This is a genomic window from Aneurinibacillus sp. XH2, from assembly GCF_001439585.2.
Lineage (GTDB): Bacteria > Bacillota > Bacilli > Aneurinibacillales > Aneurinibacillaceae > Aneurinibacillus > Aneurinibacillus thermoaerophilus.
Genome location: NZ_CP014140.1, coordinates 3547501 through 3597500, shown reverse-complemented (window position 1 = coordinate 3597500; position 50000 = coordinate 3547501). Strand labels below are relative to the sequence as shown.

The 50000-nt window shown below is 45.7% G+C and carries 45 protein-coding genes, 2 rRNA genes, 1 pseudogene and 2 other annotated features (2 of these 50 only partly in view); of the genes and pseudogenes, 46 read left to right on the top strand and 2 right to left on the bottom strand.

Annotated features, from left to right (window positions below):
* From ACH33_RS18065 to tuf, 43 genes are all read left to right on the top strand, one after another.
* A 23S ribosomal RNA gene (locus ACH33_RS18065) occupies positions 1–550 on the top strand; it begins 2386 nt to the left of the window's first position.
* A gap of 272 nt (positions 551–822) precedes the next feature.
* Positions 823–1692 (top strand): MurR/RpiR family transcriptional regulator, encoded by an 870-nt coding sequence (locus ACH33_RS18060; RefSeq protein ID WP_057897105.1) that lies wholly within the window; start codon positions 823–825, stop codon positions 1690–1692.
* 1 nt (position 1693) lies between these two features.
* The gene (locus ACH33_RS18055) at positions 1694–2854 is read left to right on the top strand and encodes a M20 peptidase aminoacylase family protein (protein WP_057900176.1); all 1161 of its coding nucleotides are present in this window, start codon (positions 1694–1696) and stop codon (positions 2852–2854) included.
* The gene (locus tag ACH33_RS18050; protein WP_057897104.1) at positions 2851–3690 is read left to right on the top strand and encodes a hypothetical protein; all 840 of its coding nucleotides are present in this window, start codon (positions 2851–2853) and stop codon (positions 3688–3690) included. The genes ACH33_RS18055 and ACH33_RS18050 overlap by 4 nt, the downstream gene beginning before the upstream one ends.
* The gene (menC, locus tag ACH33_RS18045; RefSeq protein WP_057897103.1) at positions 3687–4799 is read left to right on the top strand and encodes an o-succinylbenzoate synthase; all 1113 of its coding nucleotides are present in this window, start codon (positions 3687–3689) and stop codon (positions 4797–4799) included. The genes ACH33_RS18050 and menC overlap by 4 nt, the downstream gene beginning before the upstream one ends.
* Positions 4800–5105: 306 nt before the next feature.
* Positions 5106–6230, top strand: coding sequence for a phosphate ABC transporter substrate-binding protein PstS (gene pstS / locus ACH33_RS18040; protein ID WP_204244850.1), 1125 nt, complete (start codon positions 5106–5108; stop codon positions 6228–6230).
* 81 nt (positions 6231–6311) lie between these two features.
* On the top strand, positions 6312–7235 hold the full coding sequence (pstC, locus tag ACH33_RS18035; protein WP_057897102.1) for a phosphate ABC transporter permease subunit PstC: 924 nt from the start codon (positions 6312–6314) through the stop codon (positions 7233–7235).
* Positions 7232–8113, top strand: coding sequence for a phosphate ABC transporter permease PstA (gene pstA, locus ACH33_RS18030; RefSeq protein ID WP_236781927.1), 882 nt, complete (start codon positions 7232–7234; stop codon positions 8111–8113). Before pstC ends, pstA begins: the two co-directional genes overlap by 4 nt.
* A 20-nt stretch (positions 8114–8133) precedes the next feature.
* Entirely contained in the window at positions 8134–8883 is a 750-nt protein-coding gene (gene pstB, locus ACH33_RS18025; protein WP_057897101.1) for a phosphate ABC transporter ATP-binding protein PstB, read from the top strand.
* Between the two features lie 294 nt (positions 8884–9177).
* On the top strand, positions 9178–9636 hold the full coding sequence (locus ACH33_RS18020; RefSeq protein WP_057897100.1) for a CtsR family transcriptional regulator: 459 nt from the start codon (positions 9178–9180) through the stop codon (positions 9634–9636).
* Positions 9637–9672: 36 nt separating this feature from the next.
* On the top strand, positions 9673–10194 hold the full coding sequence (locus ACH33_RS18015; RefSeq protein WP_057897099.1) for a protein-arginine kinase activator protein McsA: 522 nt from the start codon (positions 9673–9675) through the stop codon (positions 10192–10194).
* Positions 10195–10206: 12 nt separating this feature from the next.
* A complete protein-coding gene (locus ACH33_RS18010; RefSeq protein WP_057897098.1) occupies positions 10207–11274 on the top strand; it encodes a protein-arginine kinase McsB in 1068 nt (355 codons plus the stop codon).
* Positions 11275–11316: 42 nt separating this feature from the next.
* Positions 11317–13761, top strand: a complete 2445-nt coding sequence (locus ACH33_RS18005; protein ID WP_057897097.1) for an ATP-dependent Clp protease ATP-binding subunit — start codon at positions 11317–11319, stop codon at positions 13759–13761.
* 240 nt (positions 13762–14001) lie between these two features.
* Positions 14002–15375, top strand: coding sequence for a DNA repair protein RadA (gene radA / locus ACH33_RS18000; protein WP_057897096.1), 1374 nt, complete (start codon positions 14002–14004; stop codon positions 15373–15375).
* A 2-nt stretch (positions 15376–15377) separates the two neighbouring features.
* On the top strand, positions 15378–16457 hold the full coding sequence (disA, locus tag ACH33_RS17995) for a DNA integrity scanning diadenylate cyclase DisA (RefSeq protein WP_057897095.1): 1080 nt from the start codon (positions 15378–15380) through the stop codon (positions 16455–16457).
* A 124-nt stretch (positions 16458–16581) separates the two neighbouring features.
* Entirely contained in the window at positions 16582–17310 is a 729-nt protein-coding gene (gene pssA / locus ACH33_RS17990) for a CDP-diacylglycerol--serine O-phosphatidyltransferase (RefSeq protein ID WP_057897094.1), read from the top strand.
* 176 nt (positions 17311–17486) lie between these two features.
* Positions 17487–17966: a CarD family transcriptional regulator gene (locus tag ACH33_RS17985; protein ID WP_057897093.1), complete on the top strand. Its 480-nt coding sequence runs from the start codon at positions 17487–17489 to the stop codon at positions 17964–17966.
* 184 nt (positions 17967–18150) lie between these two features.
* Positions 18151–19245, top strand: coding sequence for a PIN/TRAM domain-containing protein (locus tag ACH33_RS17980; RefSeq protein WP_057897092.1), 1095 nt, complete (start codon positions 18151–18153; stop codon positions 19243–19245).
* Positions 19246–19256: 11 nt separating this feature from the next.
* On the top strand, positions 19257–19970 hold the full coding sequence (ispD, locus tag ACH33_RS17975) for a 2-C-methyl-D-erythritol 4-phosphate cytidylyltransferase (protein ID WP_057897091.1): 714 nt from the start codon (positions 19257–19259) through the stop codon (positions 19968–19970).
* A complete protein-coding gene (gene ispF / locus ACH33_RS17970; RefSeq protein WP_057897090.1) occupies positions 19945–20427 on the top strand; it encodes a 2-C-methyl-D-erythritol 2,4-cyclodiphosphate synthase in 483 nt (160 codons plus the stop codon). Before ispD ends, ispF begins: the two co-directional genes overlap by 26 nt.
* A gap of 37 nt (positions 20428–20464) precedes the next feature.
* Positions 20465–21943, top strand: a complete 1479-nt coding sequence (gene gltX, locus ACH33_RS17965) for a glutamate--tRNA ligase (protein ID WP_057897089.1) — start codon at positions 20465–20467, stop codon at positions 21941–21943.
* Between the two features lie 2 nt (positions 21944–21945).
* Positions 21946–22189: a binding site (T-box leader), on the top strand.
* A gap of 61 nt (positions 22190–22250) precedes the next feature.
* Complete coding sequence (gene cysE, locus ACH33_RS17960; protein WP_057897088.1) at positions 22251–22910, top strand: serine O-acetyltransferase; 660 nt, start codon at positions 22251–22253, stop codon at positions 22908–22910.
* The gene (gene cysS, locus ACH33_RS17955; RefSeq protein WP_057897087.1) at positions 22897–24309 is read left to right on the top strand and encodes a cysteine--tRNA ligase; all 1413 of its coding nucleotides are present in this window, start codon (positions 22897–22899) and stop codon (positions 24307–24309) included. Before cysE ends, cysS begins: the two co-directional genes overlap by 14 nt.
* A 21-nt stretch (positions 24310–24330) precedes the next feature.
* A complete protein-coding gene (locus tag ACH33_RS17950) occupies positions 24331–24753 on the top strand; it encodes a Mini-ribonuclease 3 (RefSeq protein WP_057897086.1) in 423 nt (140 codons plus the stop codon).
* A 13-nt stretch (positions 24754–24766) separates the two neighbouring features.
* Positions 24767–25510: a 23S rRNA (guanosine(2251)-2'-O)-methyltransferase RlmB gene (gene rlmB / locus ACH33_RS17945; protein WP_057897085.1), complete on the top strand. Its 744-nt coding sequence runs from the start codon at positions 24767–24769 to the stop codon at positions 25508–25510.
* 12 nt (positions 25511–25522) lie between these two features.
* On the top strand, positions 25523–26035 hold the full coding sequence (locus ACH33_RS17940; RefSeq protein ID WP_057897084.1) for an NYN domain-containing protein: 513 nt from the start codon (positions 25523–25525) through the stop codon (positions 26033–26035).
* Between the two features lie 75 nt (positions 26036–26110).
* Positions 26111–26749: an RNA polymerase sporulation sigma factor SigH gene (gene sigH / locus ACH33_RS17935; RefSeq protein ID WP_057897083.1), complete on the top strand. Its 639-nt coding sequence runs from the start codon at positions 26111–26113 to the stop codon at positions 26747–26749.
* Positions 26750–26926: 177 nt separating this feature from the next.
* Positions 26927–28909 (top strand): methyl-accepting chemotaxis protein, encoded by a 1983-nt coding sequence (locus ACH33_RS17930; protein ID WP_057897082.1) that lies wholly within the window; start codon positions 26927–26929, stop codon positions 28907–28909.
* 221 nt (positions 28910–29130) lie between these two features.
* Positions 29131–29280, top strand: coding sequence for a 50S ribosomal protein L33 (gene rpmG, locus ACH33_RS17925; RefSeq protein WP_043063763.1), 150 nt, complete (start codon positions 29131–29133; stop codon positions 29278–29280).
* A gap of 36 nt (positions 29281–29316) precedes the next feature.
* Positions 29317–29526: a preprotein translocase subunit SecE gene (secE, locus tag ACH33_RS17920; protein WP_057897081.1), complete on the top strand. Its 210-nt coding sequence runs from the start codon at positions 29317–29319 to the stop codon at positions 29524–29526.
* Positions 29527–29565: 39 nt separating this feature from the next.
* Positions 29566–30099 carry a transcription termination/antitermination protein NusG gene (gene nusG, locus ACH33_RS19595; RefSeq protein WP_057897080.1) on the top strand — a complete coding sequence of 178 codons (534 nt, stop codon included), beginning with the start codon at positions 29566–29568 and terminating at the stop codon, positions 30097–30099.
* Positions 30100–30126: 27 nt separating this feature from the next.
* On the top strand, positions 30127–30552 hold the full coding sequence (gene rplK / locus ACH33_RS19590; RefSeq protein ID WP_057897079.1) for a 50S ribosomal protein L11: 426 nt from the start codon (positions 30127–30129) through the stop codon (positions 30550–30552).
* Positions 30553–30670: 118 nt separating this feature from the next.
* Positions 30671–31381, top strand: coding sequence for a 50S ribosomal protein L1 (gene rplA, locus ACH33_RS17905; protein WP_408863273.1), 711 nt, complete (start codon positions 30671–30673; stop codon positions 31379–31381).
* A gap of 45 nt (positions 31382–31426) precedes the next feature.
* Positions 31427–31561, top strand: a sequence feature (ribosomal protein L10 leader region).
* A 28-nt stretch (positions 31562–31589) separates the two neighbouring features.
* Positions 31590–32087: a 50S ribosomal protein L10 gene (gene rplJ / locus ACH33_RS17900; RefSeq protein WP_057897077.1), complete on the top strand. Its 498-nt coding sequence runs from the start codon at positions 31590–31592 to the stop codon at positions 32085–32087.
* Positions 32088–32114: 27 nt separating this feature from the next.
* Positions 32115–32480 carry a 50S ribosomal protein L7/L12 gene (rplL, locus tag ACH33_RS17895; protein WP_057897076.1) on the top strand — a complete coding sequence of 122 codons (366 nt, stop codon included), beginning with the start codon at positions 32115–32117 and terminating at the stop codon, positions 32478–32480.
* A 176-nt stretch (positions 32481–32656) separates the two neighbouring features.
* Positions 32657–33256, top strand: a complete 600-nt coding sequence (locus ACH33_RS17890) for a class I SAM-dependent methyltransferase (RefSeq protein WP_057897075.1) — start codon at positions 32657–32659, stop codon at positions 33254–33256.
* Between the two features lie 260 nt (positions 33257–33516).
* Positions 33517–37044, top strand: coding sequence for a DNA-directed RNA polymerase subunit beta (gene rpoB / locus ACH33_RS17885; RefSeq protein ID WP_057897074.1), 3528 nt, complete (start codon positions 33517–33519; stop codon positions 37042–37044).
* Between the two features lie 35 nt (positions 37045–37079).
* Positions 37080–40721 carry a DNA-directed RNA polymerase subunit beta' gene (rpoC, locus tag ACH33_RS17880; protein WP_057897073.1) on the top strand — a complete coding sequence of 1214 codons (3642 nt, stop codon included), beginning with the start codon at positions 37080–37082 and terminating at the stop codon, positions 40719–40721.
* Between the two features lie 80 nt (positions 40722–40801).
* The gene (locus tag ACH33_RS17875) at positions 40802–41047 is read left to right on the top strand and encodes a 50S ribosomal protein L7ae-like protein (RefSeq protein WP_057897072.1); all 246 of its coding nucleotides are present in this window, start codon (positions 40802–40804) and stop codon (positions 41045–41047) included.
* Positions 41048–41201: 154 nt separating this feature from the next.
* Positions 41202–41624: a 30S ribosomal protein S12 gene (gene rpsL / locus ACH33_RS17870; RefSeq protein WP_057897071.1), complete on the top strand. Its 423-nt coding sequence runs from the start codon at positions 41202–41204 to the stop codon at positions 41622–41624.
* 59 nt (positions 41625–41683) lie between these two features.
* Positions 41684–42154 carry a 30S ribosomal protein S7 gene (rpsG, locus tag ACH33_RS17865; protein WP_057897070.1) on the top strand — a complete coding sequence of 157 codons (471 nt, stop codon included), beginning with the start codon at positions 41684–41686 and terminating at the stop codon, positions 42152–42154.
* A gap of 69 nt (positions 42155–42223) precedes the next feature.
* Positions 42224–44305, top strand: coding sequence for an elongation factor G (fusA, locus tag ACH33_RS17860; protein ID WP_057897069.1), 2082 nt, complete (start codon positions 42224–42226; stop codon positions 44303–44305).
* A gap of 143 nt (positions 44306–44448) precedes the next feature.
* Positions 44449–45639, top strand: a complete 1191-nt coding sequence (gene tuf, locus ACH33_RS17855; protein ID WP_057897068.1) for an elongation factor Tu — start codon at positions 44449–44451, stop codon at positions 45637–45639.
* A 425-nt stretch (positions 45640–46064) separates the two neighbouring features.
* Here the strand turns inward: tuf and ftsW are convergent, their stop codons facing one another.
* Positions 46065–47252, bottom strand: a complete 1188-nt coding sequence (gene ftsW / locus ACH33_RS17850) for a putative lipid II flippase FtsW (protein WP_057897067.1) — start codon at positions 47250–47252, stop codon at positions 46065–46067.
* A 289-nt stretch (positions 47253–47541) separates the two neighbouring features.
* On the opposite strand from ftsW, the gene phoU reads away from it, so the two are divergent.
* Positions 47542–48186 (top strand): phosphate signaling complex protein PhoU, encoded by a 645-nt coding sequence (gene phoU / locus ACH33_RS17845; RefSeq protein WP_057897066.1) that lies wholly within the window; start codon positions 47542–47544, stop codon positions 48184–48186.
* A 78-nt stretch (positions 48187–48264) separates the two neighbouring features.
* On the opposite strand, the gene ACH33_RS17840 is transcribed toward phoU, so the two are convergent.
* A complete protein-coding gene (locus ACH33_RS17840) occupies positions 48265–48495 on the bottom strand; it encodes a glutaredoxin family protein (protein WP_057897065.1) in 231 nt (76 codons plus the stop codon).
* Between the two features lie 165 nt (positions 48496–48660).
* Between ACH33_RS17840 and ACH33_RS20275 the strand changes: the two are divergent.
* Together ACH33_RS20275 and ACH33_RS17835 are read left to right on the top strand one after the other, a co-directional pair.
* A pseudogene (locus ACH33_RS20275) lies at positions 48661–48759 on the top strand (transposase); the annotation flags it as partial.
* Between the two features lie 394 nt (positions 48760–49153).
* Positions 49154–50000 (top strand): 16S ribosomal RNA (locus tag ACH33_RS17835) (it continues 694 nt past the right edge of the window).

Here is a 50000-nt window from a genome sequence, read left to right as displayed (position 1 = left end):
CGAGACCTACAAGTCGAGCAGGGACGAAAGTCGGGCTTAGTGATCCGGTGGTTCCGCATGGAAGGGCCATCGCTCAACGGATAAAAGCTACCCTGGGGATAACAGGCTTATCTCCCCCAAGAGTCCACATCGACGGGGAGGTTTGGCACCTCGATGTCGGCTCATCGCATCCTGGAGCTGAAGTAGGTTCCAAGGGTTGGGCTGTTCGCCCATTAAAGCGGTACGCGAGCTGGGTTCAGAACGTCGTGAGACAGTTCGGTCCCTATCTGTCGTGGGCGCAGGAAATTTGAGAGGAGCTGTCCTTAGTACGAGAGGACCGGGATGGACGCACCGCTGGTGCACCAGTTGTTCCGCCAGGAGCACAGCTGGGTAGCCATGTGCGGACGGGATAAGCGCTGAAAGCATCTAAGCGTGAAGCCCCCCTCAAGATGAGATTTCCCACAGCGTAAGCTGGTAAGACCCCTTATAGATGATGAGGTGGATAGGTTCGAGGTGGAAGCGTGGCAACACGTGGAGCTGACGAATACTAATCGGTCGAGGGCTTAACCAAAGATAGACTGGATGTCCTGTGCGTCATGTTTCTTCTGATTCAGTTTTCAAGGTATAATAGAAATAATCCCTTATCCAATTGTAAGCTGGATAAGGGATTATTTTTGTTTTTAAGTTTTTTATTTTAAGGCACACTTCTAAAATTTTTTGTAAAAAACGCATATTAATTTCTCTTGCCTAAATACAGAAAATTTATTATACTCATTTATGAAGTATATACTTCATAAATATTAGAATATGAAGTAATAGCTTCTTTATTGGAGGAGCATGAACATGTCTTTTCGAGAAAAGATCAGCAACGTTTTTCATAATTTAACTGCTGGCCAGAAAAAGGTGGCCCGATATGTGCTAGATAATGCGCATGAATTTTCAAAAAATACAGCGGCTGAAATCGGCAAAAAAGCTGGTGTCAGTGAAACGACGGTTATTCGTTTTTGCCATGCTGTTGGCTTTGAAAGCTTTATTCAAATGCAGCAGGCTGTCTGGAATGAACTGCTTGAATCGAATTATACTCTGTATTTGCACAGAAAATCCTCTTCGATCGCTGAGAATGCGCAGGATAATCAGACGGATATTCTTGATGAAATTATGAAAAATGATATGTTCCATATCGAGAAAACGTTTAAAGAGTTGTCGCGCTCAACCTTTCGAGAGGCTGTTCATTACCTTAAACAGGCATCTAACATTCTCGTTGTCGGCCATCGTACATCCTACGCGCCAGCATCTTGGTTATCTTATACCCTTAACCTTTTGCGTGGTGGGACCAGGCTTTATCGTCCAGACACGGATGATATGGCTCAATGGATAGCGGAAATGGACCGGAATTGGGTGGTTCTGGCGCTCTCTTTTCGGCGCTATGCAAAGGAAACATTGCGGTTAGCCCGTTTTGCCAAAGAAAAAGAGGCCTGTATTATTGGAATTACAGATAGCCCTGTAGCTCCTATAAGCCGTTATAGTAACTTTGTTCTTCCTGTAGCTGTAACCGAGTCTACACTCGATTCTATACCGGCGCTTTTTTCTTTATTAAACGCATTGGTTACTGCAATATCGATTGAGAAAAACATAGAAATTACCGAGAAGCTCACGCGGTACGAAGAAACGTACGAACGTGTATATCTGGAAAAGGGGGAGAATCGTGAGTGATTTGAAAACGGAAGCCCAGGCTTTGTATCCGGAAATTATGCAGACTTTTGCTCACCTTCACGCAAATCCGGAAGTTAGCTGGAAGGAAGTTAAAACTACAGAATTTTTAGTAAAGAAACTTCATTCTCTTGGCCTCAAGACCATTACTTTTTCCGATTGCACAGGGGTTGTCGGGATATGGGAAAACCTATCTTCTGGAAGTACGGATGGAAAATCATTAACCGTGGCGTTGCGAGCCGATATTGATGCGTTGTGGCAAGCTGTCGATGGAAAGTGGAGGGCAAACCATTCTTGTGGGCACGACGCTCATATGACGGTTGTGCTTTCGGCAGTTCAACTTCTGAAAATAAGCGGATTCATCCCAGATGGCACAATAAAAGTTATTTTCCAGCCGGCTGAAGAAATGGGGGCCGGCGCTTTAAAAATGGTCGAGAAAGGCGTTGCAGATGATGTCGATTATTTGTACGGCGTGCATCTGCGCCCGATACAGGAACTTCCAGACGGGAAGGCGTCACCAGCAATATACAACGGAGCTACCCTTCTTGTACGCGGCGAAATTCACGGCACGACAGCGCACGGTGCGCGTCCGCATTTGGGGGTAAATGCGATCGAAGTAGCATCGGCTTTGCTGCGGGCGATTCAAGACATTCACATTAATCCGATGATTCCCTCCACGGTGAAGATGACAAGCTTGCATGCTGGAGATGAAGGAAGTAGTAATATTATCCCTGATTACGCAAAGTTTACGCTTGATGTCCGAACACAGTCCAATGCAGTGCTGGATGAATTATATGAAAAAATACAGACAGTTGCTTGTCATACGGCGGCGATGTTTGGCGCTCGAATTACACTTTGGCCGGAAGGCAGAACCGCGGCGGCCGAAGTTGCTGAAGAGGCGAAAGTGTTTATGAAACAGGCGATCGAAGATGTGCTTGGAGCAGAAAATACGGCGCCAGATGTTATTACGCCTGGCGGGGAGGATTTCCATTTTTATACGCTTGAGCGTCCCCGCATTAAAGCCACAATGCTGGGTTTAGGGTGCGGGCTTAAACCAGGACTGCATCATCCGCACATGACGTTTAATCGGGAAGCGCTGATTTCTGGTGCGCGAATTATGGCGCGTGCCGTTGTTCATACCTTTGAAAAAGGGGGGGCAAAATGAAGGATCAGCTTACGATTCTTGCGATGAATACCGTTGAGGAAATCGAACGAATTACGGAACTGGAAAAGCAAATTTGGCAAACCGATACACCCATGCCGGTAGACCAAATGCTAACGGCAGCCAAGCATGGTGGAATCGTTCTGGGGGCTTTTGTGGGAGAGAGGCTCGTGGGTTTTCAATATAGTTTTGCAGGTTATAATGGTCAAAAGGCATATGTTTGTTCGCATATGTTAGGTACACATCCAGATTTTCGCCATATGAAAATCGGTGAAAAGCTGAAATGGGCCCAGCGTGAGGAGGCGCTTAAGCTCGGATATGACCTTGTTACATGGACATATGACCCGCTTGAATTGGTGAATGGATATCTTAACATCCATAAGCTGGGTGCGGTTTGTTCCACATATATAGAAAATTGTTACGGAAATATGCAGGACTCATTGAACAGTGGGATCGCATCCGATCGTTTTCAAGTAGAATGGCATATCCGAAGTGAACGAGTGGCACGAAGAGCGAAAGGTGAATTGACACCAAAAGCTGAAATCCCCAAAAAATTCCTTATGGATTGGAGAACAGATATACACAATGATCCTGTTCCAGGAAAGGCAGACTGGAGACAACTGCAAGAGAATCATGTTCTCTATGTTCCGGTTCCTGCCTACTTTCAGCAAATCAAGCGGCGAAATAAGCCACTCGCCATTGCTTGGCGGGAGGCGGCGCGGGAAGTATTCGCCCGTTTGTTTTGTGAGGGCTGGGCGGTAACAGATGTTATCCGGAACGATAAAGAAGCGCCGGTTCATTTTTATGTACTACATAAAAAAGGGGAGTGTATGGTATGAGAATCAAACAAATCATTTTGCGTCACATGAAAATGCGGATGCTGCGACCATTTACCACCAGCTTGGGCACCGAATATGATAAGGAGTTTATTGTAGTAGAAGCAAAAAGCGAAGATGGATTATCGGGATGGGGAGAGTCTGTTGCGGCGATTGAACCTTTCTATAAAGAAGAAACCGTCAAAACAAATTGGCACATTCTTGAAGACTTCTTAATTCCGCTTGTACTTGAAAAACCGATTGCTCATCCGGATGAATTGAATGAAGAACGCTTTAAGCCTATTCGGGGCAATTACATGGCCAAAGCGGCGATTGAGGGCGCCATTTGGGATTTATATGCTAGACAACAAGGGATTCCGCTTGCGAAAGCGCTAGGTGGAGAAAAGAAAAAAATCGAGGTCGGTATCAGCCTTGGAATCGAGGAATCGGTGAATGAATTGTTATCGCTTGTCGAAAAATATGTACAAGAAGGGTATAAGAGAATTAAAGTGAAAATTAAGCCTGGCTGGGATGTAGAAGTGGTACGCGCCGTTCGTGAACGTTTTCCAGACATTCAGCTTATGGCTGACGCGAACTCTGCCTATACACTGGCAGATGCAGAGCGACTCAAAGCTCTTGACGAGTTCAATCTTACAATGATTGAACAGCCGCTTGCACATGATGACATTGTTGATCATGCCGAATTACAGGCGCAACTAAAAACTCCGATCTGTCTTGATGAGAGCATTCATTCTGTTGAAGACGTACGCAAAGCTATCAAACTGGGAAGCTGCGGCGTTATTAACATCAAGATTGGTCGCGTAGGAGGATTGACGGAAGCGAGGAAAATACATGACCTGTGCAAAGAGCGCAATATTCCGGTTTGGTGCGGCGGTATGTTGGAAGCAGGAATCGGTCGTGCGCACAATGTGGCCATTACTACATTGTCTAACTTCATTCTCCCCGGCGACACAGCTGCTTCTTCCCGCTATTGGGAAAAAGACATTATTACACCGGAAGTCACGGTGGAAGACGGATGGATTACTGTACCAGAGAAACCGGGAATCGGCTATGAGCCAGATCATGACTGTATGGATAATTTTACCCTATATAGCAAATCTTATTTTGCATAATCAGGAAAAAATACGGAGTGCTTGTATGACGCAAGCACTCTTTTTTGTTTACATATTTCTTAACATTAAATTTACAATTCGTTCTCAGGTTCACAAAAGCAAAGAGAAACAAGTAGTTTCCAAGGTGGGATGATGCTAGTAAAGCCTGTATTTTTAACGGTGTAAACACTTTGTAAAGATAGGTTAAAGATCGTGTAAAACACCTTGTTGTGCCTGTATTCCTCGATTATTATGAACAACGTAATTATTCAACACAAAAGAAAAAGTAAAACCATTTTACCAAAAATCTTAAGGGGGATTCTCGCAGTGAAGTTGAAGAAGCTCGGCGTACTACTTTTTGCGCTCGTGATGATGTTTTCTCTCGCGGCGTGTGGCTCTTCTGGCCAAAGCTTAAAACCGGAAGGAAACAAAGAAGCTGCAGCAGGAGGAGAACAATCTTCCGGCGATGGGAATGCAGGTTTGTTAAATGGCGCGGGTTCCAGCTTTGTAAATCCGTTATTCTCCAAAATGTTCAGCGAATATTCCAAAGAACACTCTGATGTAAAAGTGAACTATCAGGCGATCGGTTCCGGTGGCGGCATTAAGCAATTGACAGCCAAAACGGTTGATTTCGCTGCTTCTGACGCTCCGATGAAAGAAGATGAAATTAAAGCTGCCGGCGGTAACGTGCTGCATATTCCAGTAACGCTTGGTGGCGTAGCGATTGCATACAATCTTGAAGGTGTAAAAGACCTGAAATTGACTCCAGAAAACCTTGCCGACATTTATAACGGCAAAATCAAAAAGTGGAACGATCCAAAAATCATGGAGAATAACAAAGGTGTAAAACTTCCTAATGCGGATATTTTCCCAGTACACCGCTCCGATGGTTCGGGTACGACTCATATCTTTACAACATATCTGAATAAAGCAGTTCCGGATATGTGGTCAAAAGAACAGACAGGCAAATCCATCAAATGGGCGAATGTTGGTACCGGCGCAAAAGGTAACGAAGGTGTAGCAGGACAGATACAAAACACTCCGGGTTCTATTGGATATATCGAGCTGGCATATGTTATCCAGAACAATATGACCGCCGCGCAAATTAAAAACAAAGAAGGCCAATTCGTGGCTCCGTCTCTCGAATCTGTAACAGCTGCCGCAAAAGGCGCGCTGACGAATATTCCGGAAGATTTGAAAGTGGAACTGAACAATCAGCCTGGCAAAGACAGCTATCCGATTGTCGGTACAACTTGGGCGCTTGTTCCGGAAGATCTGAAAATGGATAAAGCAAAAGCAGAAAAAATGCTGACCATGCTTAAGTGGGTTGTAACGGACGGGCAGAAGTTTGCGTCTGATTTGCAGTATGCGCCGCTGCCGAAAGAATTGCAAGATAAGTGCGTGGAGCAGTTGAAAAAAGTAAAAGTAGATGGGCAACCGGTTCTTAAATAATGAAGAAGCACAAGGAAAAGCGTGCAAAAAACTCCGCGGAGTTTTTTGCCGCTTTTTTCAAGAGAATGGGGAGTGTAATCCTTGAAGAAAAGATATGGAGATCAATTGTTTAAAGGCATCGCGTATATTTTTGGTTTTTCCATTATTGCCTTGCTTGGCATTATGGTATGGGAAATGTTTCGCGGGTCAAGCTTTGCCATTGAAAAGTACGGTCTCGACTTCTTGTTTAGTTCGAATTGGGATCCGGTAGCTGAACAGTTTGGTGCATGGCCCTTCATTTATGGAACCATTGTTTCTTCACTTCTTGCATTGGTTATCGCAACACCCATTAGCGTGGGGATTGCTATCTTCCTTGTTGAGATTGCCCCGAAATGGTTTCGGGATATCGTAGGTTTCTTAATCGAGCTTTTGGCGGCTATTCCTTCTATCGTATACGGCTTATGGGGCATTTTTGTGCTTGCTCCGATTATTCGCGAGTATATCGCCCCTTTATTTATTAACACGTTAGGAAAGTTTATTCCATTTTTTGCGGGTCCGTCCTTCGGGGTGGGGATTTTTACCGCGGGTGTGATTTTAGCTATTATGATTATCCCGACTATCGCTTCCATTTCTCGCGAAGTATTGATGGTTGTTCCTAACGCGCAACGTGAAGCTGCTTTGGCTTTAGGCGCGACGAAATGGGAAATGATTCGTACAGCTGTATTAACATATTCGCGTTCAGGCATTCTCGGCGCGATGATTATCGGCCTTGGCCGCGCCATCGGCGAGACGATGTCTGTCACTATGGTTATCGGAAATCGACCGGAAGTTCCGGATTCAATATTTGACCCCGCCTACACGATGGCGAGCGTCATTGCTAATGAATTTAATGAAGCCTCCTCTGACATTTATATATCTACATTAATTGAGATTGGCTTCTTGCTGTTTGGTGTTACTTTGTTGGTCAATATTTTTGCACGCTTCCTCGTGTGGTCAACGTCTAAAGGCGTACAGGAGGCGAAATGATGGAAACGGTATTAGAAAATATGAAAAAACAAAAAGTAAATAAGTTAAGCGCCAATCTGGGGCGCCGCCGCATGTTCAGCGGATTCATGATTACGCTGACTGTTATCAGTATGATCTTGGCACTGACCCCTTTGTTCAGCATTTTAGGATATGTTATCGTTAAAGGTTTTTCGGCTTTAAATCTTGCGTTCTTCACTGAATTGCCCGCTCCTCCCGGAGAAGCCGGCGGTGGTATGGCGAACGGTATTATAGGTACGTTCACGCTTATTAGTTTAGCATCTGCCATCGGTATTCCAGTAGGACTAATGGCTGGTATTTTTCTTTCGGAATATGGTCGCAACCGTTTTGGTAAGCTAGTTTCTTTTTTGACTGATATTATGCTGGGTATTCCTTCCATTGTCATCGGCATCGTGGTTTATGCGCTCGTCGTGCTTGCGATGGGTGGGTTCTCCGCGTATGCGGGTGGCATAGCGCTGGCATTTATTATGATTCCAGCAGTAACGCGCACGACGGAAGAAATGTTGAAGCTAGTACCGAACCATATCCGCGAGGCGGGGCTTGCACTTGGAATTCCAAAGTGGCGTGTTATTATGCTTATTATTTTACCAACCGCGTTGCGCGGCATTATTACTGGCATTATGCTCGCCATCGCCCGCGTATCGGGTGAGACGGCGCCGCTGTTGTTCACGGCGTTCGGGAATATGTATTGGAGTCAGTCGCTGAATGAACCGATTGCTTCGATGCCAGTGCTTGTATTTAACTACGCGATTTCCCCATACGCGGAATGGCAGGCGCAGGCATGGGCCGGCGCGCTGACGTTAATTTTGATTGTTGTAGTTCTGAATGTATCAGCGCGTCTGATTACAAGAAAGCGATAGAAGATACGAGGTGGAGACCAATGATTGAAGCAAGAAACCTAAATTTATGGTATGGGGATTTTCACGCCATAAAAAATATCAACATGACCATTGAAAAAAATAAAGTAACCGCGTTTATTGGCCCTTCAGGCTGCGGTAAATCGACATTTCTGCGTGCGATTAACCGGATGCACGAAGTGATCGAAGGCGCAAGAGTAGAAGGCGAAATCTTGCTGGAGGGAGAAAATATTTACGGTCCGGATCGCGACCCGGTAACGGTACGTCAGCAGGTAGGTATGGTATTCCAGAAGCCGAATCCATTTCCGACGATGTCGATTTATGACAATGTGGCGGCCGGTCTGCGTATTAACGGTTTTAAAGATAAGAAGAAGCTGGATGAGATCGTAGAGCGTTGTTTGACACAAGCAGGATTATGGAACGAAGTAAAAGATCGTTTACACAAAAATGCGATGGGACTTTCCGGCGGTCAACAGCAGCGCCTATGCATCGCCCGGACGCTGGCGGTGGAGCCGGAAGTCGTGCTTATGGATGAACCGACTTCCGCCTTGGACCCGATTTCCACGCAGAGAGTAGAGGAATTGCTGTTTGAGTTGAAAAAGAAATATACTATTATCATTGTAACGCATAACATGCAACAAGCAGCGCGCGTATCCGATTACACAGCATTCTTCCTCCTCGGAGAAATGATTGAATTTGACCAGACAGAAACGATCTTTACTAATCCTCAGGATAAAAGAACGGAAGATTATATCACCGGTCGTTTTGGATAAAATATCGGCAGCCCTCTCCTTCTTTGAGTTTGGGTTGCCTTCTTTGTATAGACAATATGCCTCTTCTTCTATGACATTTTGCTGCTGATCGAAACGTTCACGGAGAACCTGAAGTAAGTTTGCTTCAGGTTTTTTTATAGGGATAAAAAAGGTTATATAAGAATAGGAACAAGAAAATAGGTCAACAATAAAAGTACAATCCCTTGCATTTTTTTTAAAATGTCATTATAATTAAAGTCAAAGAAAGTCAAAGTCAAATCGAAGAAAAAGCGAACCGGTGAAGGAGGTGTGTACATGAGGAACATATCGGACATCATTGAGCAGCATTTGAAAAAAATATTGCAGCAAAGCAATGGTGCGATTGAAATTCAACGCAGCGAATTAGCTGATAAGTTCCAATGTGTGCCTTCCCAGATTAATTACGTAATCAGCACCCGGTTTACAGTAGAGAAAGGATATATTGTGGAAAGTAAGCGGGGTGGTGGCGGCTATATCCGCATCCGGAAAGTTGAATTTATTGATAATCAGCGCTTTTACAATGTGCTAATGGAAACGATCGGAGAGAGTATAACCGCTACTGCCTGCGAAAATATTATTGAACGGTTACGGGAAGAACGTATCATTTTACCAAAAGAAATGCAGATGATGAAAGCGGCGACCGGAAAAGTCCTGTCGGCTGTCCCGGTTCCGCTCCGGGATCGTCTTCGCGCGGAGATTCTCCGGGCGATGCTGACCACGATTTTTATTTATTAGCTTATAGAAATATGTGTACTCGGGAGGGAAGTGGATATGATTTGCCAGGAATGTCAACAGCGTCCGGCAACGCTGCATTTCACCAAAATTGTTAACGGAGAAAAGACAGAATTTCATATTTGCGAAGTATGCGCGCAAGAAAAAGGGGATATGTTCCCTGGTGGTATAAACAACTTTTCGATTCATCATCTGTTATCCGGATTATTAAACAACGCCGAACCTGGTGTTAATGCGTTTAAGGTACAACAGGAAGCGCCACTACGTTGTGAGAAGTGCGGGTTAACATATGCTCAATTCAGCAAAAGCGGAAGATTCGGTTGTAGCAATTGTTATAAAGCGTTCGAAGAAAAGCTTGACCCGCTTTTCCGCCGCGTGCACGGCAATACACATCATAGCGGCAAGGTACCTGAACGCTCGGGAGGAGCGATCAAATTAAAGAAAGAAGTGGACCGACTTAAGGAAGAGCTACGGAAGCGTATTGAGCGCGAGGAGTTTGAGGAAGCGGCAAAGCTGAGGGATCGGATTCGTGAACTAGAGCAACAAATCGCAGGTTTGTAGGAGGGAAAACATATGTCTTTCCAGAAGTTTATAACCAATGCGGTAAGTGAATGGATGAATGGCGACGGCCAGGATGCCGATATTGTCATCAGCAGCCGGGTACGATTGGCCCGGAATTTACAAGACCAGCCATTTCCTATGCTGGCCACAGATTCGCAGCTGGAGCAGGTTCTGGGAAGAGTGGAGCAGGCCATGCAGGATGAGGCGTTTAAACAACAAGAAAACTTTGAAATGATACGGATGGACACTTTGACTCCGTTACAGAAGCGCGTGCTGATGGAGAAGCATCTTATTAGTCCAAACTTGCTTTCCGAATCGCGCAAAGGCGCTGTTATTCTTAGTGAAAACGAAGCCATTAGCATTATGGTCAATGAAGAAGACCATTTGCGTATCCAGTGCCTGTTTTCTGGACTTCAGTTAAGAGAAGCATGGAAAGTGGCGGATAGGGTGGATGATATTTTTGAAAAGTATCTGGACTTTGCTTTTGACGAACGGCGGGGTTTTCTCACCAGTTGTCCGACCAATGTCGGAACCGGCATTCGCGCTTCAGTCATGATGCATTTGCCGGCCCTTGTGCTAACCCAGCAAATTAACCGCATTTTGTCCGCAATTACACAGGTAGGGTTAGTAGTAAGAGGGCTATATGGCGAAGGCAGCGAAGCTGTAGGAAATCTATTCCAGATTTCCAATCAAATTACGCTTGGGCAATCTGAGGAGGAAATCATCGAGAATCTTATCAGTGTCGCGCGGCAGATTATCGATCAGGAACGCGCAGCGCGCGAATATTTAATGCAGAATCGCAGACTGCAACTAGAGGATCGCTTGTGCCGTTCATATGGCATTCTGACCAATGCGCGCACTATTGAGTCAAAGGAAGCCGCAGAACGGCTTTCCGACGTAAGACTCGGCATTGATTTGGACATTATTAGAAATGTGCCGCTAAGCGTCATGAATGAATTGATGGTTATGACACAACCGGGATTTTTGCAGCAATATGCAGGCCAGCAGTTGACGCCTGATTCCCGTGATGAGCGCCGGGCGCGTCTAATCCGGGAGCGGTTAAAGTCAGCGATGGAATAAGCAGTAAAGAATAATTATACTTCATTCGGAGGTGTTTGTTTTATGATGTTTGGTCGTTTTACGGAAAGAGCGCAGAAAGTTTTGGCGCTTGCCCAGGAAGAAGCGGTTCGTCTAGGTCATAAAAATATCGGAACTGAACATATTCTTCTTGGCCTAATCCGTGAAGGGGACGGTATTGCGGCGAAAGCCCTGCAAGCGTTGGGGCTTGGCCTTGATAAAATCCAGGGTGAAGTTGAAGCTCTTATCGGTCGCGGCGGCGAACAGCCGACCAATATCAATTATACGCCGCGCGCCAAAAAAGTTATTGAGCTTTCAATGGATGAAGCAAGAAAATTAGGTCATACGTACGTTGGTACGGAGCATATCCTGCTCGGCTTAATCCGTGAAGGCGAAGGTGTGGCAGCGCGCGTGCTTAACAATTTAGGCGTAAGCTTGAACAAAGCGCGCCAGCAAGTGCTTCAATTGCTGGGTAGCAGTGAAGCGATGTCTTCGCACCAGCAAAACTCAAGCAGTGCGGCAGTCAATACGCCTACGCTCGATAGTTTGGCACGCGACCTAACGGCGGTGGCGCGCGAAGGCGGCCTGGATCCTGTTATCGGACGCTCTAAGGAAATTGAGCGTGTCATTCAAGTGCTTAGTCGCCGTACGAAGAACAACCCGGTTCTTATCGGGGAGCCGGGCGTTGGTAAAACTGCAGTTGTGGAAGGATTGGCCCAGCGTATCGTGAGCAACGAGATTCCGGAGACCCTTCGCAATAAGCGTGTGATGACGCTTGATATGGGGACGGTTGTTGCTGGCACGAAATATCGGGGTGAATTCGAAGACCGTCTAAAGAAAATTATGGATGAGATTCGTCAGGCAGGCAATATTATTTTATTTATTGATGAGCTACACACCCTTATTGGTGCAGGCGGCGCGGAAGGCGCAATTGATGCTTCCAATATTCTGAAACCGTCTTTGGCTCGCGGTGAGTTGCAGTGCATCGGTGCGACAACATTGGATGAGTACCGCAAGTATATTGAAAAAGACGCGGCTTTGGAACGTCGTTTCCAGCCGATTCAGGTAGACGAGCCAACACCAGAAGAAGCGGTGCAAATTCTGTTTGGTCTGCGTGACCGTTACGAAGCGCACCACCGTGTTAAGATTACAGATGAAGCGATTCGCCAGGCTGTATATTTATCTGACCGCTACATTTCCGACCGCTTCCTGCCGGATAAAGCGATTGACTTGATTGATGAAGCGGCATCGAAAGTACGTTTGCAATCATACACAATTCCACCGAACTTGAAGGAGCTTGAGCAGAAGCTTGAGGAAGTTCGCAAAGAGAAAGACGCGGCTGTGCAAAGTCAGGAGTTCGAAAAAGCGGCTTCCATGCGTGACAAAGAGCAGAAGCTACGTGAAGAGCTTGAGAGAACGAAGAACGAATGGCAGGAAAAACAAGGTCAAACTGACTCTGAAGTGACTCCGGAAGATATTGCAGCTGTTGTAGCAAGCTGGACCGGCATTCCGGTTGTGAAATTGAAAGAAGAAGAAACCGAACGCTTGTTGAAAATGGAAGAAATTTTGCATAAGCGTGTAATTGGTCAGGAGGAAGCGGTAAAATCCATTTCCCGGGCTGTACGCCGAGCACGTGCCGGATTGAAAGATCCGAAACGCCCAATTGGTTCCTTCATTTTCCTGGGACCAACAGGTGTCGGCAAAACTGAGTTGGCTCGTGCTCTTGCAGAAGCGTTGTTCGGTGACGAAGATGCGATGATTCGCATCGACATGTCCGAATATATGGAGAAACATTCTACTTCTCGTCTGGTTGGAGCGCCTCCGGGATATGTCGGATTTGACGAAGGGGGGCAGCTAACCGAAAAAGTGCGCCGTAAACCGTACTCTGTGGTGCTGTTGGACGAGATTGAAAAAGCACATCCTGAAGTATTCAATATTCTACTACAAGTGCTTGAAGATGGTCGTTTAACTGACTCCAAAGGGCGAACAGTAGACTTCCGCAATACGGTTATTATCATGACTTCCAATGTTGGGGCCGATTTGATTAAGAAAAACACAACGCTTGGCTTTACAACGCCGGACAGCACAAAACATTATGAAAACATGAAAGACCGGGTACTTGCGGAATTGAAACGCAATTTCCGTCCGGAATTCCTAAATCGGATTGACGAATTGATTGTATTCCATTCTTTGGAAGAAACGCATATTGCGGAAATTGTTCTACTTATGACGGAACAGCTGCGTAAACGCCTGAACGAACAGGATATTGACTTTGTCCTCACTGAGGAAGCGAAGAAATTCCTAGCAAAAGAAGGATACGATCCGGCGTTTGGTGCTCGTCCGCTGCGCCGCGCGATTCAGCGTCACATCGAAGACCGCCTGTCGGAAGAGTTGCTAACTGGAAATATTAAGAAAGGCGACACTGTAAAAATTGATGTGGTAAATGGCGAATTAATGGTGGAAAAAGCGAGCGAGTCTGTCTCTAAGTAAAGAGACGACGCGTAAAACGCGAACGATAAAATACAGAAGAGGCTCTCCTTGAGAAAGTATGCTTTGCTCAGGAGAGTCTTTTTATGTGAATAGGAAAGTGTATGGCTAAGCTTGTTAGCTTGCGTTAAGGCTTGGCACTAGCTGAGTTTTCTTTATAGAATAATGGTTAGGAAATGCTCAACAAAGCAGGAGTTTGACATATATAGCAAGAAAATATTGAAGAAAGAAGAGAAGAGAAGTATGGCAAAATACAAAACGAAATATGTATGTCAAGAGTGTGGTTATGAATCCCTGAAATGGATGGGCAAATGCCCAGGTTGCGGGAAATGGAATACAATGGTAGAAGAATTGGAAGAAAAAACGAAACCTGGCGAACCAGCACGCCGTGGTGTATCAATAGGAACAAGTCGACTTGTGCCCATTACAACCATTGTAGGAGAAGATGAACCGCGCCTGGCAACGAATATTAGTGAGTTAAACCGTGTGTTGGGCGGGGGCGTGGTACCGGGTTCGCTCGTGCTTGTGGGTGGCGATCCTGGAATTGGAAAATCAACGCTTTTGCTTCAGGCTTCACAGGAATTGGCAAACAACAACCATAAAGTATTGTATATTTCTGGTGAAGAATCGGCGAAACAGATTAAGCTGCGCGCCGAACGACTGGGCGCGGACAGTCCGAATTTATATGTTCTCGCCGAGACGGATTTGTTTTTACTGGAGCAGCAAATTTCTCAACTTATGCCTGCTGTCGTCATTTTGGATTCAATCCAGACCATTTTCCATCCGGATATTACGTCGGCTCCTGGAAGCGTTGCCCAGGTAAGGGAGTGCACAGCTCATTTGATGAGGCTGGCGAAGACGAAAGATATTGCAATTTTGATTGTCGGACACGTTACGAAGCAGGGAGCGATCGCTGGTCCCCGTTTGCTTGAACATATGGTGGATTCTGTACTTTATTTTGAAGGGGAACGGCATAATACGTACCGAATCCTCCGTGCGGTTAAGAACCGCTTTGGTTCTACGAATGAGATTGGGATTTTTGAAATGGGAGAGAATGGATTAAAAGAAGTGATAAATCCTTCTGAGATGTTTCTATCTGAGCGATCGCTAGGTGTGGCCGGGTCTACAGTTGTCGCCAGTATGGAAGGAACCCGTCCCGTATTGGTGGAACTACAGGCACTTGTTACGCCGACCGGTTTCGCTACGCCGCGAAGGATGGCCACCGGAGTCGACCATAATCGAATTGCTATGATTATGGCGGTGCTGGAGAAACGTGTCGGATTGCTTTTGCAGAATCAGGACGCATACGTGAATGTGGCGGGAGGCGTCCGTCTGGATGAACCGGCGATTGATCTTGCAGTAGCGGTAAGTATCGCTTCCAGTTTTCGTGATAGACAAACCCAACCTTATGATGTAGTAATCGGAGAGGTGGGACTAACCGGGGAAGTTCGTGGAGTTTCCCGTATTGAGCAGCGCGTCAGGGAGGCGCAAAAATTAGGATTTAAGCGTGTAATTATTCCCGCTAAGAATGTCATGGGCTGGGAGCATCCGAGCGGAATTGAAATTATTGGGGTGCAGACCGTGGCCGAAGCGTTGCGGGAGGCGTTGGGAGGATAATAATGGCAACAGACAACAAGCGTGAACAATTTATTAGTGATGTACTTTGCTTTGTATCGCCGGGCACGCCCCTTCGTGAAGGACTAGAAAATGTTCTCCGAGCCAAAACAGGCGCGTTGATTGTTATTGGAAATACCCCGGCGGTACAGACAATCGTTGACGGAGGATTTTCTATCAACTGTGATTTAACTCCAGCTAATCTGTATGAACTTGCCAAGATGGATGGGGCTATTATTTTAAGCGAGGACGCGAAAAGAATTTTATATGCTAATACGCAGTTAATTCCTGACTCTTCGATTCCATCTATGGAAACAGGAATCCGGCATCGGACGGCGGAGCGGGTGGCGCGGCAAACCGGACAGCTTGTAATTTCTATTTCACAACGACGTAACGTGATCACGTTGTACCGCGGGCCGTATCGTTATTCGCTCAAAGATATTGGAGTCATTTTGACCAAGGCGAACCAGGCTATTCAAACGCTGGAAAAATATAAATCTGTGCTCGATCAGGCATTGACCAACTTGGGTGCCCTCGAATTCGAAGAACTTGTAACACTCCATGAAGTGGCGCTTGTTGTACAGAGAATCGAGATGGTACTGCGCATTAAATCGGAGATTATTAAATATATTAATGAACTGGGGACTGAGGGACGCCTTATCAGTATGCAAATGGAAGAGCTTGTATCTAACATCGAGGATGATGCCTATTTGTTAATTAAAGACTATTGCCGTCTTGGAGATGATGTTGATCCAGAAGATGTACTGATGCAATTGCACAAGCTATCCGGTGATGAATTGCTTGAACCGGTAAACATTCTCAAGATTCTCGGATACACCCCGAGTGCGAATTTGAGTGATGAGCCAGTTTTTCCGCGCGGCTATCGGATTTTAAGCAAAATTCCTCGCCTGCCGGCTTCTATTGTAAATAATTTGATTGAGGAGTTTTCTAGTTTGCCGCGGGTTATGATGGCAACGATTGAGGAATTAGACGATGTGGAAGGAATCGGTGAAGTGCGCGCCCGTGCAATTAAAGAAGGATTAAAACGGATACAGGAACAAGTGTTTATTGACAGACATATTTGATTCGGAATAAAATAAAATAATTGTTTGAGGCCTGTCTTTGGATTTTCCAGATACAGACAGGTTTCAAATAAGAGGCGACTGTTTCAAGAGATAGAAACAGTACCAGGGAGGTAAAAAGTCTAGAATGATAGCGAGGACGATACCGAATCTGTTTACAGTAGGCAACTTGTTTCTGGGAATTATTGCAATGCTGCTAGCTTTCCGTGGGGAACCGACTGATTTGAGCTACGCGGCTATCATGGTTATTATCGGTATGGTATTTGATGGTTTGGATGGTCGTCTTGCTCGTATGCTAAACGCGCAGAGCGATTTTGGCAAAGAGTTAGATTCTCTTTCCGATATCGTGACATTTGGAGTGGCACCGGCTTTAATTATGTATGTCGTTGTGCTTGGTGATATGGGATGGACTGGGATTTTGCTGACTGGACTGTTTCCAATTTGTGGAGCTCTTCGTCTAGCGCGTTTTAATTCCTCTACGAGCGGCAATACGGGATATTTTGTAGGATTACCCATTACGGCGGCAGGTGGCGTATTGGCAACGTTGGCTTTGTATCACAACGCTTTTCCGCCGATTTATCTTGTACTAAGTATGTTAGGACTTTCTTATCTTATGATAAGCAACATTAAGTATCCCAACTTTAAAAAGGTAGGGATTCCGCGTTCGGCCTACTGGGTCACCCCTCTTGTTGTCCTGATTGCTGCGATCATGGCCGTGCGTTTTCCAGCACAGTTTCCGATGGTTGTATTTATCCCGCTTGTATTTTATGCGCTTTATGGTGTGAAGAAAAACGTTAAACGTATGCGAAGAAAACGCAGGCGTGAGAATACGGAAGAAGAAATTATTAATTTGTAGAAAGACCGGATGCTTGTCCGGTCTTTTTTTGGTTGCAAATTTTTAATATAAAATTAATTTGACATATTTATTGACATGATTATATTATATATGATATGATTATAAATTTTAAAATGTTGACAAAAAATGGGCGTTATGATATATTAGAAATGGATACTCTGTTGGGGGTGGGGTTGTTGTTTCGAATCGGAGATAAGATTGTTTACCCTATGCATGGCGCAGGTATTATTGAGGCCATTGAGGAGAAGGAAATCCTTGGTGAGAAACAGCAGTACTATATTATGAAGATGCCCGTCGGCAATATGCAGATCATGATCCCGATGGAGAAAGTGAAGAACCTTGGTATTCGCGAAGTCGTGGATGTTCAGGCTCTTGAGCGTGTCATGGAAATTTTGCGACACGGCGAGCTTGACACGTCCATGAGTTGGAATCGCAGATACCGTAAGAATATGGAAAAAATGCGTACAGGTGATATTTATGAGGTAGCGGATGTTGTCCGTGAACTGATGCGCAGGGAGAAAGAAAAAGGGCTGTCGACGGGAGAGCGAAAAATGCTGGACAATGCCCGACAGATATTGTTAAGCGAGCTTGTGCTTGTTAAAAATATTAATGAAGAGCAGGCAACAGATCTGCTTGAGCGTGTTGTCAATAGTTAGAGGGGAAAGCTTCTCTACGAGAAGCTTTTCCTTTTTTTCCTGTAACTTTTGTCGTTATTTCCTCGTAAGAAAGAGTAAAAGAAAAAAATAAAATCCATATTTATACAGTTTTTGTTTTTTCATCGTTTTTTATTCGGTAGATATGACTATAATGGAATATGAATCATTTTGAGGAGGTGAAGGTATGGTTAGACGAATCATTCAACTGTTTTTTCTCTTGGTCGGTGCGGGATTGGGCTATCAATTCGGTTCTGATTTGTTCGGGCTTTTGAGTTCGCTCATCCATATTGGTACAATCCCCGGCGTGGAGTATATCAGTGCGGTACTCGGGGCTATGCTCTTCTTCTTGATTACTTCTTGGCCGACAGAGTACATTGTAAAGATTATCAAACGCAGTGAAGAAACACTGATTAAGCTACCGATTACGGATGTTTTGTTTGGAGCCATGGGGCTTATCATTGGACTTATTGTGGCTTTTTTACTTTTTCTTCCCATTAATAGCATTCCTATCCCAATTGTGGCGAGATTGCTTCCGTTGCTTATTTCTGTACTATGCGGATACATTGGTTTTCAGGTAGGGTTGCGAAAACGTGATGAAATTATGTCCGTATTTTCGATTGGTCGTTTTAAAGGTGAGAAAAAGAAGGAAGAAAAACAAGAGCCGAACCAGACCGAATATAAAATTTTGGATACAAGCGTAATTATTGACGGACGGATTGCAGATATTTGTAAAACAGGATTTCTTGAAGGGGCGCTTGTGATTCCTGAATTCGTGCTAGAAGAGCTACAGCATATTGCAGACTCATCTGACACGCTTAAGCGCAACAGAGGGCGACGTGGTCTTGACATCTTGAACAAAATTCAAAAAGAATTAAAAGTAAAGGTTATTATCACAGATCAAGATTTCGAGGAAATTAGCGAAGTTGACAGCAAGCTGGTTAAGCTTGCTAAAGTGATGAAAGGAAAGGTCGTGACAAACGACTTTAATCTAAATAAGGTATGTGAGCTTCAGGGTGTATCTGTGTTGAATATTAACGATTTGGCCAATGCGGTAAAACCGGTAGTGTTGCCGGGTGAGGAACTGCATGTGCAGGTTATTAAGGACGGAAAAGAAAATGGCCAAGGTGTCGCGTACTTGGATGATGGAACGATGATCGTTGTCGAAGGCGGGCGGGATTATATCGGTTCGTTTGTTGACGTGATTGTAACTAGCGTTTTGCAGACGTCGGCTGGCCGCATGATTTTCGCGAAGCCGAAATTAATGGAAAAAGCGCTGTAAGAAATGAGTGGATGAAAGTGAATATAGGTGTGGTTATCGCAGCCGCTGGACAGGGTAAGCGAATGGGCGGATCGGTGAAAAAACAATTTATCGAACTGGGCGGAAAACCGGTCCTGCTTCATACGCTCTCTCTGTTTATCGGGCTTGAACATGTGAAGGAAATTATCGTTGTAACGGCTGAAGAAGATATGGAATGCACGCAGGAGTTGCTCCGTGGCTATCGAGGGGTTCGTGTCATTCCAGGCGGAGCGGAGCGCCAGGACAGCGTGTATCTTGGTCTTAAAGCTCTCCGTTCTGTCGAATATGTCATGATTCACGATAGTGCGCGGCCTTTTCTTACCCGTCCGACGCTGCTGAAACTAATAGAAGCGCTCCGTGCTAAGCGAGCAGCCATCCTCGCCGTTCCTGTCAAAGACACGATTAAACGGACGGATGCAGAAGGAATCGTGGTGGACACACCGCCAAGAAAAAGCTTGTGGGCTGTGCAAACGCCACAAGCTTTTGCTCTGTCTGATATTATCCGTGCGCATGAGCGGGCGCGCGAGGAAGGCTTTATTGGTACGGATGATGCCTCGTTGCTGGAGCGCATGGGACAGACTGTGCATATTGTTGAAGGAGAGTATACGAATATTAAGCTTACGACTCCAGAAGATTTGGTGTTCGGAGAAGCGATTTTGGAGCGGAGAAAGGAGACGGGCGATGATACGAGTAGGACAAGGATTTGATGTTCATCAGCTGGCGGCAGGCCGCAGGCTTATCGTTGGGGGTGTGGAAATTCCTCACGAAAAAGGGCTTCTGGGCCATTCGGATGCGGATGTTTTGCTGCATGCGATTACGGATGCGATTTTGGGTGCTTTGGGATTAGGGGATATTGGCAAGCGCTTTCCAGATACCGATCAGACGTTCAAAGATGCGGATAGCCGCGTGTTGCTTCAGGATGTCTGGAAGCTGGTAAAAGAAAAAGGATATATCATGGGGAATGTGGATGCGACCATTATTGCTCAGCAGCCGAAAATGGCTCCATATATAGAACGAATGCGCGAAGTTATCGCTACTTGTGTGGAAACGGATAAAGAAAGGGTAAACGTGAAGGCGACCACGACAGAACAGCTTGGTTTTACGGGCCGTGGCGAAGGAGTGGCCGCAATGGCTGTTGTATTGTTGCAAAAAGAAGGATTATAATAGATGGAGCTAAATTTTTGAAGGATGGTGGCCATTCATGTCGAAACAAGTCCGCGTTCGGTTTGCACCGAGTCCAACCGGACATTTACATATCGGGGGTGCCCGTTCGGCGCTGTTTAACTATTTGTTCGCTCGTCATCACGGTGGCGACTTCATTGTCCGCATCGAAGATACGGACCGGAAGCGGAATGTGGAAGAGGCAGAAGCGAAATTAATCGAAAGCCTTCGCTGGTTTGGAACGGAGTGGGACGAAAGCATCGATAAAGACGGCGGTGTAGGCCCATATCGTTCCATGGATCGGCTGGATATTTATAAGGAGTATATTGACAAGCTGGTAGAAGAAGGGAAAGCCTATCATTGCTATTGTACGGAAGAAGAGCTGAATGCAGAGCGTGAGGCGATGAAAGCAAGATGTGAAACGCCGCGCTATTCGGGAAAATGCCGTCATCTGGCCCCGGAACAAATTGAGGCGTACAAAGCGGAAGGGCGGACTTCTTCTATTCGTTTTCGCGTACCAGAAAACCGGGAATACATTGTACATGATCATATTCGTGGTGAAGTAAAATTTGAATCAAATGGTATTGGAGATTTCGTCATTGCCCGTCCGGACGGGATTCCGACATATAATTTTGCCGTGGTTATTGATGACTATCTTATGAAAATTACACACGTTATCCGTGGCGAAGAACATCTTTCAAACACGCCGCGCCAGCTGATGATTTATGAAGCGTTCGGCTTTGAGGCGCCGGAATTTGCACATGTGGCGTTGATTCTAAATCCGGACGGGAAGAAGATGAGCAAACGGGACGAGTCCCTTATTCAATTTGTCGAGCAATACCGCGACCTCGGCTATCTGCCAGAGGCACTGATGAACTTTCTGGCGCTGCTCGGATGGTCGCCTGAAGAAGAACGGGAAATTTTCACCCGCGAAGAGCTTATTGATAAATTTTCACTAAGTCGTGTATCCAAGTCACCGGCTATCTTTGACATTCATAAGTTAAATTGGATGAATAACCATTATATTAAGCAAGCTCCTGTAGAGCGTATTGCTGAGCTTTGTATTCCGCATATGCAAAAAGCCGGGCAGCTGCCGCAGAAGCTGAATGAAGATCAGTATGAATGGGCAAAGCAAGTGGTTGCCCTGTATCAGGAGCAATTACAGTATGCGGCCGAGATTACAGGGCTTGCCTCTCTATTCTTTGAAAACGAAGTGCAATACGATGAAGAAGCGAAAGCAGTGCTCTCAGACGAGCAGGTTCCAGATGTTATGAAGGCGTTCCATGAAGAGTTGGTGACGCTTAAAGAATATACGCCTGATACAATTAAAGAAGCACTGAAGGCTGTGCAAAAGGTAACCGGCCAGAAAGGTAAGAAGTTGTTCATGCCCGTTCGTGTTGCTACTACCGGCCTTACACATGGGCGAGACCTAAATCAGACACTATTCCTTCTCGGCCGTGACAAAGTGGTTTCACGTGTGCAAAATGTGATAAACAACTACGAGAAAATTGCAAAATAAAGATAATGGCAAGGAACGGAAGAAGTACGAAAAGGAAGAAAGGCACCAGAGAAAGCCGCCGGTATGATAAAATGTACCGTGCTGGAAGCGGCTCTGCTTTTCGTTTTCGGAAATGCATCCGTGAGCCGGGTCTCTGAACCATTTTATAGTAGGAGACTCCGTGTCCCGCGTTACGGGTTTGAGCGCGCTTTGCTTTTTTAAGCAGAGCGAAACAGAGTGGAACCGCGGAAAATTACCGCCTCTGTAGCCATTATTTGGCTATGGAGGCTTTTTTATTGGTAATATTAGGAATGGAAGGGGTGGAAGTATGCTTAAAACGTTGCGGGAAGATATTCGTGCGGTAATGGAGCGGGACCCCGCAGCGCGTAGCGCGCTGGAAGTACTCCTTACGTACTCAGGATTGCATGCTATTTGGTTTTACCGCTTAAGCCATCGTTTATGGAAAAGGAAGTTCTACACACTGGCGCGGGTGATTTCGCAGTTTGCCCGCTTCTTAACCGGTATAGAGATTCACCCTGGGGCGAAAATCGGGAAAGGGCTGTTTATTGACCATGGTATGGGCGTCGTTATCGGAGAAACTTGCGAAATTGGCGACAATGTAACGCTTTATCAGGGAGTGACTCTCGGCGGTACAGGTAAAGAAAAGGGCAAGCGTCATCCTACGATTGGCAATAATGTGCTGATCGCTTCCGGGGCGAAAGTGCTCGGCTCGATGAAAATCGGCGACAATTCAAAAATCGGAGCTGGTTCGGTTGTGTTGCAGGAAGTGCCGCCGAATTCTACAGTTGTCGGTATTCCTGGTCGCATCGTTATTCAGAATGGTGTAAGGGTAAACCATGACTTTGATCATACTAATTTGCCGGACCCAATCGGCGAAGTGTTGCGCTCGATGCAGCGAGAAATTGATACCTTGAGACAAGAAGTAAAACAACTAAAGGAGAGTCGACAAGCCCATGAGCAGCATTAAAATATACAATACGCTGACCCGTAAAAAAGAAGAGTTTGTTCCGCTTGAGGCGGGCAAAGTGAAAATGTACGTTTGCGGGCCGACGGTGTATAACTTTATTCATATCGGAAATGCCCGTCCACCCATTGTGTTTGATGTAGTGCGTCGTTATTTCTCATACCGTGGCTATGAAGTAACGTACGTTCAAAACTTTACCGATGTAGATGATAAAATTATTAAAAAGGCCGAGGAAAGCGGCATGGGCGTGGAAGAAGTTGCAAACATGTTTATTGCAGCGTTTGAAGAAGATGTGCGGGCGCTCGGTGTAAAGAAGGCAGACGTCCACCCAAAAGTGACGGAGCACATCCCGGAAATTATCGCCTTCATTGAAGACTTAATCGCAAAAGGGCATGCGTATGTAGCAAGCGGAGATGTTTATTTCCGTACAGCTTCCTTTGCGGAATACGGCAAGCTCTCGTACCAAAACATTGAAGAATTGCAGGCGGGTGCCCGCATTGAAGTGAGCGATAAGAAAGAGAATCCGCTTGATTTTGTGCTTTGGAAAGGTGCGAAACCGGGGGAAATTTGTTGGGAAAGCCCATGGGGCAAAGGTCGGCCGGGCTGGCATATTGAATGTTCAGCGATGTCAATGAAATATCTCGGCGAAACTTTCGATATCCATGGTGGAGGTCACGATCTTATATTTCCGCATCATGAAAACGAAATCGCGCAAACGGAGAGCCTGACAGGCCATCCAATGGCAAAGTACTGGATGCATAATGGATATATTAATATTGAGAACGAAAAAATGTCCAAATCGCTTGGAAATGTGATTCTGGTAAAAAAACTGCGTGAGAATTATCCAGCGCGCGTTATTCGCTTCTTTATGCTAGGGGCGCACTACCGCAACCCGATTAACTTTAGCGATGCGCTTTTGCGGCAGGCGGCAAACGCTCTGGAGCGTATTGATACAGCTGTGCGCAATCTGAAGCATCATCTGGATTCAGCGGTGGACGAGGCCGCCACGGAAGAAGAAAAGCAACGGGTAGACAGTTTTCGCCAGCGTTTTATCGAAGAAATGGATAATGACTTTAATACGGCTGACGCTATCACGGTGTTGTTTGATATGGTGCGTGAAGTGAATCAGATGATGGCAGCGAATGTGTTAAGAAAAGAAATCGGCGCAGCTTATCTTGCTTTATTTGCAGAATTGGGAGACGTGCTTGGCATTACCTTTGGGGAAGCGGAACAGAATATGTCGGGCCCATCCGATGAAGAAATTAATACGTTAATTGAGGAGCGGGCACAGGCACGTAAAGTGAGAAACTTTGCTCGGGCGGACGAAATTCGGAACCGATTACAAGAGATGGGAATTATTATCGAGGATACGCCGCAAGGCACGCGCTGGCATCGCAAATAAACGCAAGGATAGAGGCGCAGTATGAAACAAGATAAACTGACGAGAGATCCAAGACAAATCAATGCCCTTGCCCTTGCGTACATGGGAGATGCAGTATTGGAGGTTCGCGTCCGCCAGCATTTGATTGCGGCGGGTGAGGTAAAGCCGAATTTGCTGCAACGTGCCGCCGTGCGCTATGTTTCAGCCAAAGCGCAGGCCAGCATCGTAGAAGGTATTTGGGAACGGTTGACCGAAGAAGAGAAGGCTGTGCTAAAGAGGGGACGTAACGCTAAGTCGGCAACCGTTCCGAAAAATGCTAATATTGCTGAATACAGACTCAGCACTGGTTTTGAAGCGTTGCTTGGTTTTTTATATTTAACTAGGCAGGAAAAGCGTTTAGACGAAATTTTGTCTTATGCGCTTGAGTGGGTAGATAGCGGCTTGGCCGCTCCAACCAAAGAATAAGAAGGGGTTTGCCATGAGTGAATATATCGTCGGAAAAAATCCCGTCCTGGAAGCGTTGCGTTCGGGGCGTTCCATCAATAAAATATGGATTGCGGAAAATTCGCAAAAAGGAGCCGCCAATCAGGTAATAGCACTGGCCAAAAAAGCGGGTGTCACCGTACAAATTGTTCCTCGCAAAAAGCTTGATCAAGCGGCGGAAGGAGAAAGTCATCAGGGCGTACTGGCGTACGTAGCCGCTTACGATTACGTAGAATTGGACGAGATTTTACATAGAGCGGAAACGTCTGGAGAACCGCCCTTTCTCGTACTGTTGGATGAAATTGAAGATCCGCACAACCTTGGCTCCATTTTACGTACGGCTGATGCGACCGGCGTTCACGGCATAATTATTCCAAAGCGGCGTTCTGCCGGATTAACTTCCACCGTGGCTAAAACATCAGCTGGAGCAATTGAGTATGTACCGGTTGCCCGCGTCACCAATCTTGCTCGCACGATTGATGAGCTCAAAAAGCACAATATTTGGGTAATAGGTACGGATGCTTCGGGAGAAAAAGAATTCCGTGAAGCGCGTTTTGATATGGGAGTTGCTTTGGTAATTGGCAGTGAAGGAAAAGGCATGAGCCGTCTTGTCAAGGAAAAATGCGACTTTACGGTAAAGTTGCCGATGGTAGGCCGCGTCACTTCTTTGAACGCGTCTGTTGCGAGTGCCTTATTGATGTATGAAGTATACCGCCAGCGTCATCCATTAGCTAAATAAGGATGATCGGTGATGGAAGAAATACTAATTGTTGATGGCTACAACGTGATCGGGGATTGGAAGCGGCTGAAGGAAAAGAAGAAAATTAGCCTCGAAGAGGCGAGGGACGATTTGCTTGGCTGGCTGGCCGATTATCAAGGATTTACCGGAGCGCGCGTTATCGTTGTGTTTGATGCCCATAACGTAAAAGGCATGGGCAAGAAACTGCGGGAGTATCGCCTCGATATTCGCTATACAAAAGAAAAGGAAACAGCGGATGAGTGTATCGAACGTTTAGTATTCGAATTATCTGGTCGTCGTCGTCAAATTTATGTCGCCACGTCAGATTATACAGAACAGAGGGTGACATTCGGTTATGGCGCTTTACGTAAATCAGCGCGCGAGCTGTGGCGGGAAATGCAGCAAATTCATCGCGATATTAGAGAGAAAGTGCGCGAAACAAAACAGCAGCCAAAGGGAAGAGGAATTATCCTTAGTGATGAAATTAAAAAAAAATTCGAAAAGTGGCGCCGTGGAGATGGTTAACTTCATTGACGGTAAAGGTTACATAATATATAATTGCTTTATCTGATGCATAACGGCAGGTCGGAGGGATGATGTTTGGCTGCAGACCATACCCGCTATGATGCTTTGCACGATGAGGAAATTGTGGATCTTGTAAGGTCAGGTGACAGTGATGCGCTTGAGTACTTGATTAACAAGTACAAGAATTTTGTGCGTGCGAAAGCTCGTTCCTATTTTTTGATTGGCGCCGACCGTGAGGATATTGTGCAGGAAGGTATGATTGGGCTTTATAAGTCAATTCGGGACTTTAAAGGGGATAAACTTGCTTCCTTTAAAGCGTTTGCTGAATTGTGTATTACGCGCCAGATAATTACTGCGATAAAAACAGCCACTCGACAGAAACATATTCCTCTTAATTCCTACGTCTCGTTGGACAAGCCTATTTATGATGAAGACTCAGATCGTACTTTGCTGGATATTATCTGCGGCACGAAAGTGACGGATCCAGAAGAGTTGATCATTAATCAGGAAGAATATGACGACATTGAGGATAAAATCAGCGAAATTTTGAGTGATTTGGAACAACAAGTTTTGCTTTTGTATTTGGATGGGCGCTCATACCAGGAGATTGCTGTTGATTTAAGCCGTCATGTCAAATCGATTGATAACGCTCTCCAACGCGTAAAAAGAAAGTTGGAGAAGTACTTGGAAGTTCGCGCAGTATCGCAAGTATAGCTATAAAGCATCGTGAATATGGATAAGAATATAGAAAAAACAGGGCTATTGCCCTGTTTTTTTATTTCGAAAGTCATCTATAAATATTTGGAAAAGTTTTTCAAAATATAGTGTGTAAGGCGTTTATAATGGTATAATAGTACTAACTAATTTTTAGAAAAGAGAGGAGGATAAGTAATGAAAGCTAGAAGTTTGAAAATAAAGTTATTGATAGTTATTATTCCGTTAATTGTGATAGCGCTTTCTTTTGTGGCATGGATAAACCACAACAAGGCTAAGGAGTTTTTAGAAAATAATTTTAGGGAAAAGGCGTTTATCCAACTGGAGCTTTTGAATATGAAAGTCACTAGCTGGCTGGAGAAGCAAAAAGAGCTAGTCACTAATATGGCTTCTGCGCTGGATATTCGGAGTATGGACAAAGAACTACAACTCCAGTATTTAAAATCTCAACTGAAAGAACATCGTGACTATGAAATGTTTTTTATTGTGGATATGAAAGGAGAAGCTTTCACGACAGCAGGACAGAAAACAAATGTGGCCAATCGAGATTACTTTAAAAAAGTAATAAACGGTGAGCCGTATGCAATTTCGGATCCGCTTATTTCACGCGTAAGCGGGCAGATGGTTATTGTTATTGCAAGTCCGATTTATAACCGGGAGAACCAGCTAAGCGGTATTGTGGCAGCTACGGTGCCGGTTACTACCATGAACAATTTAGTAGCTGGCGAAAAAATTGGACAGACCGGCTATGCATATATGGCACAGCGCGACGGACTCGTTATCAGTTATCCAAAAAAAGAAGAAATTTTAAAGTTAAACCTATATAAGTTAAATATACCGCATTTGACAGAAGGTATTGACGAAGCATTTGCTGGCAAGACTGTATACAAAAGGTATACATATAAAGGCGTGGATAAATATGCTTTTTTCTCGCAGATTCCTACTACCGGGTGGCTGGTCGCCATTACTGCCCCAGTAAAAGAAGCATCCAGCCAGCTTGATTATCTAGCTAAACTTTCATTTGTCACAGCGATTGTTATTCTTACTTTTGCTATTGTTATTTTAATCGTGTTTTCTTCACGTTTTGTTCGTCCGATTCAGCATTTGAGCGAGCTGACCAGCATGATCGCCAAAGGGGACTTAACCGTAAAAACGCCAAATAGAAGCAGCGATGAAGTAGGTGTGCTTAGTCAAAATTTTAATCAGATGGTAGAGAACATTCATATGTTGCTTCTCGAAATTAAGGAAGCTTCAGGTAAAATGAGGCGTTCTTCCGAAGTTTTAACGCTCACCAGCCAGGAGACGACGCAGTCTGCTGAACAGGTAGCGACAACGATTAACGATCTGGCTGAAGGAGCGGGAGATATCGCTAATTCTATTCAATCGGTTCATATGGAAGTATCTCTTGTCAATAACGGTCTACAGCAGATTTCCGCTTATGCTGACGAGATGAACCGTACGTTCACAGCTACTATACAACTAACGGGAGAAGGCGAAAAAGCGGTACGAGCCGCCGTATATAAAATGGAAGAAATTCAGCGGATGGTAGATGATGCGTCGGCTGTTGTACAGAAGCTGGGGGACCGCTCGGAAGAAATCGGACAAATTGTCAATCTGATTACTGGAATTGCTTCTCAGACGAACCTGCTTGCGTTGAATGCAAGCATTGAAGCTGCGCGTGCCGGCGAAGCAGGGCGCGGTTTTGCGGTTGTGGCCGATGAAGTACGGAAGCTTGCAGAAGCAACGGATCGAGCGGCAGGCAATATTTCTCGTATTGTCGAAGAGAACAAACGGGAGACGCATGAAGCGATCGATTCGATTGTGCGCGGCCATGATATGATCGCGCAGGGGCGGGAAATGGTGCGGCATACCGGGGATTCTTTCGGAGAAATTTACAAGCATATTACGCTTGTAGGTGAGAAAAGTTCGCATATCACTTCGTTCATTAAAATGGCGGAAGAGAACGCGCGCAAAGTTTCCCAGGAGATGGAACGTATCTCAGCTATTACGGAAGAAGCTTCCGCCGGTTCTCAAGAAGTTGCTGCGGTGAGTGAGCAGCAAGCCGCAGCTGCACAGCAACTGGCGAATGATGCAGCTACTATGGCGCAGTTGTCTGAACAGTTAGAAAGTCTGGTAGCAAGATTTAAGGTGGAGCAATAAAGATAAGTTGTTGATGAACTCTATTCTTTTGGTTGCTGCTTGTCTTTCTTACACAAAGTATAGTTTCTGTTCTATTTCTAGTTTAAGTCAATTTTTGTTTGACACTGAAATTCCCTTGTGATAAAGTATTTGAGGTAGCCGTGTGTCTGCGCGGTTTTACTTGATGCAAAATTCATTATGAAAGGCTAGTACATAGCCAGTAATGTGGGAGGTGTAACATCATGCGGGTAACTGTAACGTTAGCGTGCACCGAGTGCAAACAACGCAACTATACCACAACCAAAAACAAACGTAAGCAAACGGAACGCATTGAGATGAAGAAATACTGCAAATTCTGCAACGATCATACGCTTCATCGTGAGACTCGCTAGTATAGTTTGAGAGTTTGAAGTTATTGGGGGTGCGTTATGGGTTTTGTAGATAAACTCAAACGCGGACCGGCCTTTGTAAAGGAAGCTTGGGCCGAACTGAAGAAAGTTACTTGGCCAACCCGTAAAGAACTTGTTTCTTATACGACCGTTGTACTGGTAACAGTAACGCTTATTGCAATCTTCTTCGCTGTAATTGATTTAGGTATTTCCCAACTCCTTGAGTTAATCTTGAAGGCAGGGAAATAATCATTAGGGGGGTTAAGGACACCTGTTTGTCCTCGAATCATGGAAAAACACTGGTATGTTGTTCACACTTATTCAGGTTATGAGAATAAGGTTAAAACAAACCTGGAAAAGCGCGTAGAATCAATGGGAATGGAAGACAAAATCTTCCGTGTGCTCATTCCGACAGAAGATGAAACCGAAGAGCGTGACGGCAAGAAAAAGGTCGTAACGAAGAAGGTTTTTCCGGGTTACGTGCTCGTCGAAATGATTATGACGGACGATTCCTGGTATGTTGTACGGAATACACCGGGTGTAACTGGATTCGTTGGTTCTGCAGGTGCAGGTTCAAAACCGACTCCTCTACTTCCTGAAGAAGTGGCAGCTATTATGAAGCAGATGGGCATGGAGGAATCCGTGAAGCGTGTTGACTTTGTGCTGAAAGAAATGGTTCGGGTGAAAGAGGGACCGTTTGCCAATATGGTTGGCTCCGTTGAAGAGATTCAATTGGACAAGCGCAAAGTCAAAGTGTTGGTTGATATGTTTGGACGCGAGACGCCTGTTGAGTTGGATTTTACTCAAGTGGCTAAGTTATAGAGTCATTGTTTTTAGGAGGTGTACCACATGGCTAAAAAAGTTATCAAAGTTGTTAAGCTTCAGATCCCTGCGGGCAAAGCGAATCCGGCACCGCCTGTTGGTCCGGCGCTTGGTCAAGCAGGCGTAAATATCATGGGGTTCTGTAAAGAATTCAACGCTCGCACACAAGATCAAGCAGGTCTGATTATCCCTGTTGAGATCACCGTGTTTGAAGACCGTTCTTTCACATTCATTACAAAAACCCCGCCGGCTGCTGTTCTACTGAAAAAAGCGGCTGGAATTGAATCCGGCTCTGCTGTTCCGAATAAGAACAAAGTTGCAACGATTAAGCGCGATAAGGTTCGCGAAATTGCAGAGACTAAAATGCCTGACTTGAATGCTGCAAGCGTGGAAGCCGCTATGCGCATGGTTGAGGGTACTGCGCGCAGCATGGGCATCACAATCGTTGACTAATTTGCTGGTTAACCATACATGTTTCTACCGAGGGGTTGTGTAATGTGCGGGGAAATCCGCCTACGCGCAACCCTGTTTCGTGGGAGGCACAACCGTTACAACCACAATTAAGGAGGAAATGAAAGTGGCTAAAAGAGGTAAAAACTACTTAGAAGCTGCAAAGCTCATCGACCGCAATGTTGCATACGAAATCGAAGAAGCTCTTGAACTCGTGAAAAAGGCTTCTAAAGCTAAGTTCGACGAAACTGTGGAAGTAGCAGTTCGTCTGGGCGTTGATCCGCGCAAAAACGATCAACAAATTCGCGGTGCTGTTGTACTTCCGCACGGTACTGGTAAAACTCAGCGTGTACTTGTTTTTGCCAAAGGTGAAAAAGCGAAAGAAGCGGAAGCTGCAGGCGCAGATTATGTAGGCGACGAAGAATACGTAAACAAAATCCAAGAAGGTTGGTTCGATTTTGATGTAGTCGTTGCTACACCGGATATGATGGGGACTGTAGGTAAGCTTGGTCGTGTACTTGGACCAAAAGGTTTAATGCCTAACCCGAAAACCGGTACCGTAACATTTGAAGTTGAAAAAGCAGTTAAAGACATCAAAGCTGGTAAAATTGAATACCGCACAGATAAAGCAGGAAATATCCATGCTCCGATTGGTAAAGTATCTTTCGAAGTAAGCCAGCTTGCTGACAATCTGCGCACGCTGCTTGATGCGTTGTTGAAAGCAAAGCCGGCCGCTGCAAAGGGAACATACATGAAAAATATTACTGTAAGCTCCACAATGGGGCCTGGGGTAAAAGTAAACACTTTAAAAATTACAGCTTCGGCAAAATAATTGCTTGACATCAATTTTTAAAGTTGATAAGATAGCATTCGTTGATAAATGAATATGCCGTTACCGTAGACAGAAGGTGCCTGTTCAGGCAGGCTTAATATCCTTCCGAGGTGCTGATGAAGATATAGATTTGATATCTGAAGCCTTCGCATGTCTGCGTGGGCTTTTTTCATTTTGATAAAAGTCTCATGCTACAGGAGGTGCAAACATGTCCGTACGTGAAGAAAAAGTTCAAATTGTTAACGAAATCGTTGAAAAGCTTCGTAACAGCAAAAGCACTGTAGTAACTGACTATCGTGGATTGAACGTGGCTCAAGTTACTGAACTGCGCAAAAAGTGTCGCGAAGCGGGCGTTGAGTTCAAAGTGTACAAAAACACGTTGACTCGCCGCGCGACTGCTGAAGTTGGCTTGACTGATCTGGACGAAGTATTAACTGGTCCGACTGCTATTGCATTCAGCCTCGAAGATGAAATCACGGCTGCGAAGGTTTTGGCTGATTTTGCAAAAGAAAATGAGGCTCTTGAAATCAAGGGCGGCGTAATGGAAGGCAAAGTTCTTTCTGTTGATGAAGTCAAGGCAATTGCAAGCCTGCCGAATCGCGAAGGTCTGCTTTCTATGCTGCTTAGCGTGCTTCAAGCACCTATCCGCAACTTCGCGCTTGCTGTTAAAGCAGTTAGTGAACAAAAAGAAGGCCAAGGAGCTTAATCTAATAACTTGTTAGGAGGAATCATAATGAGCAAAGAACAAATTATTGAAGCGATTAAAGGCATGTCTGTTCTTGAATTGAACGATCTGGTTAAAGCTATCGAAGAAGAATTCGGCGTAACTGCAGCTGCTCCTGTAGCAGTTATGGGTGGTGCTGCTGGCGGTGCTGCTGAAGCTGAACAAACTGAATTCACAGTTGTTTTGGCGAACGCTGGCGCTTCCAAAATCAACGTTATCAAAGTTGTTCGCGAACTTACAGGTCTCGGCCTGAAGGAAGCGAAAGCAATGGTTGATGGCGCTCCTGCTACAGTTAAGGAAGGCGTATCTAAAGAAGAAGCTGAACAAATGAAAGCTAAGCTTGAAGAAGCTGGCGCAACTGTTGAACTTAAGTAGTTGTATAACTGCTCACGATAAAGCCCGGCGTATCAGATACGCCGGGCTTTATCTCCTTAGAAATAAACTGTGAAACACTTGCGAAGCGTGCTCGTCTTGCTTTTTGACATCACGTTTAGCAACTCGTCCTTTTTGTATATAATAATTGAAGAATTGTAAGAAGCGGGGTGGCACGGATGGAGCACTACTATACGAATCAACCTGGAGCCGACAGCAAAGAACAGAGCTTTACGTTCACCTTGCGGGGCAGAGAGTTTCGTTTTGTTACTGATCGCAGCGTCTTTTCAAAGAATCGCATTGATTTCGGAAGTGTACTTCTGATTGAAACAATGGAAATAAAAGATGGAATGGACGTTCTCGATGTGGGCTGCGGGTATGGTCCGATTGGCATGTCCGCCGCGACGTTGACGCCTTCCGGCAACGTGTTGATGCTGGATGTGAATGAGCGGGCAGTGTCGCTTGCAAACCGTAATTTGCAATTGAACGAAATCTCAAACGCGGAGGCAATTGTAAGCGACCGCTTTTCTGCTGTTCCTGTAGGCAAAAAATTTCATGTGATTTTAACGAATCCCCCGATTCGTGCCGGTAAACAGATTGTGCATGGGATTTTTGAAGAAGCTTTGGCTTATCTTGTGCCGGGCGGGAGCCTCTGGGTTGTCATTCAGAAAAAGCAGGGTGCTCCTTCCGCTCTTGCGAAACTACAGGAATTGTACTCTGAAGTTCGAGAGGTCGCCAAAAAGAAAGGATACTTCGTGTTTCAGGCAATAAGATCTTAAGTTGACATTATTTTTCGATTATGGTATCGTTATTTAATGCCACTGATTATGTGAACGAATAAGTGGAAGTTGCACAAAATGTCAACCTTTTTTTTATTAATAGTAAAGAAAGAGCAATCGGATGAAGTATGACAATATTATCTCTAGGGAATACTGAGGTAATATCAACATCCGGTTCTTCAAATGCATAAAGTCTTCTCTACATATTAGGAAGGCTTTGTTCTTTTTTGTGCAAAAACTCCGTTTGAGAGGTGAATAAGTTGGCAGGTCATCTAATTCAGTGTGGACGTTATCGCCAGCGTCGCAGCTACGCAAGAATTAAAGAGGTAATGGAATTACCTAACCTGATCGAAATCCAGCAGAAATCATACCAATGGTTCTTGGATGAGGGACTTCGCGAAATGTTCCATGAGATTTCTCCGATTCAGGATTTCACAGGTAATCTTGTTCTTGAGTTCATCGATTATAGTTTAGGCGAACCGAAGTATTCTGTCGATGAAGCAAAAGAACGAGATGTAACGTATGCTGCTCCGCTGCGTGTGAAAGTTCGTCTCATCAACAAAGAAACGGGAGAAGTCAAAGAACAAGAAGTATTCATGGGCGATTTCCCGCTTATGACGGAGACGGGGACTTTCATTATCAATGGAGCTGAGAGGGTTATTGTCAGTCAGCTTGTTCGTTCTCCTAGCGTTTATTTCAGCACAAAAGTAGATAAGAATGGCAAGCAAGCGTATGCGGCGACGGTGATTCCGAACCGGGGCGCATGGCTTGAACTTGAAACTGACGCCAAGGATATTATCTATGTTCGTATCGACCGTACAAGGAAGATCCCGGTTACGGTTCTTTTGCGTGCTCTGGGCTTCGGTACGGACGTGGAAATCCTCAATTTGCTCGGGGAAGACGAGTATATCAAAAATACGCTGGAAAAGGATAACACAGATTCAACGGAAAAAGCGCTCATTGAAATCTATGAAAGATTGCGTCCAGGTGAACCGCCAACTGTAGAAAACGCAAAGAGCCTGCTTATTTCCCGGTTCTTCGACCCGAAGCGATACGATTTGGCGAATGTTGGTCGTTACAAAATTAATAAAAAGCTTCATATTAAAAATAGATTATATAATCAGCGCCTAGCTGAAACACTAATTGATACGTCTACTGGTGAAATTATCGCAGAAGCCGGTCAAATCATAGACCGTCGTTTGTTGGATCGCATTTTGCCGTATTTGGAAGACAGCGTTGGCTTCACAACCATAAAGCCTCGCGGTGGCGTGCTGGAAGAAGACATTCGTCTGCAGGCAATTAACATTTTCTCGCCGATTGAAGACGGAAAAGTGATTAAAGTTATTTCCAATGGCATGATTGATAAAAAGGTCAAACATATTACGCCAGCCGACATTATTGCTTCCATTAATTACTTTATTAATCTGCTGCATGGCGTTGGTTCTACTGACGATATTGACCATTTAGGTAATCGTCGCTTACGTTCTGTAGGAGAGCTTTTGCAGAACCAGTTCCGTATCGGCTTGTCTCGTATGGAGCGAGTTGTTCGCGAACGTATGTCTATTCAGGATGCAAACGCGATTACACCACAGGCGCTCATTAATATTCGCCCTGTGATCGCGGCGATTAAAGAGTTCTTTGGAAGTTCGCAGCTCTCACAATTTATGGATCAGACCAATCCGCTCGCGGAACTTACGCATAAGCGTCGTTTGTCCGCGCTTGGTCCTGGCGGCTTAACGCGCGAACGCGCAGGCTTCGAAGTGCGTGACGTTCACCATTCGCACTATGGCCGCATGTGTCCGATTGAGACTCCGGAAGGTCCGAACATTGGTTTGATTAACTCGTTGTCTACGTATGCGCGAATCAATGAGTATGGCTTTATTGAAACACCACGGCGAAGAGTCGATCCAGAAACAGGCCGCGTAACTGATGAGATCGTATATTTGACGGCGGATGAAGAAGATGTATACAATGTCGCGCAGGCGAACGTGCCGTTGACAGAAGACGGATATTTTGCTAGTGAGACGGTGATTTGTCGCCGTAAGGGTGAAATTATTACTGTGCCGCGGGATAAAGTTGATTTTATGGACGTTTCTCCGAAGCAGGTCGTATCTGTAGCGACGGCAATGATTCCGTTCTTGGAAAATGACGACGCCAACCGCGCTCTTATGGGTGCAAACATGCAGCGTCAGGCTGTTCCTTTGCTTGTACCGGAAGCGCCATTTATCGGTACAGGTATGGAATACAAAGCGGCGAAAGACTCTGGGGTTGCTACGATTGCTCGCCATTCTGGCGTTGTTGAGCGTGTAACCGCGCGGGAAATTTGGATTCGCCGTCAGGGAGAAGTAGACGGTCGCACAGTGATGGGTGACATTGATAAGTATAAACTGCATAAATTTGAGCGCTCTAATCAAGGAACATGTATTAATCAGCGTCCTATCGTGAAGAAGGGCGAGTTTGTGAATGCGGGAGACATTATTGCGGATGGCCCTTCCACGGAGAAAGGTGAGCTGGCATTGGGCCGCAACGTTGTAGTTGCATTCATGACATGGGAAGGTTACAACTATGAGGACGCCATTCTGTTGAGCGAAAAGCTTGTAAAAGAGGATGTATATACTTCTATTCATATCGAAGAATATGAAGCGGAAGCGCGTGATACGAAGCTCGGACCGGAAGAAATTACGCGCGATATTCCGAACGTTGGGGAAGATGCGTTGCGCAATTTGGATGAGCGTGGTATTGTTCGCATCGGTGCTGAAATTAAAGACGGTGACATTCTCGTAGGCAAAGTTACTCCGAAAGGTGTAACCGAGCTTACCGCTGAAGAGCGCCTATTGCACGCTATCTTTGGTGAAAAAGCGCGCGAAGTGCGCGATACGTCCCTTCGCGTACCGCATGGTGGTTCCGGTATTGTCGTTGATGTTAAAGTGTTTACCCGTGAGAACGGAGACGAATTGCCGCCGGGTGTAAATCAACTTGTGCGTGTGTATATCGCACAAAAGCGTAAGATTTCTGTAGGTGACAAGATGGCGGGACGTCACGGTAATAAAGGGGTTATCGCTCGTATTCTTCCGGAAGAAGATATGCCGTTTCTACCGGATGGTACGCCCGTAGAGGTTGTATTGAATCCGTTAGGTGTACCATCGCGGATGAACATTGGTCAGGCCTTGGAAGTGCATCTGGGTATGGCCGCTAAAGCACTCGGTATCCATATGGCTACCCCGGTATTCGACGGTGCAACGGAAGAAGATGTATTCGACACGCTGGAAGAAGCGGGTTTAAGCCGCACAGGCAAAACCATTCTGTATGACGGGCGTACAGGTGAGCCGTTTGACCGTGAAGTAACGGTAGGAGTTATGTACATGATTAAATTGGCTCACATGGTTGACGACAAAATTCATGCCCGTTCTACAGGACCATACTCTCTCGTTACCCAGCAGCCGCTTGGCGGTAAGGCACAATTCGGTGGCCAACGTTTTGGGGAAATGGAGGTATGGGCGCTCGAAGCGTACGGTGCTGCTTATACACTCCAGGAGATCCTCACCGTCAAGTCGGACGATGTAGTAGGCCGCGTGAAAACGTACGAAGCTATTGTTAAAGGAGAAAATGTACCGGAACCTGGTGTACCGGAGTCCTTTAAAGTATTGATCAAAGAGCTGCAAAGTTTAGGTATGGATGTGAAAATCCTCGCTGAAGACGAACAGGAAATTGAAATGCGGGATACGGATGAAGACGAGGAAACATCTGGAGATAAACTTCACCTGAACATTAGCGGTGCCGAAGAGTAAAGGATGAAACCGGGAAGTAATGGGAGGTATGCGCCTTGTTAGATGTCAATAATTTTGAATATATGAAGATCGGCCTTGCATCACCCGATAAGATTCGTTCCTGGTCTTACGGAGAGGTCAAAAAACCGGAAACCATTAACTACCGGACCTTAAAACCGGAAAAAGAAGGCTTGTTCTGCGAGAAAATTTTCGGGCCGACAAAAGACTGGGAATGTCATTGCGGAAAGTACAAACGTGTTCGTTATAAAGGCGTAGTTTGCGATCGTTGCGGCGTTGAAGTAACCCGTGCGAAAGTGCGCCGGGAGCGCATGGGGCACATTGAATTGGCTGCCCCTGTCTCCCATATCTGGTATTTTAAAGGGATTCCGAGCCGTATGGGTCTTGTGCTTGACATGTCCCCACGCTCTCTAGAAGAGGTTATCTATTTCGCATCTTATGTTGTTATCGATCCAGGCGAAACGCCGCTTGAGAAAAAGCAATTGCTTTCTGAGAAAGAGTACCGCAACTATCGCGAGAAGTACGGTTCTTCTTTTACCGCTATGATGGGCGCAGAAGCGATTAAGCGTCTGCTTGCGGAAATCGACCTTGATAAAGAAGTGGACTGCTTAAAAGAGGAGCTGAAATCAGCGCAAGGCCAGCGCCGGAACCGTGTGATCAAGCGGTTGGAAGTATTGGAGGCATTTCGTAATTCTGGAAACCGTCCGGAATGGATGGTGTTGGATGTGTTGCCGGTTATTCCGCCAGAACTTCGTCCGATGGTGCAACTGGACGGCGGCCGTTTTGCAACCTCCGATTTGAACGATTTGTATCGCCGGGTTATTAACCGGAATAACCGCTTAAAGCGTTTGCTTGATCTTGGTGCGCCGGATATCATTGTACAGAATGAGAAGCGTATGTTACAGGAAGCGGTAGACGCTCTGATAGACAATGGCCGTCGCGGCCGTCCTGTAACCGGGCCGGGCAATCGTCCGCTGAAGTCTCTCAGCCATATGCTGAAAGGTAAACAGGGGCGTTTTCGGCAAAACCTGCTTGGTAAGCGTGTGGACTACTCTGGGCGTTCCGTTATTGTCGTAGGCCCGCAGTTGAAAATGTACCAGTGCGGTTTGCCAAAAGAAATGGCGCTAGAATTGTTCAAGCCTTTTGTCATGAAAGAGCTTGTCGCAAAAGGTCTTGCGCACAATATTAAATCTGCGAAGCGTAAAGTGGAACGCGTGCATCCGGAAGTCTGGGATGTTCTCGAGGATGTAATCAAAGAACACCCGGTTCTTTTAAATCGTGCTCCCACATTGCATAGACTCGGCATTCAGGCTTTTGAACCCACGCTTGTTGAGGGGCGTGCGATTCGGTTGCATCCGCTCGTATGTACGGCATATAATGCCGACTTTGACGGTGACCAGATGGCTGTACACGTTCCATTGTCTGCGGAAGCGCAGGCGGAAGCGCGTCTGCTGATGCTTGCGGCGCAGAACATCCTTAACCCGAAAGACGGCAAGCCGGTTGTTACGCCGTCGCAGGACATGGTACTTGGCACGTACTATCTGACGATGGAAGATAAGACTTCTAAAGGAGAAGGCAAAGTTTTCTCCAATCCGAATCAGGCGATCGCGGCTTATGCGAATGGACATATTACACTTCATGCCCGTATCGCTCTGCCGCCGAAGAGCCTGAACAAAACTTCCTTCACACCGGAACAATTTGCGGCTCCGTTGATGGTAACAACGGTCGGAAAATTAATTTTCAATGAAATTTTCCCGCCTGAGCTACCATATATTAATGAGCCGACGAAAGAAAATCTTCAGAAGAAAGTGCCGGATAAGTTCTTTATTTTTGAAAAAGGTACGAACGTGCGCGAATTCCTAGAGAAGTTGCCTGAGCAAGACGCGGTCAAAAAAGGGTATCTAGGAACGATTATCGCTGAATGCTTCCGTCGCTTCGGCACGACGCAGACATCGATCATACTCGACAAAATTAAGGAGAATGGTTTTAAATATTCCACGCAGGCTGGTATTACTGTTGCTGTTGCCGACATCAAAACTCCGCCAGAGAAGCAACAAATTCTCGAAGAAGCGGAGAAAAAAGTTCAATCGGTTATGCAGCAATATCGTCGCGGTTTAATTACAGAAAACGAGCGTTACGACCGCGTTATCAGCATCTGGAGCAAAGCAAAGGACGATGTTACGAAAGTGCTTATGGCGTCGCTTGATAAGTTTAACGCCATTAATATGATGGCGACATCCGGCGCCCGTGGTAACGTGTCACAGATTACACAGCTTGCCGGCATGCGCGGTCTTATGGCAAACCCGTCCGGCCGTATCATCGAACTTCCGATCAAGTCCAACTTCCGCGAAGGCTTAACTGTATTGGAGTACTTTATTTCCACACATGGTGCGCGGAAAGGTTTGGCAGACACAGCGTTGCGTACAGCTGACTCAGGTTACTTAACCCGTCGCCTCGTCGACGTTGCACAGGATGTGATTGTCCGTGAAGAGGATTGTGGTACGGATAAAGGCGTTGTGGCAACTGCGCTTCGTGACGGGAATGAAATCATTGAGGAATTGCAGGATCGAATTGTTGGGCGTTATTCGTTCCAAACAGTGCGCCATCCAGAAACAGGGGAAATTATTGTCGGTCGAAATCAGCTCATTGATGAAAAAATTGCGGAAGAAATTGTGGCCGCAGGTATTACGGAGGTCAATATCCGTTCCGTTATCGGTTGCCGTACGCAGCATGGTGTATGCCGGAAATGCTACGGTCGTAATCTGGCGACGGGCAATGTAGTGGATATCGGTGAATCTGTTGGTATTATCGCGGCTCAATCTATCGGTGAGCCAGGTACGCAGTTAACGATGCGTACATTCCACACCGGTGGTGTTGCCGGCGATGACATTACGCAAGGTCTTCCGCGTATCCAGGAGTTGTTTGAGGCCCGGAATCCGAAAGGCCAGGCTGTTATTACCGAAATTGAAGGTGAAGTTATCGACATTCGCGAAGGCAAAGATCGGCGCGAAGTCGAAATTCGCGGGGAAACCGAGAATAAAGTATATCAAATTCCTTACGGTTCCCGTTTGAAAGTGTTCGTTGGTTCCAAAGTGGATCTTGGTGAAGAATTAACCGAAGGCTCCATTGACCCGAAAGAAATGCTTAAGATCCGCGGTATGCGTGGCGTTCAATACTATATTTTGCAGGAAGTACAGAAAGTATATCGTATGCAGGGTGTAGAAATTAACGACAAGCATATTGAGGTTATGATTCGCCAGATGCTGCGCAAAGTGCGTATCATTGACAGCGGGGATACTGAACTCTTGCCAGGTTCTTATGTGGAAATCCATGAGTTCGAAGAGGCGAATAAGAAAGCGCTCTGGGATGGAAAACAGCCTGCAGTGGCACGTCCGGTGCTGCTTGGTATCACAAAAGCGTCGCTTGAGACCGATTCATTCCTGTCTGCAGCATCGTTCCAGGAAACAACGCGTGTCCTTACTGATGCTGCCATTAAAGGAAAAGTTGACCGCTTGTTAGGTCTGAAGGAAAATGTTATTATAGGTAAGCTGTTGCCTGCGGGCACAGGTATGACTCGCTATCGCAACATTGCTTTGAAGCATGAACTCATGCCGGCTGAAGAAGTTGCGGAAGAGGCACTTGATGAAAGTCAGTTGAAAGATGTTATACTGGAAAAATAGTATGTAAAATTGTTGACACGCTCTATTGCAGGTGATATGATATTTGAGTGTGCCTAATACCTACTTTGGAGGATATGCAAATGTCTTATGAAAAAGTGGAGCAGGCCAAATCACTTGTAATCGGAACAAAGCAGACCACAAGGGCCATTGAGGCCGGAACGGTAGCGGAAGTTATCGTTGCTAGGGATGCTGATACCAGATTAACCGGAAAGGTTATTTCCCTTTGCCAAGATAAAGGTCTACCGGTTCATTACGTCGATTCGATGCGCCGTCTCGGCAAGGCATGCGGGATCGATGTAGGAGCCGCGGTGGTTGGTTTAAAATAATAATATGTAAGTTTAACTTTGTTTTTGCTTATTCTCGGGCATTAAAACGTAAGGTTTGATGCCCGAGAGCAAAAACTTTTCGTTTGCTTATGGATGAACCACCAGGACCTGTGGTCTTAAATTTTATTTGCAACATTGGAAGGAGGTGCGACGCATGCCTACAATTAACCAGCTCGTGCGTAAAGGTCGCGAAAAGAAAGTGTACAAATCCAAATCTCCAGCTCTTGGAAAAGGCTATAACAGCATGAAGAAGGAGATGACTGACACGAACTCCCCGCAAAAACGTGGTGTGTGTACTCGTGTTGGTACCATGACACCGAAAAAACCAAACTCTGCGTTGCGTAAATATGCTCGTGTACGTTTGTCAAACGGAATCGAGGTTACTGCATATATTCCAGGGATTGGTCACAATCTGCAAGAACACAGCGTTGTTCTTATCCGTGGCGGCCGTGTAAAGGATCTGCCGGGTGTACGTTACAAAATCATACGTGGTGCACTTGATACAGCAGGCGTACAAAATCGTCTTCAAGCTCGTTCTAAATACGGTGCGAAACGTCCGAAAGCGCCGAAAGCGTAATTTGCTTGAAGCAATATGAGAGATAACGTGAAAATTGACGGAAAAGGAGGGGAAAAAGAATGCCACGTAAAGGTCCAGTACCTCGTCGTGATGTATTACCTGACCCGATTTACAACAGCAAACTGGTAACTCGCCTTATCAACCGCATGATGATTGACGGTAAGCGCGGTGTTGCTCAACGTATTCTATACAATGCTTTTGATATGGTGAAGGAGCGCACTGGCCGCGATCCGATGGAAGTGTTTGAAGAAGCGCTGAAAAACATCATGCCGGTTCTTGAAGTACGCGCTCGTCGTGTAGGTGGTGCAAACTATCAAGTTCCGGTAGAAGTTCGTCCGGAGCGCCGCACTACGCTTGGACTCCGCTGGTTGGTAGAGTACTCCCGCAAACGCGGCGAGAAAACAATGGAAGAGCGCCTGGCAGCAGAAATCATCGATGCTGCGAATAACACTGGCGCCGCTGTGAAAAAGCGTGAAGACACGCATAAAATGGCGGAAGCGAACAAAGCGTTTGCTCACTACCGCTGGTAGAATGCAAAGCGGACGTTGGTCCGCTTTCCTTTGCCAAATCTCTAAGATGAGAAAGGGGCTAGTACTTACATGGGACGCGAATTCCCCTTAGTCAAAACTCGTAATATTGGTATCATGGCTCACATTGATGCCGGTAAAACCACAACAACAGAACGTATTCTGTTCTACACAGGCCGTGTTCATAAAATCGGTGAAACTCACGAAGGCGCTTCACAAATGGACTGGATGGAGCAGGAGCAAGAGCGTGGTATTACGATTACTTCTGCTGCTACGACAGCACAATGGAAGGGCCACCGCATCAATATTATTGACACGCCAGGCCACGTAGACTTCACAGTTGAAGTAGAACGTTCGCTTCGCGTCCTTGATGGTGCGGTTGCTGTTCTCGATGCGCAGTCGGGTGTAGAACCGCAAACGGAAACAGTATGGCGTCAGGCTACGACATATGGTGTACCACGCATTGTATTTGTCAACAAGATGGACAAAATTGGTGCGGATTTCCTCTACTCTGTGCGCACACTGCATGAACGCCTGCAAGCGAATGCGCATCCGATCCAAATGCCGATTGGTGTAGAGGATGCATTCCGTGGAATCATCGATCTTGTTGAGAAGAAGACATACATCTATACAAACGATCTTGGTACAGATATTGAGATCACTGAAGGTTTTCCGGCTGAATTCGCAGATCAAGCAGAAGAGCTTCGCAATCAGTTAATTGAAGCAGTTGCTGAATTTGATGAAGAACTAATGATGAAATATTTAGAAGGTGAAGAGATCACGGTTGAAGAGCTTAAAGCGGTGATCCGCAAAGCTACGATTAGCGTTCAGTTCTTCCCAGTAACTTGTGGTTCAGCCTTTAAAAACAAAGGTGTTCAACCGATGCTTGATGCTGTGATCGATTACCTCCCGTCACCGATCGATATTCCGGCAATTAAAGGTGTGGTTCCGGATAGCAATGAGGAGGTAACACGCGAATCGACTGACGACGGTCCGTTCTCAGCGCTTGCGTTTAAAATCATGACTGACCCTTATGTAGGTAAACTGACGTTCTTCCGCGTATATTCTGGTACGCTTGATTCCGGCTCATACGTGTTGAACTCTACTAAAGGTAAGCGTGAACGTATCGGTCGTATCCTACAAATGCACGCAAACCATCGCGAAGAAATCAAGAAGGCTTATGCTGGTGACATTGCGGCGGCTGTAGGTTTGAAGGATACAACAACTGGGGATACTCTCTGTGATGAGAAGCACCCTGTAATTCTTGAATCTATGGAATTCCCTGAGCCAGTTATCGAGATTGCAATTGAGCCGAAGACAAAAGCTGACCAAGATAAGATGGGTATGGCTCTTGCAAAGCTGGCAGAGGAAGACCCAACATTCAAGACATGGACCGATGAAGAAACAGGCCAGACGATCATCGCCGGTATGGGTGAGCTGCACCTTGACATCATTGTTGACCGCCTGAAACGTGAATTTAAAGTCGAAGCGAATGTTGGCGCGCCGCAGGTTGCGTACAAAGAAACTTTCCGTTCTGCTGCGAAGGTTGAAGGTAAGTTTGTTCGTCAGTCCGGCGGTCGTGGTCAATACGGTCACGTTATCGTGGAATTCGAACCGGTTGAAGCTGGTACAGGCTTCGTATTCGAAAACAAAATCGTCGGTGGTGCGATTCCAAAAGAATACATCCCGGCTGTTCAAGCAGGTATCGAAGAAGCTATGCAAAATGGTGTTCTTGCAGGTTACCCTGTGCTTGACTTGAAGGCGACTCTCGTAGATGGTAGTTACCACGATGTAGACTCATCCGAGATGGCGTTCAAAATTGCAGGTTCTCTCGCTCTAAAAGAAGCGGCTAAGAAATGTAATCCGGTATTGCTTGAGCCAATGATGAAAGTTGAAGTTGTTGTACCGGAAGAATACATGGGCGACATCATGGGTGACATTAACTCTCGTCGCGGACGTATCGAAGGTATGGAAGCCCGCGGTAACGCGCAAGTGGTTCGTGGCTTTGTACCGCTTTCCGAAATGTTTGGTTACGCAACAACATTGCGTTCCCGTACGCAAGGTCGCGGTACTTACACTATGCACTTCGATCACTATGAAGAAATGCCGAAGAATATCGCTGAGGAGATTGTTAAGAAATCCAAAGGCGAGTAATTTTTCGTAAAACCCCTTTATCGTAACTGAAGAAAGGTTTAAAATGTGTAGGTGGGTGCATACCCTTTGCGCATTTGGACCTTTCTTTACAAATACTTAACTTCTTAAAAAACCAACCTTAAATTAAGGAGGCTTTTTACCAAATGGCTAAAGAAAAATTTGAGCGGACCAAACCGCACGTAAACATTGGTACTATTGGTCACGTTGACCACGGTAAAACCACTCTGACAGCAGCTATCACAACTGTGCTTGCTCAACAAGGTAAAGCTAAAGCTATGGCGTACGATTCTATCGACGCTGCTCCGGAAGAGCGCGAGCGCGGTATCACAATCTCTACTGCACACGTTGAGTACGAGACTGAAAATCGCCACTATGCGCACGTTGACTGCCCGGGTCACGCTGACTACGTTAAGAACATGATTACTGGTGCTGCTCAAATGGACGGAGCTATCCTGGTAGTATCCGCTGCTGACGGTCCGATGCCGCAAACTCGTGAGCACATCCTGCTTTCTCGCCAAGTAGGCGTTCCTTACATCGTTGTATTCATGAACAAGTGCGACATGGTTGACGATGAAGAGCTGCTTGAACTGGTTGAAATGGAAATCCGTGACCTGCTCTCTGAATACGAGTTCCCGGGAGACGAAATTCCGGTTATCAAAGGTTCTGCTAAAGAAGCTCTTGACAATCCAAGTGGCGAATGGGCTCAAAAAATCCTTGAGCTGATGGAAGCTGTTGACAACTACATCCCGACTCCGGAACGTGCTGTTGATCAACCGTTCTTGATGCCGGTAGAGGACGTGTTCTCTATCACTGGTCGTGGTACTGTTGCTACTGGCCGTGTAGAGCGCGGTGTAGTTAAAGTTGGTGACCAAGTAGAAATCATTGGTCTGACTGACGAGCCGAAGTCTACAACTGTAACAGGTGTAGAAATGTTCCGCAAACTGCTCGATCAAGCAGAAGCTGGTGACAACATCGGTGCTCTGCTTCGTGGTATCGATCGTAAAGAAATCGAGCGCGGACAAGTTCTGGCTAAACCAGGTTCTGTAAAACCGCATACTGAATTCACAGCTCAAGTTTACGTTCTGTCTAAAGAAGAAGGTGGACGTCATACTCCGTTCTTCTCTAACTACCGTCCGCAATTCTACTTCCGTACAACAGACGTAACTGGTATCATTAAGCTGCCGGAAGGCACAGAAATGGTTATGCCTGGTGACAACGTTGAGATCACTGTTGAGCTCATCAGCCCGATTGCTATGGAAGAAGGTACTCGTTTCGCTATCCGCGAAGGTGGCCGCACAGTTGGCGCGGGTACTGTTGCTAAAGTCATCAAGTAATTTCTGTACAACGTATATAAAAAACCTGGTCTAATGACCAGGTTTTTTATGTGCCTTTTATTACTAGCAGGTATGTTTTTTATGCGTTTCAATTAACTCATGCACGACCAGATTAATATCTGTGGCATCAATCGGGATGAACTTACCCTCGTACTCCTATTTTTTGTAGTGATAAAGGGGATCGTAATATGCTTTTAGAATAGTGCGGATATGAAGCAGGTGTTGTTGAATCGAAGCGTATAGGCCGTGTTTTCGATGCGCATTCAGGCATGCTTCATGTGCGCTAGTATGCGTTTTTCGCAGATAGAAAGAACTCGCGTGCTGCGCTTGTCCTTTTGTCGCTTATGTAGCAAAAATCATTTCACTACGTTGTTTCACGATCGTATAAAAAAGAACCGTCTCTAAAAACAGACGGTTCTTTTGGCTTATGCTTTTCTTCGTTGGCTTATAACGGTAAGCGTTGGTTGTTTTGCTTGCTTTTCTTCTCCTATTAGCTTTTGTAGACGCTGCTTATAAACTTCGCGTGAAATACTAAGCACAATGCCGATGCTAATCAGGCAAACCAATAATGATGAACCACCATAGCTGATAAAAGGAAGCGGCACTCCCGTAATTGGAATCAGACCCGTGACGCCCCCGACGTTAATAAAGGCCTGTATAAAAATCATGCTTACTACGCCAACGCCGACCAATGTCGCAAAAGTGTCTTTGACTCGCAGCGCAATGACAAGGATCCTCCATAAGAAAAAAAGATATACAAGCAAAAAGATACAAGCCCCGATAAATCCAAGTTCTTCCGCCATAATAGAAAAAATAAAATCGGTTTGTGCTTCAGGAAGGTATAAGTACTTTTCAATACTTTTTCCAAATCCGGCGCCAGTAATTCCGCCGTGCGCAAGGGCAAAATAAGAGTGTGCAAGCTGGTATCCGTGCCCTAAACCGCTTAATCCATCCGCCCAGGGGTCCCCGAAGTGTAACAGCCGGTTTCTCCGGTATTCAGAAAGAATAATGAATAAAAAGCCAACGATTCCAACAGGGATTCCAAACATGAACAAATGCTTGAGATTTGCTCCTCCGGCAACAATAACAGTTACAGCGGTCATCATAAGGATGGCAGCTGAGCCAAAGTCCGGCTGGATGGCGATCATCATGCAGAAGATGCTGACAATAACCAGTACAGGTAGAAGTCCTGTTTTTAAGTCTCGGATTTTGCCCCCCTTCTTAGCAATAAGTGCGGATAAATAGATAATGATCGCAAGTTTTGCGAACTCAGCCGGCTGAAGCAAACCGACTCCAAGATTAATCCAACTGCGTGCCCCATTGCGCAAAACACCAATACCAGGGATGAGGACGGCAAGAAGCAGCAGAAAGATAATCAGAGCGATAGTAAGAAAATGTTTTTTATAGAAAGTGTAGGGGACGTTCATAGTAAACAGCATTGCTACCAAACCAATAACAGCCCACATCACTTGCTTTTTTACAAAGTAGGTATCTGTTCCGTAGTTGTAAAGGGAAAAAACAGAACTGGCGCTGTATACGATGACAATTCCAAACCCTACGAGAAAAAGTGTTAGAAGAAGGATGGGAAAATCAGGTCTTCCTCTTGTTTTCATATTCTTCCTCCATATAATAAGGTTTGTTAGTCTATCCAAAACTTAAGCATATTAGTAGTTTACTATACTCAAGCTGGTGAAACAGGGGTATTTTTTCCCTATCTTTGCGATAAATGCCGAGTTCTCAATTTCATCTTATATTAACAAAAATTTAATTGTAATTTAATAATTTACTTTTACTATTATGAAGATGCCGTATTTTCTCGTTTTCTTGATTGTGGGGGAATACCAGGCGATATTTTATGGAAAGTTATGCCTACTTTCTTGAAGAAAGGTGGAGTGTGCCTGGATGCAAGAAGGACAGTTAGAACAGTTAAAAAACGAAATAACGCAGATGGCCCTAATTGCCCAAGCAGGATTTTTTCAGGCGTGGAGTGCTTTTCAGGAAGTGGATCTGAAGTTAGCCAAAGATGTCATTGTGCGTGACGAGAAATTGAATGTACTCGCGGAAAAAATTTTTAAGATGAGTTTAAGCTTGATTGCGCTTCAAGCCCCTGTAGCGACAGATTTACGGACAATTGGCTCATACTTGAAGATCGCCACTGATTTGGAACGAATTGGCGATCATGCAGTTAAAATCGCCAAGGTAGTTGTTCGTCTCAATGGAAAAAAATCCTCTCTTTCCCCGAAAGAAATTCCTATAATGGGAGAAAAAGTGGCAGAAATGCTTGAAGTATGCGTTCAAGCGATTCAATCCGACGATGCTCGCCACCTTCGTCTTCTTGATAATATGGACGATGGCGTCGATGAATATTACAAGAAATGCTTTGACTATATAGAATGGAGCATGGAGAAGCGGCCAGATTTGGTAAAGGAAGGTGTGCAGCTTATTAAGGTGATTCAGTCGCTGGAACGGATCGGCGATCATGCCACGAACATAGGAGAGTGGACGCTGTATATGTGTACCGGAAGCATTGCAGACTTAAATACATGATGAAAAGTACAAAGAAAGCGGCTGTAGGCAGATACTACGGCCGCTTTCTTTGATGTGCCCGGCATGGGCATCATCTTGTTATGCTTCCGACAGAAGCTTATCCAGTTCTGCTGGTTCAAAGCCTTTGATGGCTTTTCCGTTTATGACGGTAACAGGAATTCCCATAACGCCTAATGCTTCAACTTCCTGTTGATATTTTCGATTAGATAATACATCTCGTACTTCAAATGTATGACCTTTTTCTTTTAAGTAATTTTTTACCATTTCGCATGTGCTACATCCGGGGGCGGAGTACACGATAATTGACATATAGAACCCTCCTCACATATATAAGCAGAAACATTCGCGATATGTACTCTTCTTTTGCTTGTTAAAACAAGAAGCGGCCTGGTTTGCAAAAGGTAGGCGAGCACATTCGCGAGTTTTTCTTGCTTACAATTATATAGAAGTTTAACATGACACGCGAGAAGGTTCCTTATTGTGACCGGACGCAAAATCCGAAGCATTCACCGCCTGCGTAACAAGAAGCTCGCAGAGCTTCAGCGCAAAATGAACAAGTGCCAGAAATGCAGCATACATCGCAAACCTGTCCGATTTGCGGGACGAAAAAGAAAGTGACCAGAAGAGGGGTGTCAACAATCTAAAAAGGTATTGACGTACCTTCTTATCATGTGATAATCTAAATCTTGTCGTCACAAAAGTGACTTAAAGAGCTTAAAAAAAGATTTTTAAAAAAAGTTCTTGTAAAAAACTTTTTGATGTTATAAAATAAAAAAGTCGCCGCTAAAAAGAGGCGGAATAAAAGAAGTTCCTTGAAAACTGAACAGTGACACTCGTTTGTGTGCGAGGTAAATATCCCATGAAAGTGAAGGTCAGCTTCAAAGTTGATTTCAGGCACTTTTATGGGGCCCGAAAAACATTCTTTCTTTATTAGCTAGCTTACGAGCTTGCGTATCAATCTTCAACTTTTTTGGAGAGTTTGATCCTGGCTCAGGACGAACGCTGGCGGCGTGCCTAATACATGCAAGTCGAGCGAACCGATGGAGTGCTTGCATTCCTGAGGTTAGCGGCGGACGGGTGAGTAACACGTAGGCAACCTGCCTGTACGACCGGGATAACTCCGGGAAACCGGAGCTAATACCGGATAGGATGCCGAACCGCATGGTTCGGCATGGAAAGGCCTTTGAGTCGCGTACAGATGGGCCTGCGGCGCATTAGCTAGTTGGTGGGGTAACGGCCTACCAAGGCGACGATGCGTAGCCGACCTGAGAGGGTGAACGGCCACACTGGGACTGAGACACGGCCCAGACTCCTACGGGAGGCAGCAGTAGGGAATCTTCCGCAATGGACGAAAGTCTGACGGAGCAACGCCGCGTGAGTGAGGAAGGTCTTCGGATCGTAAAACTCTGTTGTCAGGGAAGAACCGCCGGGATGACCTCCCGGTCTGACGGTACCTGACGAGAAAGCCCCGGCTAACTACGTGCCAGCAGCCGCGGTAATACGTAGGGGGCAAGCGTTGTCCGGAATTATTGGGCGTAAAGCGCGCGCAGGCGGCTTCTTAAGTCAGGTGTGAAAGCCCACGGCTCAACCGTGGAGGGCCATCTGAAACTGGGGAGCTTGAGTGCAGGAGAGGAGAGCGGAATTCCACGTGTAGCGGTGAAATGCGTAGAGATGTGGAGGAACACCAGTGGCGAAGGCGGCTCTCTGGCCTGTAACTGACGCTGAGGCGCGAAAGCGTGGGGAGCAAACAGGATTAGATACCCTGGTAGTCCACGCCGTAAACGATGAGTGCTAGGTGTTGGGGAGTCCACCTC

What these genes read in the sequence shown, in the direction of transcription:
- ACH33_RS17875 (WP_057897072.1), top strand. Translation starts at nt 40,802, where the DNA reads ATGTCTTATGAAAAAGTGGAGCAGGCCAAATCACTTGTAATCGGAACA.
- fusA (WP_057897069.1), top strand. Translation starts at nt 42,224, where the DNA reads ATGGGACGCGAATTCCCCTTAGTCAAAACTCGTAATATTGGTATCATG.
- cysE (WP_057897088.1), top strand. Translation starts at nt 22,251, where the DNA reads ATGCTTAAAACGTTGCGGGAAGATATTCGTGCGGTAATGGAGCGGGAC.
- radA (WP_057897096.1), top strand. Translation starts at nt 14,002, where the DNA reads ATGGCAAAATACAAAACGAAATATGTATGTCAAGAGTGTGGTTATGAA.
- tuf (WP_057897068.1), top strand. Translation starts at nt 44,449, where the DNA reads ATGGCTAAAGAAAAATTTGAGCGGACCAAACCGCACGTAAACATTGGT.
- ACH33_RS18050 (WP_057897104.1), top strand. Translation starts at nt 2,851, where the DNA reads ATGAAGGATCAGCTTACGATTCTTGCGATGAATACCGTTGAGGAAATC.
- ispD (WP_057897091.1), top strand. Translation starts at nt 19,257, where the DNA reads ATGAAAGTGAATATAGGTGTGGTTATCGCAGCCGCTGGACAGGGTAAG.
- nusG (WP_057897080.1), top strand. Translation starts at nt 29,566, where the DNA reads ATGGAAAAACACTGGTATGTTGTTCACACTTATTCAGGTTATGAGAAT.
- disA (WP_057897095.1), top strand. Translation starts at nt 15,378, where the DNA reads ATGGCAACAGACAACAAGCGTGAACAATTTATTAGTGATGTACTTTGC.
- rpmG (WP_043063763.1), top strand. Translation starts at nt 29,131, where the DNA reads ATGCGGGTAACTGTAACGTTAGCGTGCACCGAGTGCAAACAACGCAAC.
- rlmB (WP_057897085.1), top strand. Translation starts at nt 24,767, where the DNA reads ATGAGTGAATATATCGTCGGAAAAAATCCCGTCCTGGAAGCGTTGCGT.
- rpsG (WP_057897070.1), top strand. Translation starts at nt 41,684, where the DNA reads ATGCCACGTAAAGGTCCAGTACCTCGTCGTGATGTATTACCTGACCCG.
- ACH33_RS18015 (WP_057897099.1), top strand. Translation starts at nt 9,673, where the DNA reads ATGATTTGCCAGGAATGTCAACAGCGTCCGGCAACGCTGCATTTCACC.
- rpsL (WP_057897071.1), top strand. Translation starts at nt 41,202, where the DNA reads ATGCCTACAATTAACCAGCTCGTGCGTAAAGGTCGCGAAAAGAAAGTG.
- ACH33_RS18020 (WP_057897100.1), top strand. Translation starts at nt 9,178, where the DNA reads ATGAGGAACATATCGGACATCATTGAGCAGCATTTGAAAAAAATATTG.
- menC (WP_057897103.1), top strand. Translation starts at nt 3,687, where the DNA reads ATGAGAATCAAACAAATCATTTTGCGTCACATGAAAATGCGGATGCTG.
- ACH33_RS18010 (WP_057897098.1), top strand. Translation starts at nt 10,207, where the DNA reads ATGTCTTTCCAGAAGTTTATAACCAATGCGGTAAGTGAATGGATGAAT.
- rplK (WP_057897079.1), top strand. Translation starts at nt 30,127, where the DNA reads ATGGCTAAAAAAGTTATCAAAGTTGTTAAGCTTCAGATCCCTGCGGGC.
- ispF (WP_057897090.1), top strand. Translation starts at nt 19,945, where the DNA reads ATGATACGAGTAGGACAAGGATTTGATGTTCATCAGCTGGCGGCAGGC.
- rplL (WP_057897076.1), top strand. Translation starts at nt 32,115, where the DNA reads ATGAGCAAAGAACAAATTATTGAAGCGATTAAAGGCATGTCTGTTCTT.
- ACH33_RS17950 (WP_057897086.1), top strand. Translation starts at nt 24,331, where the DNA reads ATGAAACAAGATAAACTGACGAGAGATCCAAGACAAATCAATGCCCTT.
- secE (WP_057897081.1), top strand. Translation starts at nt 29,317, where the DNA reads ATGGGTTTTGTAGATAAACTCAAACGCGGACCGGCCTTTGTAAAGGAA.
- pssA (WP_057897094.1), top strand. Translation starts at nt 16,582, where the DNA reads ATGATAGCGAGGACGATACCGAATCTGTTTACAGTAGGCAACTTGTTT.
- gltX (WP_057897089.1), top strand. Translation starts at nt 20,465, where the DNA reads ATGTCGAAACAAGTCCGCGTTCGGTTTGCACCGAGTCCAACCGGACAT.
- ACH33_RS18060 (WP_057897105.1), top strand. Translation starts at nt 823, where the DNA reads ATGTCTTTTCGAGAAAAGATCAGCAACGTTTTTCATAATTTAACTGCT.
- ACH33_RS17940 (WP_057897084.1), top strand. Translation starts at nt 25,523, where the DNA reads ATGGAAGAAATACTAATTGTTGATGGCTACAACGTGATCGGGGATTGG.
- ACH33_RS17930 (WP_057897082.1), top strand. Translation starts at nt 26,927, where the DNA reads ATGAAAGCTAGAAGTTTGAAAATAAAGTTATTGATAGTTATTATTCCG.
- rplA (WP_408863273.1), top strand. Translation starts at nt 30,671, where the DNA reads ATGAAAGTGGCTAAAAGAGGTAAAAACTACTTAGAAGCTGCAAAGCTC.
- phoU (WP_057897066.1), top strand. Translation starts at nt 47,542, where the DNA reads ATGCAAGAAGGACAGTTAGAACAGTTAAAAAACGAAATAACGCAGATG.
- ACH33_RS17840 (WP_057897065.1), bottom strand. Translation starts at nt 48,495, where the DNA reads ATGTCAATTATCGTGTACTCCGCCCCCGGATGTAGCACATGCGAAATG.
- ACH33_RS17980 (WP_057897092.1), top strand. Translation starts at nt 18,151, where the DNA reads ATGGTTAGACGAATCATTCAACTGTTTTTTCTCTTGGTCGGTGCGGGA.
- ACH33_RS17890 (WP_057897075.1), top strand. Translation starts at nt 32,657, where the DNA reads ATGGAGCACTACTATACGAATCAACCTGGAGCCGACAGCAAAGAACAG.
- rplJ (WP_057897077.1), top strand. Translation starts at nt 31,590, where the DNA reads ATGTCCGTACGTGAAGAAAAAGTTCAAATTGTTAACGAAATCGTTGAA.
- pstB (WP_057897101.1), top strand. Translation starts at nt 8,134, where the DNA reads ATGATTGAAGCAAGAAACCTAAATTTATGGTATGGGGATTTTCACGCC.
- cysS (WP_057897087.1), top strand. Translation starts at nt 22,897, where the DNA reads ATGAGCAGCATTAAAATATACAATACGCTGACCCGTAAAAAAGAAGAG.
- ACH33_RS18005 (WP_057897097.1), top strand. Translation starts at nt 11,317, where the DNA reads ATGATGTTTGGTCGTTTTACGGAAAGAGCGCAGAAAGTTTTGGCGCTT.
- ftsW (WP_057897067.1), bottom strand. Translation starts at nt 47,252, where the DNA reads ATGAAAACAAGAGGAAGACCTGATTTTCCCATCCTTCTTCTAACACTT.
- pstA (WP_236781927.1), top strand. Translation starts at nt 7,232, where the DNA reads ATGATGGAAACGGTATTAGAAAATATGAAAAAACAAAAAGTAAATAAG.